Annotated in this window: 57 protein-coding genes, 2 tRNA genes and 1 pseudogene (1 of these 60 running past the window's edge); 36 read left to right on the forward strand and 24 right to left on the reverse strand. The window is 74.5% G+C overall.

The genetic code is table 11. From position 1 onward, the window contains the following. A partial coding sequence (locus C5507_RS12560; protein ID WP_249027824.1) for a DEAD/DEAH box helicase occupies positions 1-1,897 on the reverse strand: 1,897 nt, incomplete at its 3' end. A 107-nt stretch (positions 1,898-2,004) separates the two neighbouring features. Here C5507_RS12560 and C5507_RS12565 point away from each other — a divergent pair. After that, entirely contained in the window at positions 2,005-2,655 is a 651-nt protein-coding gene (locus C5507_RS12565) for a ferritin-like fold-containing protein (protein ID WP_104528870.1), read from the forward strand. 107 nt (positions 2,656-2,762) lie between these two features. On the opposite strand, the gene C5507_RS12570 is transcribed toward C5507_RS12565, so the two are convergent. Continuing rightward, a complete protein-coding gene (locus tag C5507_RS12570) occupies positions 2,763-3,005 on the reverse strand; it encodes a DUF3107 domain-containing protein (protein ID WP_104528871.1) in 243 nt (80 codons plus the stop codon). Positions 3,006-3,103: 98 nt separating this feature from the next. Next, complete coding sequence (locus tag C5507_RS12575) at positions 3,104-3,748, reverse strand: TetR/AcrR family transcriptional regulator (RefSeq protein WP_104528872.1); 645 nt, start codon at positions 3,746-3,748, stop codon at positions 3,104-3,106. A gap of 70 nt (positions 3,749-3,818) precedes the next feature. Between C5507_RS12575 and C5507_RS12580 the strand changes: the two genes are divergently transcribed. The 12 genes from C5507_RS12580 to C5507_RS12630 all read left to right on the forward strand — a co-directional run bounded on the left by C5507_RS12580 (position 3,819) and on the right by C5507_RS12630 (position 18,747). Then, the gene (locus C5507_RS12580; RefSeq protein WP_104528873.1) at positions 3,819-4,850 is read left to right on the forward strand and encodes an alpha/beta fold hydrolase; all 1,032 of its coding nucleotides are present in this window, start codon (positions 3,819-3,821) and stop codon (positions 4,848-4,850) included. Between the two features lie 43 nt (positions 4,851-4,893). Then, the gene (locus C5507_RS12585; RefSeq protein ID WP_242611144.1) at positions 4,894-5,808 is read left to right on the forward strand and encodes a DUF3152 domain-containing protein; all 915 of its coding nucleotides are present in this window, start codon (positions 4,894-4,896) and stop codon (positions 5,806-5,808) included. Positions 5,809-5,924: 116 nt separating this feature from the next. After that, a complete protein-coding gene (locus C5507_RS12590) occupies positions 5,925-6,827 on the forward strand; it encodes an ABC transporter ATP-binding protein (protein ID WP_104528875.1) in 903 nt (300 codons plus the stop codon). Further along, on the forward strand, positions 6,824-8,464 hold the full coding sequence (locus C5507_RS12595; RefSeq protein ID WP_104528876.1) for an ABC transporter permease: 1,641 nt from the start codon (positions 6,824-6,826) through the stop codon (positions 8,462-8,464). Before C5507_RS12590 ends, C5507_RS12595 begins: the two co-directional genes overlap by 4 nt. A gap of 97 nt (positions 8,465-8,561) precedes the next feature. Next, entirely contained in the window at positions 8,562-9,722 is a 1,161-nt protein-coding gene (moeZ, locus tag C5507_RS12600; RefSeq protein ID WP_104528877.1) for an adenylyltransferase/sulfurtransferase MoeZ, read from the forward strand. A 135-nt stretch (positions 9,723-9,857) separates the two neighbouring features. Next, positions 9,858-10,439 carry a TIGR03086 family metal-binding protein gene (locus C5507_RS12605; RefSeq protein WP_104528878.1) on the forward strand — a complete coding sequence of 194 codons (582 nt, stop codon included), beginning with the start codon at positions 9,858-9,860 and terminating at the stop codon, positions 10,437-10,439. A gap of 87 nt (positions 10,440-10,526) precedes the next feature. Next, entirely contained in the window at positions 10,527-10,820 is a 294-nt protein-coding gene (locus C5507_RS12610) for an MGMT family protein (protein WP_242611143.1), read from the forward strand. Positions 10,821-10,947: 127 nt separating this feature from the next. Continuing rightward, positions 10,948-11,112 carry a hypothetical protein gene (locus tag C5507_RS22330; protein ID WP_158657598.1) on the forward strand — a complete coding sequence of 55 codons (165 nt, stop codon included), beginning with the start codon at positions 10,948-10,950 and terminating at the stop codon, positions 11,110-11,112. A 63-nt stretch (positions 11,113-11,175) separates the two neighbouring features. Next, positions 11,176-14,358, forward strand: coding sequence for an ATP-dependent helicase (locus C5507_RS12615; RefSeq protein ID WP_242611142.1), 3,183 nt, complete (start codon positions 11,176-11,178; stop codon positions 14,356-14,358). Then, positions 14,355-17,744 (forward strand): ATP-dependent helicase, encoded by a 3,390-nt coding sequence (locus tag C5507_RS12620; RefSeq protein WP_242611141.1) that lies wholly within the window; start codon positions 14,355-14,357, stop codon positions 17,742-17,744. Before C5507_RS12615 ends, C5507_RS12620 begins: the two co-directional genes overlap by 4 nt. Before the next feature lie 128 nt (positions 17,745-17,872). Further along, positions 17,873-18,292, forward strand: a complete 420-nt coding sequence (locus tag C5507_RS12625) for a hypothetical protein (protein WP_104528880.1) — start codon at positions 17,873-17,875, stop codon at positions 18,290-18,292. Positions 18,293-18,363: 71 nt separating this feature from the next. Next, a complete protein-coding gene (locus C5507_RS12630; protein ID WP_104528881.1) occupies positions 18,364-18,747 on the forward strand; it encodes a VOC family protein in 384 nt (127 codons plus the stop codon). 82 nt (positions 18,748-18,829) lie between these two features. On the opposite strand, the gene C5507_RS12635 is transcribed toward C5507_RS12630, so the two are convergent. Together C5507_RS12635 and C5507_RS12640 are read right to left on the reverse strand one after the other, a co-directional pair. Beyond that, positions 18,830-19,681, reverse strand: coding sequence for an alpha/beta fold hydrolase (locus C5507_RS12635; protein WP_104528882.1), 852 nt, complete (start codon positions 19,679-19,681; stop codon positions 18,830-18,832). Positions 19,682-19,766: 85 nt separating this feature from the next. After that, the gene (locus C5507_RS12640) at positions 19,767-20,273 is read right to left on the reverse strand and encodes a GNAT family N-acetyltransferase (RefSeq protein WP_104528883.1); all 507 of its coding nucleotides are present in this window, start codon (positions 20,271-20,273) and stop codon (positions 19,767-19,769) included. Between the two features lie 57 nt (positions 20,274-20,330). On the opposite strand from C5507_RS12640, the gene C5507_RS12645 reads away from it, so the two are divergent. Further along, positions 20,331-21,737, forward strand: a complete 1,407-nt coding sequence (locus C5507_RS12645; RefSeq protein WP_104528941.1) for a M20/M25/M40 family metallo-hydrolase — start codon at positions 20,331-20,333, stop codon at positions 21,735-21,737. Here the strand turns inward: C5507_RS12645 and C5507_RS12650 are convergent. Then, complete coding sequence (locus C5507_RS12650) at positions 21,734-22,507, reverse strand: putative protein N(5)-glutamine methyltransferase (protein WP_104528884.1); 774 nt, start codon at positions 22,505-22,507, stop codon at positions 21,734-21,736. The two genes, C5507_RS12645 and C5507_RS12650, sit on opposite strands and share 4 nt — an antisense overlap. Before the next feature lie 50 nt (positions 22,508-22,557). Here C5507_RS12650 and C5507_RS12655 point away from each other — a divergent pair, with 50 nt between their 5' ends. The 4 genes from C5507_RS12655 (at position 22,558) to nudC (ending at position 27,168) form a co-directional block, all read left to right on the forward strand. Continuing rightward, positions 22,558-23,451 carry a DUF2510 domain-containing protein gene (locus C5507_RS12655; protein ID WP_104528885.1) on the forward strand — a complete coding sequence of 298 codons (894 nt, stop codon included), beginning with the start codon at positions 22,558-22,560 and terminating at the stop codon, positions 23,449-23,451. 149 nt (positions 23,452-23,600) lie between these two features. Continuing rightward, positions 23,601-24,911 (forward strand): M16 family metallopeptidase, encoded by a 1,311-nt coding sequence (locus C5507_RS12660; RefSeq protein ID WP_104528886.1) that lies wholly within the window; start codon positions 23,601-23,603, stop codon positions 24,909-24,911. Then, positions 24,908-26,281, forward strand: a complete 1,374-nt coding sequence (locus C5507_RS12665) for a M16 family metallopeptidase (RefSeq protein WP_104528887.1) — start codon at positions 24,908-24,910, stop codon at positions 26,279-26,281. The genes C5507_RS12660 and C5507_RS12665 overlap by 4 nt, the downstream gene beginning before the upstream one ends. Then, the gene (gene nudC, locus C5507_RS12670; RefSeq protein WP_104528888.1) at positions 26,278-27,168 is read left to right on the forward strand and encodes an NAD(+) diphosphatase; all 891 of its coding nucleotides are present in this window, start codon (positions 26,278-26,280) and stop codon (positions 27,166-27,168) included. Before C5507_RS12665 ends, nudC begins: the two co-directional genes overlap by 4 nt. Before the next feature lie 3 nt (positions 27,169-27,171). Here the strand turns inward: nudC and C5507_RS12675 are convergent, their stop codons facing one another. The 3 genes from C5507_RS12675 to C5507_RS12685 form a co-directional block, all read right to left on the reverse strand. Further along, positions 27,172-27,726 carry a nucleoside/nucleotide kinase family protein gene (locus tag C5507_RS12675; protein ID WP_207225815.1) on the reverse strand — a complete coding sequence of 185 codons (555 nt, stop codon included), beginning with the start codon at positions 27,724-27,726 and terminating at the stop codon, positions 27,172-27,174. A gap of 95 nt (positions 27,727-27,821) precedes the next feature. Next, positions 27,822-28,424, reverse strand: a complete 603-nt coding sequence (locus C5507_RS12680; protein WP_104528890.1) for an ANTAR domain-containing protein — start codon at positions 28,422-28,424, stop codon at positions 27,822-27,824. Between the two features lie 6 nt (positions 28,425-28,430). After that, positions 28,431-28,697, reverse strand: a complete 267-nt coding sequence (locus C5507_RS12685) for a mycoredoxin (protein WP_104528891.1) — start codon at positions 28,695-28,697, stop codon at positions 28,431-28,433. Positions 28,698-28,877: 180 nt separating this feature from the next. Between C5507_RS12685 and C5507_RS12690 the strand changes: the two genes are divergently transcribed. The 4 genes from C5507_RS12690 to C5507_RS22690 all read left to right on the forward strand — a co-directional run bounded on the left by C5507_RS12690 (position 28,878) and on the right by C5507_RS22690 (position 32,094). Then, a complete protein-coding gene (locus C5507_RS12690; RefSeq protein ID WP_104528942.1) occupies positions 28,878-30,872 on the forward strand; it encodes an ATP-dependent helicase in 1,995 nt (664 codons plus the stop codon). Positions 30,873-31,063: 191 nt separating this feature from the next. Continuing rightward, positions 31,064-31,372 (forward strand): hypothetical protein, encoded by a 309-nt coding sequence (locus C5507_RS12695; RefSeq protein ID WP_104528892.1) that lies wholly within the window; start codon positions 31,064-31,066, stop codon positions 31,370-31,372. Between the two features lie 291 nt (positions 31,373-31,663). Further along, the gene (locus C5507_RS23505; RefSeq protein ID WP_278044324.1) at positions 31,664-31,879 is read left to right on the forward strand and encodes a WhiB family transcriptional regulator; all 216 of its coding nucleotides are present in this window, start codon (positions 31,664-31,666) and stop codon (positions 31,877-31,879) included. Positions 31,880-31,929: 50 nt separating this feature from the next. Beyond that, positions 31,930-32,094, forward strand: coding sequence for a hypothetical protein (locus C5507_RS22690; RefSeq protein ID WP_165400459.1), 165 nt, complete (start codon positions 31,930-31,932; stop codon positions 32,092-32,094). 144 nt (positions 32,095-32,238) lie between these two features. Here C5507_RS22690 and C5507_RS12705 read toward each other — a convergent pair whose 3' ends face one another. The 3 genes from C5507_RS12705 to C5507_RS22695 form a co-directional block, all read right to left on the reverse strand. Continuing rightward, positions 32,239-33,561 carry an ABC1 kinase family protein gene (locus tag C5507_RS12705; protein WP_242611140.1) on the reverse strand — a complete coding sequence of 441 codons (1,323 nt, stop codon included), beginning with the start codon at positions 33,559-33,561 and terminating at the stop codon, positions 32,239-32,241. A gap of 66 nt (positions 33,562-33,627) precedes the next feature. Next, complete coding sequence (locus C5507_RS12710; protein ID WP_104528945.1) at positions 33,628-34,743, reverse strand: ThiF family adenylyltransferase; 1,116 nt, start codon at positions 34,741-34,743, stop codon at positions 33,628-33,630. Positions 34,744-34,909: 166 nt separating this feature from the next. Further along, positions 34,910-35,062 (reverse strand): DUF5679 domain-containing protein, encoded by a 153-nt coding sequence (locus tag C5507_RS22695; RefSeq protein ID WP_012950213.1) that lies wholly within the window; start codon positions 35,060-35,062, stop codon positions 34,910-34,912. Between the two features lie 410 nt (positions 35,063-35,472). On the opposite strand from C5507_RS22695, the gene C5507_RS12715 reads away from it, so the two are divergent. Next, the gene (locus tag C5507_RS12715; RefSeq protein WP_207225813.1) at positions 35,473-36,063 is read left to right on the forward strand and encodes a M48 metallopeptidase family protein; all 591 of its coding nucleotides are present in this window, start codon (positions 35,473-35,475) and stop codon (positions 36,061-36,063) included. Positions 36,064-36,204: 141 nt separating this feature from the next. Here C5507_RS12715 and C5507_RS12720 read toward each other — a convergent pair whose 3' ends face one another. Then, the gene (locus C5507_RS12720; protein ID WP_104528893.1) at positions 36,205-37,557 is read right to left on the reverse strand and encodes a zinc-dependent metalloprotease; all 1,353 of its coding nucleotides are present in this window, start codon (positions 37,555-37,557) and stop codon (positions 36,205-36,207) included. A gap of 130 nt (positions 37,558-37,687) precedes the next feature. Between C5507_RS12720 and C5507_RS12725 the strand changes: the two genes are divergently transcribed. From C5507_RS12725 to C5507_RS12735, 3 genes are all read left to right on the forward strand, one after another. Then, a complete protein-coding gene (locus tag C5507_RS12725; protein ID WP_104528894.1) occupies positions 37,688-38,710 on the forward strand; it encodes a YlbL family protein in 1,023 nt (340 codons plus the stop codon). Between the two features lie 236 nt (positions 38,711-38,946). After that, positions 38,947-41,901, forward strand: coding sequence for a UPF0182 family membrane protein (locus tag C5507_RS12730; protein WP_242611380.1), 2,955 nt, complete (start codon positions 38,947-38,949; stop codon positions 41,899-41,901). Between the two features lie 76 nt (positions 41,902-41,977). Beyond that, a tRNA-Met gene (locus C5507_RS12735) sits at positions 41,978-42,054 on the forward strand. Between the two features lie 49 nt (positions 42,055-42,103). Here the strand turns inward: C5507_RS12735 and C5507_RS12740 are convergent. Both C5507_RS12740 and C5507_RS12745 read right to left on the reverse strand, forming a co-directional pair. Then, positions 42,104-42,679 carry a hypothetical protein gene (locus C5507_RS12740; RefSeq protein WP_130504251.1) on the reverse strand — a complete coding sequence of 192 codons (576 nt, stop codon included), beginning with the start codon at positions 42,677-42,679 and terminating at the stop codon, positions 42,104-42,106. A gap of 121 nt (positions 42,680-42,800) precedes the next feature. Next, on the reverse strand, positions 42,801-43,883 hold the full coding sequence (locus C5507_RS12745; protein WP_207225811.1) for an aminotransferase class V-fold PLP-dependent enzyme: 1,083 nt from the start codon (positions 43,881-43,883) through the stop codon (positions 42,801-42,803). 81 nt (positions 43,884-43,964) lie between these two features. Between C5507_RS12745 and C5507_RS12750 the strand changes: the two genes are divergently transcribed. From C5507_RS12750 to C5507_RS12765, 4 genes are all read left to right on the forward strand, one after another. Beyond that, positions 43,965-44,041 (forward strand) — tRNA-Met (locus C5507_RS12750). A gap of 165 nt (positions 44,042-44,206) precedes the next feature. Beyond that, the gene (locus tag C5507_RS12755) at positions 44,207-45,523 is read left to right on the forward strand and encodes a cytochrome P450 (RefSeq protein WP_242611139.1); all 1,317 of its coding nucleotides are present in this window, start codon (positions 44,207-44,209) and stop codon (positions 45,521-45,523) included. Beyond that, the gene (locus C5507_RS12760; protein WP_104528899.1) at positions 45,520-45,738 is read left to right on the forward strand and encodes a ferredoxin; all 219 of its coding nucleotides are present in this window, start codon (positions 45,520-45,522) and stop codon (positions 45,736-45,738) included. Before C5507_RS12755 ends, C5507_RS12760 begins: the two co-directional genes overlap by 4 nt. Positions 45,739-45,746: 8 nt before the next feature. Continuing rightward, the gene (locus tag C5507_RS12765) at positions 45,747-46,037 is read left to right on the forward strand and encodes a GNAT family N-acetyltransferase (RefSeq protein WP_104528900.1); all 291 of its coding nucleotides are present in this window, start codon (positions 45,747-45,749) and stop codon (positions 46,035-46,037) included. Positions 46,038-46,091: 54 nt separating this feature from the next. On the opposite strand, the gene C5507_RS12770 is transcribed toward C5507_RS12765, so the two are convergent. Beyond that, the gene (locus C5507_RS12770; protein WP_104528901.1) at positions 46,092-46,601 is read right to left on the reverse strand and encodes a VOC family protein; all 510 of its coding nucleotides are present in this window, start codon (positions 46,599-46,601) and stop codon (positions 46,092-46,094) included. 79 nt (positions 46,602-46,680) lie between these two features. Here C5507_RS12770 and C5507_RS12775 point away from each other — a divergent pair, with 79 nt between their 5' ends. Further along, entirely contained in the window at positions 46,681-46,989 is a 309-nt protein-coding gene (locus C5507_RS12775) for an antibiotic biosynthesis monooxygenase family protein (RefSeq protein ID WP_104528902.1), read from the forward strand. On the opposite strand, the gene C5507_RS12780 is transcribed toward C5507_RS12775, so the two are convergent. Next, positions 46,926-47,297: a helix-turn-helix domain-containing protein gene (locus C5507_RS12780; protein ID WP_249027825.1), complete on the reverse strand. Its 372-nt coding sequence runs from the start codon at positions 47,295-47,297 to the stop codon at positions 46,926-46,928. The two genes, C5507_RS12775 and C5507_RS12780, sit on opposite strands and share 64 nt — an antisense overlap. Positions 47,298-47,321: 24 nt before the next feature. On the opposite strand from C5507_RS12780, the gene map reads away from it, so the two are divergent. After that, positions 47,322-48,092, forward strand: a complete 771-nt coding sequence (map, locus tag C5507_RS12785) for a type I methionyl aminopeptidase (protein ID WP_104528903.1) — start codon at positions 47,322-47,324, stop codon at positions 48,090-48,092. Positions 48,093-48,098: 6 nt separating this feature from the next. On the opposite strand, the gene C5507_RS12790 is transcribed toward map, so the two are convergent. The 3 genes from C5507_RS12790 to C5507_RS12800 are packed head-to-tail and all read right to left on the reverse strand — an operon-like array spanning position 48,099 to position 51,171. After that, a complete protein-coding gene (locus C5507_RS12790; RefSeq protein WP_104528904.1) occupies positions 48,099-48,641 on the reverse strand; it encodes a GNAT family N-acetyltransferase in 543 nt (180 codons plus the stop codon). A 5-nt stretch (positions 48,642-48,646) separates the two neighbouring features. Beyond that, a complete protein-coding gene (locus C5507_RS12795) occupies positions 48,647-49,783 on the reverse strand; it encodes a cystathionine gamma-synthase (protein ID WP_104528905.1) in 1,137 nt (378 codons plus the stop codon). Beyond that, positions 49,780-51,171: a cystathionine beta-synthase gene (locus C5507_RS12800; protein WP_104528906.1), complete on the reverse strand. Its 1,392-nt coding sequence runs from the start codon at positions 51,169-51,171 to the stop codon at positions 49,780-49,782. Before C5507_RS12800 ends, C5507_RS12795 begins: the two co-directional genes overlap by 4 nt. Before the next feature lie 210 nt (positions 51,172-51,381). On the opposite strand from C5507_RS12800, the pseudogene C5507_RS12805 reads away from it, so the two are divergent. After that, a pseudogene (locus C5507_RS12805) lies at positions 51,382-52,324 on the forward strand (aldo/keto reductase). On the opposite strand, the gene C5507_RS12810 reads toward C5507_RS12805, so the two are convergent. Continuing rightward, the gene (locus C5507_RS12810) at positions 52,300-52,569 is read right to left on the reverse strand and encodes a hypothetical protein (RefSeq protein WP_104528907.1); all 270 of its coding nucleotides are present in this window, start codon (positions 52,567-52,569) and stop codon (positions 52,300-52,302) included. The pseudogene C5507_RS12805 and the gene C5507_RS12810 overlap by 25 nt on opposite strands. Before the next feature lies 1 nt (position 52,570). Between C5507_RS12810 and C5507_RS12815 the strand changes: the two genes are divergently transcribed. After that, complete coding sequence (locus tag C5507_RS12815; RefSeq protein WP_104528908.1) at positions 52,571-52,753, forward strand: hypothetical protein; 183 nt, start codon at positions 52,571-52,573, stop codon at positions 52,751-52,753. Positions 52,754-52,777: 24 nt separating this feature from the next. Here the strand turns inward: C5507_RS12815 and hisN are convergent, their stop codons facing one another. Continuing rightward, a complete protein-coding gene (hisN, locus tag C5507_RS12820) occupies positions 52,778-53,590 on the reverse strand; it encodes a histidinol-phosphatase (protein ID WP_104528909.1) in 813 nt (270 codons plus the stop codon). Positions 53,591-53,612: 22 nt separating this feature from the next. Next, entirely contained in the window at positions 53,613-53,795 is a 183-nt protein-coding gene (locus tag C5507_RS12825) for a DUF2795 domain-containing protein (RefSeq protein ID WP_104528910.1), read from the reverse strand. Positions 53,796-53,848: 53 nt separating this feature from the next. On the opposite strand from C5507_RS12825, the gene C5507_RS12830 reads away from it, so the two are divergent. Both C5507_RS12830 and C5507_RS12835 read left to right on the forward strand, forming a co-directional pair. Further along, positions 53,849-54,385, forward strand: coding sequence for a DUF2087 domain-containing protein (locus tag C5507_RS12830; protein ID WP_104528911.1), 537 nt, complete (start codon positions 53,849-53,851; stop codon positions 54,383-54,385). 111 nt (positions 54,386-54,496) lie between these two features. Then, positions 54,497-55,207 (forward strand): hypothetical protein, encoded by a 711-nt coding sequence (locus C5507_RS12835; RefSeq protein ID WP_104528912.1) that lies wholly within the window; start codon positions 54,497-54,499, stop codon positions 55,205-55,207. Positions 55,208-55,273: 66 nt separating this feature from the next. Here the strand turns inward: C5507_RS12835 and rsgA are convergent, their stop codons facing one another. After that, positions 55,274-55,772 carry the 3' portion of a ribosome small subunit-dependent GTPase A gene (gene rsgA, locus C5507_RS12840; protein WP_104528913.1) on the reverse strand. Its footprint extends 494 nt past the window's final position, so only the last 499 of its 993 coding nucleotides appear in the window; its start codon lies beyond the right edge, outside the window; its stop codon occupies positions 55,274-55,276.

Here is a 55,772-nt window from a genome sequence, read left to right on the forward strand (position 1 = left end):
CCTCGCCGGCGCCGCTGCGCCCGGCACCGCCCCGGCGGCGACGACGGCGTCGCGGCTTGGCGCCGTCCGTCGAACCCTCGGCGCCCTCGGCCGCCGGCGCCTCTCCCTCGGCGGGGGCGTCGGTGCCTTCCGTGCCGCCGCCACCGCCGCGGGTGCGACGGCGGGGACGGCTGCGCCCACCGGCCGGCTTCTCCTCGTCGCCGCTGCGACCGGCGGGGCCACGGGAGTCCGAGCCGCGGGACTCGCCGCCGCGTCCGGCCGGGGCCGGGCGGTTGCGCTTGCCGGTCTCGCCGAGGTCCTCGAGGGTCTCGGCCTCCAGCCCCTCGCGGGTGCGCTGCGAGCGGGGCAGCCGGCCCTTCGCGCCCTCGGGGACGTCGAGGTCGCTGTAGACCCACGGGGAGGTGGAGTAGGTCTCCGGCGGGTCGGCGAAGTCCAGGTCGAGCGCCTTGTTGATCAGCTGCCACCGGGGGATGTCGTCCCAGTCGACCAGGGTGACGGCGACGCCGGTGCTCCCCGCGCGGCCGGTGCGGCCGATGCGGTGCACGTAGGTCTTCTCGTCCTCGGGGCACTGGTAGTTCACGACGTGGCTGACGCCGGTGACGTCGATGCCGCGGGCCGCGACGTCGGTGGCGACGAGGACGTCGACCTTGCCGCTGCGGAAGGCGCGCAGCGCCTGCTCGCGGGCGCCCTGGCCGAGGTCGCCGTGCACGGCGGCCGCGGCGAACCCGCGGTCGACGAGCTCGTCGGCGACCTTCTGCGCGGTGCGCTTGGTGCGGCAGAAGACCATGACCAGACCGCGGTCGCGGGCCTGCAGCACGCGGGAGAGCAGCTCTGGCTTGTCCAGGTTGTGCGCCCGGTAGATGAACTGGGTGGTCTGCGGGACCGTCGAGCCCTCGTCGTTGCCGTGCGCCCGGATGTGGGTCGGCTGGGTCATGAACGACCGGGACAGGGTCACGATCGGGCCGGGCATCGTCGCGGAGAAGAGCATCGTCTGCCGCTTGTCCGGGACCATCGCCAGGATCCGCTCGATGTCGGGCAGGAAGCCGAGGTCCAGCATCTCGTCGGCCTCGTCGAGGACGAGCACCTTGACCTTGCCGAGGATCAGGTCGCCCCGCTGGGCCAGGTCGAGCAGCCGACCGGGCGTGCCGACGACGACCTCGACGCCGTTCTGCAGCGACTCGATCTGCGGCTCGAAGGCGCGCCCGCCGTAGATGGCCTGCACGCGGATGCCGCGCCTGGTGCCGGCGGTGCCGAGGTCGCGGGCGACCTGCACGCACAGCTCACGGGTGGGGACGACGACCAGCGCCTGCGGGACACCGTCGCCACCCTCGGCCGGCGGGGTGACCCGCTGCAGCAGCGGGACGCCGAAGCCCAGGGTCTTGCCGGTGCCGGTACGGGCCTGACCGATGAGGTCGTTGCCGGCCAGCGCGAGGGGGAGCGTGAGCTCCTGGATGGCGAACGTGCGGGTGATCCCGGCGTCGGCCAGCGCGGCGACGATGTCCGGGTGCACGTCGAAGTCGCTGAACAGCGGGCTGTCGGGCGCGACGGGCGCACCGCCGAGCTCCTCGACGGTCTGCTCCAGCTCCTCGGGGGCGGGCGCGCCGGTCTCGGCGTGCTCCAGCTCGATGGCCGGGGCGTCCGGGGTGGTGGCGGTGTCGGTGGAAGCGTTCTCGGTGGAGGTCAGTGGTCTCGCCTCTGGTCTGCTGGGGGACCGGCTGCGGTAGCGGTGTCGCCGCCTCGCGCCCGTCCCGGGTCTGGTGTCGCGGGATCGGTTCCAGCGCCGACGCGGCCAGCAGAACCGGGCCTCGCCACGGCCCGGGAGACGGCCCGGGGGCGTCGTCCAGCGGTCGTCAGCGCACAGATGTACGAGCGGGCCCGAAGGCTCGCCGATTCCCATGCTAGCGCGGGCACCGGTTAGCCTCTCCGCGCCGCGCTCCCCGGTGTCGCGTCGATCACTCCTCCGGGGCACGCCGCACCGCCGTCGCCGAGTCCTGTGGAGATGCCGTGCCCCCGGTCGAGAACACGGCCGTCGCCGACCTGCTGGGCGCGCTCGCGTACGCCGAGCTCACCGCCTTCGACCGGCTGGCCGAGGACGCGCGGATGGCCCCCACGCTCGGCGGTCGGGCCGCGCTGGCCCGCATGGCGGCCGCCGAGATCGCCCATCACGTCCGGCTGACCGCCCGGCTGACCGAGCTGGGCGTCGATCCCGCCGAGGCGATGGCGCCCTTCGTCTCCGCCCTGGACACCTTCCACGAGAGCACCCGGCCGAGCACCTGGCTCGAGGGGCTGGTGAAGGCCTACGTCGGCGACGGGTTGGCCACGGACTTCTACCGGGAGATCGCCGGCTTCCTCCCCGAGCCCGACCGGGGCCTGGTGCTCGAGGTGCTCGCCGACACCGGCTACGCCGACTTCGCCGTCCGCGAGGTGCGCGCGGCGATCGCCGCGAACCGCAAGGTGGCCGGCCGGCTGGCGCTGTGGGGCCGCCGGCTGGTGGGCGAGGCCATGACCCGTTCGCAGGCGGTGATCGCCGAGCACGACGGGCTGTCGGAGCTCATCGTGTCCGGCACCGGCGACCTGTCCGGCGTCGGCCGCCTGATCGAACGGATCACCAGGTCGCACACCGAGCGGATGAAGGCGCTCGGGCTGACTCCCTGACGAGAGGCCGGGAACGTGGTGGCGCGACCCGGCGAACGGTCCGCGAAGCAGGGAGGGCGCCCCCGCGCATCGCGCGGGAGCGCCCTCTCAGGACGTGCTGTGCTGCCTCAGGAGCCGGTGCCGGCGATGAAGCCGACGCGGCGCTGGTCGGCCTGCGCGATCTCCACGTAGGCGATGCGGTCGACCGGCACGAGGACCTGGCGGCCCCGCTCGTCGACCAGGGTGAGCAGGCCGTCCTTGGTCGAGCCCGACATGGCCTTGGCCACCTCGGTCGCGATCTCGTCAGGGGTCTTGGGGCTGTCGATGACCAGCTCCTTGGGCGAGTGCTGGACGCCGATCTTGACTTCCACGTAGGCGATGCCTCCTCGGTTCGCGCGACTGCTGCCCACGCTAGTCCAGCTCCTGGCGGAGGGGCCGGTCGAGCGGGTGCGCCGTCAGCGAACGCGGGTCAGGAGGACGACTGGTCGCCGTCGACCCGCGGGAAGCCGGAGATGCCCCGCCAGGCCAGCGCCGACATGAGCGACACCGCCTCGTCGCGGGACACCGTGCCCTTGCGGGGCAGCCACCAGCGGGCGCTGCTCTCCGCCAGCCCGGCCAGGCCCGAGGCCAGCAGCAGGGCGCGCTCCGGGTCGGCGCCGGTGTCCGCGGCGATGATGCCGGCGATCGCCTCCACGGACACGCGGGTGCCGCCGTCGACGATGGCGCGGACGTCGGCGTCGTTGCGCAGGTCGGACTCGAAGACGAGCCGGAAGGCCTCGCCGTCGGCGTCGATGAAGTCGAAGTACGCCCCGACGGCGGCGTCGACCCGGGCGCGGTTGTCCGCGGTGCCGCCCATGGCCTGGCCGACCCGGTCGGCGAGCTCGGAGACGTGCTCCTCGAGCAACGCCAGGTACAGCTCCCGCTTGCCGGGGAAGTGCTGGTAGAGCACCGGCTTGCTGACCCCGGCGCGGTCGGCGATGTCGTCCATCGCGGCGGCGTGGAAGCCCTGGGCGACGAAGACGTCCTGCGCTGCGCGCAGCAGCTGCAGCCGTCGTGCCCCCCGGGGCAGGCGAGAGGTACGCCGGCTGGCGGCGTCGGGGCGTGTGGGCTGCATGGCAGGGGGATGGTACCGACGAGGTGCGGACGGGCACGGGACCCGTCGCCCGGCGCTACCGTCGCAGGCGATGTCCGACGCCCTGCTCTCGCCGACGCCGCTGCCGCCGCTGGAGGGCCTGGTGCCCCCGTGGCCGGAACAGGAGCTGCCGGTGCGCGGCGGCGCGGTCGTCCTGCGGCACACCCCCTGGACCGGCCCGGTGGACGGCGGGGACGCCGTGCGGGAGCGGGCCGTGTACGTGCACGGGCTCGGCGGCGCCTCGACCAACTGGACCGACCTCGCCGCGCTGCTCGCCGTCCGCTTCGAGGGGTGGGCGGTGGACCTGCCGGGCTTCGGCCGTTCGGTGCCCCCGCCGCGGAGCCGGTACTCCGTGCGCGGGCACGTGCGGACGGTGGTCGACGTGCTCGAACACGTCATGGCGCTCCCCGGGGAGGCGACCGGGCGGCCGGTGCACCTGGTGGGCAACTCGCTGGGCGGCCTGGTGAGCCTGCTCGTGGCCGCCCGGCGGCCCGACCTCGTGGCGACGCTGACACTGGTGTCCCCGGCCATGCCCGTCTACCGGGTCCCGCCGGCGTTCAGCCGGGCCCTGCTGCTGCTCCTGCTGCCGGGCGTCCCGGCGCTGGCGGAGCGCCGGCTGGCCGGGGTGCGACCCGAGGACAACGTCCGCGCGATGGTGCGGATGTGCTTCGGCGACCCCTCGAACGTCCCGCCCGAGCGGATCGAGCAGGCCGCGCAGGAGATGCGCGAGCGCGCCGGTCAGCCGTGGGCGGACCGGGCCCTGGCCCGGAGCATGCGCGGGCTCATCACGTCCTACCTGCGCGTCGGTCGCGCGAACGCCTGGCGGGCGGCGCGCAGCCTGCGCATGCCCACCCTCGTGGTCTGGGGCAGCCGGGACCGCCTGGTGGACCCCGCCCTCGCCCCGCGCCTGGCCGCCGCGGTCCCGGATGCCCGGCTCCTGGTGCTGGACGGCGTCGGCCACGTGGCGATGCTGGAGGCCGCCGAGCCGACCGCGCGGGCGATCCTCGGCCTGGTCGAGGAGCGACCCGGGATGAGCGCGTCGGGTCCGACTGTCGCCGATGCACGACGGAGCGTGAGACGCTGAGGTCCTCAGCGCGGCGGGGGATCGAGGGCAGGGAGTTCAGCCGGTGGGAGGACGTCTGACCGACGGTCGCCCGGCGGGGCGTCCCCGGCCGCTGGCCGCCCACCCGGAACCGCGGGTGCGGACCTCTCGTCGACCCCCCGAGCGCGAGCGCAGCTGGTTCCGCCGGTTCGTCCGCCGGCACGGCTGGCGGGCCTACGCCCTCCCGTTCCTGGCCGTCGCCACGGTGGTGGTCCTGGTCGACCTGGTCCTCCACCCGCCCGGGTCGGCGCCGGCGACGCCTGCGGCCGCTCCCACCACGGCGACCCCACCGGCCGCGGCGACGACGTCCGGACCCGCAGCCCTGACCGCGTCCGCCCCGACCGCGCCCGCCCAGGGCGACGCCGGCCCCACCGAGCCCGTTCCCGCGGCGGTCGCCGACTACGTGGAGCAGGGCGCCGGCACGCTGTCGATCGTCGACGGGAGCTCGCAGGTCTACGGCACGGGACCGCTGAAGCGCTTCGTCGTCGAGGTGGAGGACGGCATCGGCGTCGACGGGGCGGTGTTCGCCGAGGCCGTGACGCAGACCCTCGCCGACCCGCGCTCGTGGGGCAACGGCGGGCGGATGTCCTTCCAGCGGGTCGGCATCGCCGAGGCCGACGCGCGTCAGTACGACTTCCGCGTGAGCCTGGTCAGCCCCGGCAACATGGAGACCTACTGCCCCGGGGTGGGGACCGGTGGCTACACCTCCTGCCGCTACGGCGAGCGGGCGGTCATCAACCTGGCGCGGTGGGCCACGGCGGTCCCGCACTACGACGGCGACCTCGCCACCTACCGGCCCTACGTCATCAACCACGAGGTCGGGCACGCCCTCGGCAACGGCCACAGGCCCTGCCCGGGAGCGGGTCAGATCGCGCCGGTCATGCAGCAGCAGACGCTCGGGCTGGACGGCTGCGGAAAGAACGCCTGGCCCTTCCCCTGAGGCCTTCGGGCAGCAGCGCGGAAAGGCTGTCGCGCGGTCCTGCGCAGGGCTAACGTCGTCCCCGGTGCGCCGGGAAGCCTGGTCGGCAGTCGAGTTCCGACTGCGATCGGAGTGCCATGGACACCACCGCTGCGCTGCGCACCGAGCACCTGAGCAAGCGCTTCGGCACCACCCTCGCGGTGGACGGCCTCGACCTCACCGTCCCGGCCGGTGAGGTGTTCGGCTTCCTCGGCCCCAACGGCGCCGGCAAGTCGACGACGATCCGCATGCTCCTGGGGCTGCTGCGGCCCACCGGCGGCGCCGCGTGGATCTTCGGTGACCGGGCCGACGACGTGCAGCGCGCGCACCGGCACCTGGCCTACGTCCCGGCCGACGTCGCCCTCTGGCCGACGCTCACCGGTCAGGAGTGCCTGGACCTGCTCGCCGGCGTCGGCCCCGGTACCGACCTGGCCTACCGGGACGAGCTGGTCGGGCGGTTCGCCCTGGAACCCGACCGCCGGGCCGGCACCTACTCGACCGGCAACCGGCAGAAGGTCGCCCTCGTGGCCGCCTTCGCGACCCGGGCGCCGCTGCTGGTCCTCGACGAGCCGACCAGCGGCCTGGACCCGCTCATGGAGCGGGAGTTCCGGCGGTGCATCGCCGAGGCGGCCGACCGGGGGCAGACGGTCTTCCTGAGCTCGCACCAGCTCGCCGAGGTGGACGCCGTCTGCACGCGGGTGGGCATCCTGCGGCGGGGGCGCCTGGTGGAGGTCGCCGGCCTGGCCGAGCTGCGGCGGCTGCGCCGGTCGGAGGTCGTCGTGGACCTCGCCCGGCCGGCGCCGGAGCTGCGCCGGCTGGCGGAGCTCCCGGGGGTGGCCGACGTGCGGGAGGTCTCCGACCTGCGCCTCACCCTGGCGCTCACCGGCCCACCCGGTCCGGTGCTCGGCGCCCTCGCCGAGGCCGACGTCGTGCGGATCGACGTCCGGGAGCCGTCGCTGGAGGAGATCTTCCTGGACTACTACGGGGAGGTGCCGGCGTGACCGCGACGACCACGCGACGTCCGCCACGGGCGCCGGCTGCCGGAGCGGGCGGCTCGCCGGGCCGCCTGGTGACCGGCATCGCCGTGCGCCAGGTGCGCCGGGGCACGCTCGTCGTCACCCTGCTCGCCGGGCTGCTCCCGGCGTTCGTCGCGATCCAGTACCGGTCCACGTTCGAGGGGACCATCGGCCCGGCCTCCCTCGCGGCGCTGGCCGACAACCCGGCCATCCGCACCCTGTTCGGGCCCGCGGTGGCGCTCGACGACGCCGGCGGTTTCACCGTCTGGCGGCTCGGCACCGTGCTCGGGGTGCTCGTCGGGGTGTGGGCGGCGCTCACCGGCACGCGCACCACCCGTGCCGAGGAGGAGGCCGGGCGCTGGGACCTGCTGCTCGGCGGCCGCCTCTCGCTGCCCACGGTCGTGCGCCGTCACCTCGGCGTCCTGCTCGTCGCCGCCGCGCTCCCGGGCGCCGCGCTGGCCGTCGGCCTGCTGCTGGCCGGCACCGCTGCCCTCGGGGCGGTGCTCTTCGGGGCGGCGCTCGCGGGCATCGGGATGACGGGGGCGGCGCTGGGTGTGCTGGCTGCCCAGCTCGCACCGGAGCGGCGGACGGCCTCCGGGATGGCCGTCGCCGTCCTGCTGACCGGCCTGCTGATGCGCATGGTCGGCGACGGGGTGCCCGCGCTGGCGTGGCTGCACTGGTTCAGCCCGTTCGGCCTGCTCGGACGGGTCGAGCCCTACGCGGGTGACCGGCCGCTGCCCGTGCTGGTCCTCCTGGCGATGGTCGCGGTCGCCGGCAGTGGCGCCGTCGTCATGGCCGGCGGTCGGGACGTGGGCCGCGGCAGGCTGGCCGCCCGGGACACCGGCCGGCGGGCGAGCCGGCTGCTGCGGTCGCTGCCCGGACTGGCCGTCCACCGGATGCGGCGGCCCGTGCTCGCCTGGGGTGCCGGTCTGGGCGCCTACTTCCTGCTCATCGGGCTGCTGGCGACGTCGATGATCGACTTCCTCCGGGAGAACCGGGCCTTCGCCGACATGGCGGCGCAGGCCGGATTCGCCCAGCTCGGGTCGGTCCAGGGGTACGTAGCGGCGCTGTTCGCGCTGCTGGCCGTCCCGCTCGGTGCGTTCGCCGCCACCCGGATCGCGGCCACCGCCGCCGACGAGCGCGCCGGCCGGCTGTCGCTGCTCTACGCCTCACCGGTCGGCCGGGTCCGCTGGGTGCTGACGGAGACGGCAGCGGGCGCGGGCGCGGTGCTGCTGCTCGCCGCGATCGCGGGACTCGCCACCTGGGCGGGTGCCGCCTGGGTGGGCGCCGGACTCGGTCCGGGGGAGGCGCTGGCCGGCGCGCTGAGCGTCGTGCCGGTCGCCCTGCTCTGCCTGGGGGCGGCGCTGGCGGCGCTCGGCTGGGCGCCGTCGGCCGTCCTGGGCCTGGGCGTGCTGCCCGCGGCGGGCGGCTACCTGCTGCTCGTGCTCGCCGACTCGTTCCGCTGGCCCGCGTGGGTGGGGGACCTCTCGCCCTTCACGCACCTGGCCGCCGTCCCGGCCGAGCCGTGGGACGTCGCGGGGGCGGTGGTGATGATGGCGCTGGCCGCGGTGCTCGCCGCCGCGGGACTGACCCGGTACGGCAGCCGGGACCTGCGCGGCTGACCTCCCGGGCGGTGGGAAGAGCTGGGCCTGTCACGCTGTTGTCCGCGTGAACGCTGGTCCTGCGGGGCCGCTGTCGAGAAGACCCGAGGAGCAAGCCGTGTCCCTGCCACCCCTGGTGGAGCCCGCCGCCGACCTGTCCGTCGAGGAGGTCCGCCGCTACAGCCGCCACCTGATCATCCCCGACGTCGGGATGGACGGGCAGAAGCGCCTGAAGAACGCCAAGGTCCTCGCCGTCGGCGCCGGTGGTCTCGGGTCGCCGGTGCTGATGTACCTCGCGGCGGCCGGTGTCGGCACGCTCGGGATCGTCGAGTTCGACACCGTCGACGAGTCCAACCTGCAGCGCCAGATCATCCACGGGCAGTCCGACGTGGGCCGGTCCAAGGCCGAGAGCGCGCGCGACTCCATCAAGGAGATCAACCCGCTGATCGATGTCCGGCTGCACGAGACGCGGCTGGACAGCGACAACGTGATGGACATCTTCAGCCAGTACGACCTCATCGTCGACGGCACCGACAACTTCGCCACGCGCTACCTGGTCAACGACGCGTGCGTGCTGCTGGACAAGCCCTACGTGTGGGGCTCGATCTACCGCTTCGACGGCCAGGTCTCGGTGTTCTGGAACGAGCACGGCCCGAACTACCGTGACCTGTACCCGGTCCCGCCGCCGCCCGGCATGGTCCCGTCGTGCGCCGAGGGCGGCGTGCTCGGCGTGCTGTGCGCCACCGTCGGCGCCATCCAGGCGACCGAGGCCGTCAAGCTGATCACCGGCGTCGGCGAGACGCTGCTCGGCCGGCTCATGGTCTACGACGCCCTCGAGATGACGTTCCGCGAGATCAAGGTGCGCAAGGACCCCGAGGGTGAGCCGATCACCGGCCTCATCGACTACGAGGCCTTCTGCGGCGTCGTGTCCGAGGAGGCCCAGGAGGCGGCCGCCGGCTCGACCATCACCGTCGACGAGCTCAAGGACATGATGGACGCCGGCAAGGAGTTCGAGCTGATCGACGTCCGGGAGCCCAACGAGTACGAGATCGTCTCGATCCCGGGCGCGAAGCTCATCCCCAAGGACGAGATCCTCTCCGGCCGGGCGCTGGCGCAGCTGCCGCAGGACAAGCCGATCGTGCTGCACTGCAAGACCGGCGTGCGGTCCGCCGAGGCGCTGGCCGCGGTCAAGAACGCCGGCTTCAAGGACGCCGTGCACGTGCAGGGCGGCGTGACGGCGTGGGCCACGCGGATCGACAAGGCGCTCCCCACGTACTGACCGCGAGGTGCTGGAACGGCCCCCGTCCAGGGGCCCGTGCTGAGCTTGCGAAGCGCGGGGAGGACGGGGGTCCTTCAGCCGGTCCGCTTTTCTGATCGAGAGGCGGGCCGGGCCCTCGGCATGTTCACTTCTCCCATGTCCGACTTCTCGCCCGTCGAGCTCCTGGAGCTCTTCCAGCGTGCCCAGAACCAGTTCACCGACCGGGTCGACGCGGTCGAGCCGGACCGCTGGGAGGACCCCTCGCTGCCCGGCTGGACGGTCTCCGACCTGGTCGCGCACCTGGTCAGCGAGCAGCTGTGGGTGCCGCCGCTGATGGCCGGCGAGCCGTACGCCGAGGGCCGGTTCCCCGACGACACCAGCGATCTGCTGGGCAACGACCCGCTCCTGGGCTGGGAGTCCGCCGCCGACGGCGCGCTGTCGGCGTTCGCCGAGGACGAGGGTCTGATCCGCACCGTGCACCTGTCGCGGGGGCCCACTCCCGCCGCCGAGTACATCTTCGAGATGACGACGGACCTCACCGTCCACGCCTGGGACCTCGCGCACTCGACCGGCGGCGACACGGAACTGGACGGCGAGCTGGTGACCGCCGCGCTCGTGTATGCCGAGCGGCTGCCGGAGGACGGCATCCCCGGGGTCTTCGAGGCGCCGCTGGACGTCTCGGCCTCCGCCGATCCACAGACGCGGCTGCTGGCCCGCTTCGGGCGCAAGGCGGTCTGAGCCACGGTACGGGGAGAAATGGCCCGGAGCCGGACATCCCGCCGCCGCAGATGTCCGGCTGCGGACGACGCTTGCCATGATCGACGGGTGGCCGAGGAAGCTGTCGACGTCGACGAGGCGGTGTTCGACGCCGTCGCGGGCATCCCGCCGGGCCGGGTGAGCACCTACGGGGCCATCGGCCGGCTGGTCGGCGTCGGGCCACGGCGGGTGGCGCGGGCGCTGTCGCAGGGCGGGGGAGCGGTGCCCTGGTACCGGGTCGTGCGCGCGGACGGTTCGATGGCCGAGCCGGTCCGGGTGCGGCAGGCGGCGCTCCTCGCGGCCGAGGGCGTGCCGGTGCGCGACGGCAGGGTCGTGCTCGACGCGGTGGGCTGGCCCGACTGAGGCCGGCGGACGAGAACCACGTGGGGCGCGGTCACCGGCGGATGTCCGCCGCATGTCCGGCTTTCCCCGGTGCACCATTTCCGCGCATTCGCTTCAGTCGTCCGGAATGGCTGCCGATCTCCGGTGCATGAACACCATGGCGTGCCGGGCAGTGGCCCAGGCCGGGCTGGTCGCCGGAACCGCATCCCTGGACGAGGAGCGGGCCTTCCCGCTCCTGCTGGTCGCGGGCTGGCTCACCACCGCGGCCGACCTGATGCTGGAGCAGGCGCTCCTGGACTCCCTGGCGGCCTGACCCTCTCGTTCCACCCGTCACGTCCGGCGCAGGATCGTCGTACCCCCGTGCTTCCATCGAGGGGTGGCACAGCGCGGGGGTGAAGCAGGTCCGGTCTACCGGCTCCTGCCGGGCGAGCCCCCGCACACCACGCCGCCGGTGCTGGACCCGACGCAGCAGGCCGTCGTCGACCACCCCGGCGGGCCGCTGCTCGTGCTCGCCGGCCCCGGTACGGGCAAGACGACGACGATCGTCGAGGCCGTCGCCCGCCGCATCGACGCCGGCATCGACCCGGAGCAGATCCTCGTCCTGACCTTCAGCCGCAAGGCTGCGGCGGAGCTGCGCACCCGCATCACCTCCCGCGTCGCCCGCACCATCCGCGAGCCGCTGGCCCGTACGTTCCACTCCTACGCCTACGGCGTCCTCCGCCGAGCCGCCGTGCTCCGCGGGGACCCGCCGCCGCGGCTGCTCACCTCCGCCGAGCAGGACGCCGTCGTCGCCGAGCTGCTGCGCGGTGACGCCGAGGGCGTCGGCACCGTGCGCTGGCCCGACGACCTGGCGCCGGCGCTGGCCACCGAGGGCTTCCGGGCGGAGCTGCGCGAGCTGCTGCTGCGCGCCACCGAGCGCGGGGTCGGGGCGGCGCAGCTGGCCGCCTGGGGGCGGGAGACCGGCAACGAGCACTGGGTGCACGCGGCGGCGTTCCAGCAGCAGTACGAGAACGTCAGCGACTTCTGGGTGGCCTCGCGCGGTGACGCCTCGGGCTACGACCCCGCCGAGCTGGTCCGCCAGGCCATCCTCGAACTGAGCGAGGACCCGGAGCTCCTGCGCCAGGAGCGGGAGCGCGCCCGCTGGCTGTTCGTCGACGAGTACCAGGACACCGATCCCGCCCAGGTCGAGCTGCTGGAGCTGCTGGCCGGCGGCGGTGCCAACCTGGTCGCCGTCGGTGACCCGGACCAGTCGATCTACGCCTTCCGCGGCGCCGAGCCCCGCGGCATCGTCGAGTTCCCCGACCGCTTCCGGCACACCGACGGCCGCGCGGCCGGCAGGCTGTCGCTCGGCGTGTGCCGCCGGTCGGGCGAGGAACTGCTGCGGGTCAGCCGGCAGGTCGCCGAGGGGCTGCCCGGGCCGTGGGAGCACCGCCGGCTGGCCGCCGGCGAGGGCGCCCCACCCGGCGAGGCCGAGGTGCACGTCTTCGGTTCCACCGCGGTCGAGGCCGCCTACGTCGCCGACGTGCTCCGGCGGGCGCACCTGCTCGACGGCGTCCCGTGGTCCCGGATGGCCGTCGTCGTGCGCACGGCCGCGGTGCTGGGGCCCTTCCGGCGGGCGCTCGCCTCGGCCGGGGTGCCGGTCACCGTCTCCACCGACGACCTCCCGCTGGCCGCCCAGCCCGCGGTGGCTCCCTTCCTGCACACGCTGACGGCGCTGCTCCCCGGGCCGGACGGCGAACCGGCGGGCCTGGACGAACCGGCGGCGGAGGCGTTGCTCGCCTCCCCGCTGGGCGGTGCCACCGTGCTCGACCTGCGCCGCCTGCGCCGCGCGGTCCGCATCGCGCTGGCCAAGCAGGGCGTCGATGCCGCCGAACGGGGCGCCCCGCTGGCGATGGCGCTGGCCGACGAGGCGCTGCTGGAGGCGCTGCCCGAGCACGTCGTCCGCCCCGCCGCGCGGGTGGCCGCGGTCATGGCCGCCGGACGGTTCGCCCTGGCGCAGGGCGGCACCGCCGAGGACGTGCTGTGGGCGATGTGGCAGACCAGCGGGCTGGCCACCCGGTGGGCGCGGGCCAGTGCCGCCGACGGCCCGTCGGGGGCCGTGGCCGACCGCGACCTCGACGCCGTCGTCGCGCTGTTCGACGCCGCCGCCGGCTTCGTAGACCGACTGCCCTCGGCCGACGTCCGCGCGTTCGTCGCGCACCTGTCGGCGCAGGAACTCCCGGGTGACACCGGCGCCGCGCGCGCCGTGGCGGGCGAGACGGTGCGGCTGCTCACCGCGCACGCCTCCAAGGGTCTGGAGTGGGAACTGGTCTGCGTCTCCGGCGTGCAGGAGGGCGTCTGGCCGGACCTGCGGGAACGGGCGTCGCTGCTCGGCGCCGAGGTCCTGGTGGAGAAGGTTGCCGGCATCGACGGTGCCCGCACCGACCGCCGCACCCTCGCGCTCGCCGAGGAGCGCCGGCTCTTCTACGTCGCCTGCACCCGCGCGCGCCGCCGGCTGCTGGTCACCGCCGTCGAGGGCGCCCTGGACGGCGCCGACGCTGGGGCGACCGCCTCCCGCTTCCTCGACCTGGTCGAGCCGCCGCCGGCCGACGGCCGCCCGCTCACCGAGCTGCCGCGGGCACTGACGCTGTCCGCCCTCGTCGCCGAGCTGCGGCGCGCGCTCACCGATCCGCACACCCCCGCGCCCAGGCGGTCGGCGGCGGCCTCGGTGCTGCGCCGGCTGGCCGACGACGGCGTGCCCGGCGCCGCCCCCGCCCGCTGGTGGGGGCTGGCACCGCTGTCCGACGACGCCCCCCTGGTGCCGGAGGAGGAGCCGGTGCGGGTGCGGCCGTCGGCCATCGAGACCTTCCAGAAGTGCCCCCTGCGCTGGGTGCTCGGCGCGGTGGGCGCGGAGGCCTCCCCGGACGCGACCCGCACCGTCGGCACGGCGGTGCACGCCGTGGCGCAGCAGGTCGCCGAGGGGCTGTCCGCCGCCGACGCGCGCGCCGTCCTGGACGACGAGCTCGACCAGCTGGACCTCGGGCCCGGGTGGGCCGACCAGCGGCAGCGGGTCCACGCCCAGGACATGCTCGACCGCTTCCTCCGCTGGCACGTCGCCAACGGCCGGGAGCTGCTCACCGCCGAGGGCAGCGTCGACGTCGTGGTCGGGCGGGCGCGGATCCGCGGCCAGGTGGACCGGCTGGAGCGCGACGGCGAGGGGCGCCTGGTCGTCGTCGACCTCAAGACCGGCAAGACGGCGGTCAGGAACACCGAGGAGCACGGCCAGCTCGCCGCCTACCAGGTGGCGATCGCCGCCGGCGGCTTCGCCGAGCACGGCACCGTGCCCGGCGGCGCCGCGTTGCTGCAGGTCGGCACCGGCGCCAAGGCCAAGGAGCAGCACCAGGAGCCCCTGCCCGCCGACGTGCCGCTGGACCAGACCTGGGCGGGACAGCTCGTGGCCGAGGTGGGTGAGGGCATGGGCGGCGGAACCTTCGAGGTCCGTACCGGCACCCACTGCTCCCGCTGCCCGGCCCGGCGCAGCTGCCCGCTGCAGGAGCGCGGCCGGCAGGTGACCGGATGACCCGAGGTTCTGGACGGCCCCGTCCCGGGTTCCCTCGCGAGCGTGCGAGCGGAGGGGAGGACGAGGTCCTTCAACAGCTGTCCTTCGACGACCTGTTCGCCGGTGCCCCGGCCGACGAGCCGGCGCCTCGCCGGCTGCTCACCCCGGCCGAGGTCGCCGCACGCTGCGGGCTCTCCTACGCGCCGTCCGACGAGCAGGCCGGCGTCGTGTCCGCGCCGGCCGACCGGCCCCTGGTCGTCGTGGCGGGGGCGGGATCGGGCAAGACCGAGACGATGGCCGCGCGGGTGTCCTGGCTGGTGGCCAACCGGATCATCGAGCCCGAGGCGATCCTCGGGCTCACCTTCACCCGCAAGGCCGCGAGCGAGCTCAACGAGCGGATCCGGCTGCGGCTGGGCGCGCTCGCCCGCCACCCGGACACCGAGCCCGATCTGAAGGAGCGGCTGGGGATCGCCCAGCCGACGGTGTCGACCTACCACGGCTACGCGGCGGCGCTGGTCGCCGAGCACGGGCTGCGCATCGGGGTGGAGCCCGGCGCGGGCGTCCTCGGCCCGGCGATGTGCTGGGGCCAGGCGACGACGGCGGTCGCCGCGTGGACCGGGGACATGTCCGACGTGCCGCTCTCCCTGCTCACCACCGTCGAGGACGTGCTGGCGCTGGCGGCGGAGATGGGCGAGCACGACGTCGCCCCCGCCGCCCTCCGCGCGTGGACCGCCCGGCTCGAGACGCAGATCGCCGGCTACCCCGACGCCCCGAAGAAGAAGGGGCCCTACGCCGCGGTGACCGAGATGCTCGCCCGGCAGCGGGCCCGGGTGGCGCTGCTGCCGCTGGTCGAGGCCTTCGAGGCGCGCAAGCGGGCGATGGGCTCGATCGACTACGCCGACCAGGTCGCCTATGCCGCGCGGATCGCCGTGGCGTCGGCGGAGGTCGGCCACCGCGAGCGCGCCCGCTGGAAGGTCGTGCTGCTCGACGAGTACCAGGACACCAGCGTCGGGCAGCTGCGCATGCTCGAGGCGCTCTTCGGCGGCGACAGCGGCCACCCCGTGCTGGCCGTCGGCGACCCGCGCCAGTCCATCTACGGCTGGCGCGGCGCGTCGGCCGGCACGATCGAGCGGTTCGCCCGCACCTTCCCCGGCCACCCGGGACGCCGGGCCGAGCGGCTGACCCTGGCCACCAGCTGGCGCAACGACGAGGCGGTGCTCGCCGTCGCCAACGCCGTCTCCGGGATGCTGCCCGAGCCGGCCTCCCCGTTGCCCGATCTGGCTCCGGCGCCGACCGCCGGACGCGGCGCGGTGACCGTCGGGCTCTACGAGACCGTGGCGGAGGAGACCGCCGCCCTGGCCGACCGGTTCGCCGCCTGCTGGGAGGGCCGCGACGCCGCCCTGCCGGCCCGGGACGACGGCCGCCCGGCCTCCATGGCGGTGCTGGTCCGCACCCGCAAGCAGCTGCCGGGCATCGCGGCGGCGCTGCGCGAGCGCGGCCTGCCGGTCGAGGTGGTGGGGCTGGGCGGGCTGCTCGAGGTGCCCGAGGTCTCCGACGTCGTCGCCACCCTGACGGTGCTGGTCGACCCCACCGCCGGTGACGCCATGGGCCGGCTGCTCACCGGGGCGCGCTGGCGGATCGGCCCGCGCGACCTCGCGGCGCTCGAGGCGCGGGCCCGGGCGCTGGTGCACTCCCGCCGCCCGGCCCCGCCCGCCGAAGGGGAGGCTGCCGCGGCGGCCACCGCCGAGCCGCCGCAGGAGCGGGGCAGCATCGTCGAGGCGATCGACGACCTCGGCGACGCCGAGCAGTACTCGCCCACCGGCTACCGGCGGCTGCGCCGCCTGGGCGGCGAGCTGGCCCACCTGCGCAACCGGATCGGTGAGTCGCTGCCCGACCTGGTCGACGAGGTGGCCCGGACGCTGGGCCTGGAGACCGAGCTGGCCAGCGCGCCCGGGGTCAGCCCCGCCGGCGCGCGCGCGCACCTGGACGCCCTGCACGGGGTGGCGGCGGAGTTCACCCAGCTGGCCGAGCTGCCCTCGCTGCCGGCGTTCCTGGGCTACCTGCGTGACGCCGAGGAGCGCGAGCGCGGGCTGGAACCGGGAGAGGTGGCGGTCAACCCGGAGGCCGTCCAGCTGCTCACCGGGCACTCGGCCAAGGGCCTGGAGTGGGACGTCGTCGCCGTGCCGGGGATGACGGTCGACCAGTTCCCCGCGCGGTCCAACGCCAGCGACTCCTGGATCAAGGACCCGGGTGCCGTCCCGGTCGACCTGCGGCTCACCGACCGCGAGGAGCTGCCCCGTCTGAAGCTGCCCGTGCCCGGGTCCGGCGACCAGGCGGTGGTGCGCGACGCGCTGGAGGAGTACGTCCAGGACTGGAAGGACTTCGGCCGGGACGAGGAGATCCGGCTGGGGTACGTCGCCGTCACCCGCGCCAAGCGGCTGCTGCTGTGCTCGGGCAGCTGGTGGCGGGACGGGATCAAGCCGTGCGGGCCGTCGTCGCTGCTGCACACCGCCAAGGAGGCCTGCGAGGCCGGCGCCGGCACGGTGGTGCACTGGGCGCCGGCGCCCGAGGACGGCGCGACCAACCCGGCGCTGGAGGAGTGGCCGGTCGGGCAGTGGCCGGCCGATCCGCTGTCGGAGCCCCGCCGCCGCGCACTGACCGCTGCCGCCCAGCTGGTCGAGGGTGCCGCGTCCCACCCGCTGGACCCCGACCTCCCGCTCGGCGAGCCCGACGAGCTCGTCGCCCAGTGGGTGCGCGACGCCGATCTGCTGCTGCGCGAACGGGCCGTCGCCTCCAGCCCCACGGTGGAGGTCCCGCTGCCCTCGCACCTCTCGGTGTCGGCGCTCGTGACGCTGCGCCGGGACCCGGGCGAGCTGGCCCGCCGGCTGCGCCGTCCCATGCCCGCCGCGCCGGCACCCCAGGCCCGTAGGGGCACCGCCTTCCACGCCTGGCTCGAGGAGCGGTTCGGGGCAGCTCGGCTGGTCGACCTCGACGAGCTGCCGGGCTCCGGTGACGAACTGGCCGCCCCCGACGACGCGCTCGGGGAGCTCCGGGAGGCGTTCCTCGCCAGCGAGTGGGCCGACCGGCAGCCGGTCGAGGTCGAGGTGCCGTTCGAGACGCCGCTGGGCCCGTTGACCCTGCGCGGCCGGATCGACGCCGTCTTCCAGCGCGAGGACGGCGGCTACGAGGTCATCGACTGGAAGACCGGCCCGCCCCCGACCGGTGCCGAGCTGGCCGCGGTCGCGGTGCAGCTGGCCGCCTACCGGCTCGGCTGGTCCCGGCTCACCGGTGTGCCGGTGGAGCAGGTCAGCGCCGGCTTCCACCACGTGGCCGCCAAGGAGACGATCCGCCCCGTCGACCTGCTCGACGAGGCCGGCCTCCTGGCGCTGGTCACCGGAACGGACTGACCGATCCCGGGGCGCGCGGGCGCATCCCGCGATCCGGCTGGTTGCGGCACCCGGCCGGAGCGCGTTCCCATTCCCGTGTCACGTGCGGGGGATGACGGGACCGTCCGGACGAGCACTCGGAGGGCACGATGGACCTGTCGCCGCGGCGCACCGTGCGGGCGCTCGTCGCATCGAGCGCCGTGCCGCTCCTGGCCGCCTGCGGTGCTGGCGAAGTGATCTCGGTCGCCGACGTGACCGTTCTCGTCTCCGAGCGGACAGGTGCCGGCATGGACGCTCTCGGTGGTGGCCGGCTGGAGGTGTCGGGTGGCTGCCTGGGCGCCGGGGGCTCCGTGATCGTCTGGCCGCACGGCACCGAGGTGGTCGACGACGACCCGTTGACGATCGCGGTCCCCGGCCACGGGACCTACGGCCTCGGGGACGAGGTGGAGGTCGGAGGGGGCTTCGTCCTCGAACACTCCTCCCGGAACTGGGAGCTCGGTCCTTTCGACGTCGCGGGCGTGACCGTCCCCGCCCCCTGTGCGGAGCACGACGTCTTCCTCGCTCGCTGACGCCGGTCTCGGGTCCGCGGCCCCGCCGGCACGCAGCGCGCACCCGTCGGTCCGGACGAGAGGATGGCGCCATGGACGTCCTGAGCAGCCGCATCCTGCTGCGACCGTCGGACACACGGCGGTCGCAGTCGTTCTACCGGGACGTCCTCGGGCTGGCGGTGCATCGCGAGTTCGGTCCGGCGGAGCATCCCGGAATGGTCTTCTTCCTGGGGAACGGTCTGCTGGAGGTCTCCGGCCGGTCATCGGAACGCCCCGAGGGCCTGGCCCTGTGGCTGCAGGTCCGGGACGTCGCCGCCGAGCACCGTCGTCTCACGGCGGCCGACGTGACGGTCATCCAGCCACCCCGACTGGAGCCGTGGGGGTTGGTCGAGATGTGGATCGAGGACCCCGACGGCGTCCGGATCGCGCTGGTCGAGATCCCGGATGCGCATCCTCTGCGCCGCGACCAGCGATGAGACGACGCTCAGGTCCTCCGCGTCCAGCTGCGAGACGTTCCCGCGGGACCCCGAGCCGGCCGCCGCGGGAGGCGGCCGGGCGTCAGGTCGAGGCGACGCGGTCCAGGATCGCGGCGGCCAGCTGCTCCGGTGCCTGCTCGGGGACCCAGTGCGTGATGCCCGGCAGCTCCACGAATCGGTAGTCGCCGGTCACGAACTCCTCGCACGCGAGCGCCGCGGTCCGCCCGATGGCGACGTCGTTGTCGCTCCAGACGTAGGTGGTCGGCACCGACACCTTGTCCACGCGGATGTCGGAGCTCATGGCGCGGTACCAGTTCAGCGCGGCGGTCAGCGCACCCGGCGCCGAGAGCACGGCCACGTACTCGTCGACGGCCTCGGGGGAGACGCCGGTCTCGCCCTCGGCACCCAGCAGCATCCGGCGCAGCCGCCGGGCGTCGTCGGCCAGGAGCACCTCCTCGGCCTTGCCCCGCTGCCAGAACAGCCGGATGTAGGCCGAGCGCTCCTTCTGCTCGGGGTCGACCCTGAAGGCGGCGGTGTATGCGGCGGGGTGCGGCACCGACACCGCGGTCAGCGAGCGGACGCGGTCGGCGTGCCAGGCGGCCAGCGTCCACGCGACGTTGGCGCCCCAGTCGTGGCCCACGACGTCGGCCATGGGGATCTCCAGCGCCGTCATGAGGTCCGCGCTCACCTGCGCGAGGTTCTGCATGGCGTAGGCCTCGACCTCGTCCGGTCGCGCGCCGGGGGAGTAGCCGAGCTGGTCGGGTGCATACGTGCGCAGGCCGGCCTGGGTGAGCAGCGGCGTCACCGCGGCCCACGAGGCCGACGTCTGCGGGAAGCCGTGCAGCAGCAGCACCGGGCGCCCGTCCTCCGGGCCGTCGACCCGCACGTCGAAGGTCAGGTCGCCGACGTCCACGCGCAGCAGCTCTCCAGGCATGGGCGCGACGCTATCGGGGGCCCGCACCCGGCGCCGTACGCGGTACCTGCACGTCGACAGGTCGACATCTCGACAAGTCGAGGAGTCAACTGCCGAGCCGGAGCCCCAGCTGGTGGACCCGCAGCCCCTCGGGGGAGACGAGCAGGTCCTCCGGTGCCATCCCGAGCCGGTGGGCCACGGCGAGGGACGGCGCGTTCGCCTCGTGCACGAGCGCCACCAGGTGCGGCACCCCGGCCGAGCGCGCCCGCTGGACGACCGCGCGCGCCGCCGTCGTCGCACGACCGCGACCCCAGTGCGCCCGCCCGAGGCGCCAGCCGATCTCCAGCTCGCCGGTGGGGCCCCAGTCCGCACCCCACGGCTGCACCCCGGCGAAGCCGACCACCTCACTGTCGACCACGAGGGAGAACAGGCACAACCCCGAGTCCCGTGCGAGCTGCTGCTGCCGCCCGACGAAGGCCTCGTACCAGGGCAGGTCCCGCACGAGCCCGGTACCGATGTAGCGCATGACCTCCGGGTCGTCGAACAGCCGGTGCCATGCGACGGCGTCCTCGTCCAGGGGCACGCGCAGCAGCGGTCCGGTTCTTTCGGGCACGGCTGCGACGCTAACGGGGGCGTGGTCGGCCCCCCGGCCGCGGCTACGGTCGACGCCGTGACCAGCGAGCGCGAGTACGTCACCGCCCACCTCGACGACCTGCACGCCGACCTCGGCGCCTGGCTGCGCATCCCGTCGATCTCCGCGGACCCGGCGCACGCCGACGACGTCGCCGCCAGCGCGGCGTGGCTGGCCGAGGCGCTCACCCGCACCGGCTTCCCGACCGTGGAGATCTGGCCGACCGCCGGTGCGCCCGCCGTCTTCGCCGAGTGGCCGTCGGCGGACGCCGACGCACCAGTCGCGCTGGTCTACGGCCACCACGACGTGCAGCCGGTGGACCCGCCGGAGCTGTGGGTGCACCCGCCGTTCGAGCCCACTCGGGTCGAGGGGCCCGACGGCCCGGAGCTGCACGCCCGCGGCGCCATCGACGACAAGGGAAACGTCGCCTTCCACCTCCTCGGCATCCGCGCGCACCTCGCCGCCACCGGCCGCGACACCCCCGCGGTCACGGTGAAGCTGCTCATCGAGGGCGAGGAGGAGTCCGGTTCCCCGCACTTCGAGGCTCTGCTGCGGGAGAAGGCCGACCGGCTGGCGTGCGACGTCGTCGTCGTCAGCGACACCGGCATGGCCGCTCCCGACGTGCCCAGCGCGGTGACCGCCATGCGGGGGCTCGCCGACGCCGAGATCACCCTGCGCGGTCCCGCCGTCGACCTCCATTCGGGCTCGTTCGGCGGGGCCGTCCCCAATCCGCTGCACGCCCTGGCGGAGCTGATCGCGAAGCTGCACGACGACCAGGGCCGCGTGACCATCCCGGGCTTCTACGACAAGGTCCGCTCGCTGTCCGACCGCGAGCGCGAGCTCATGAGCCGCGTCCCGTTCGACGAGCAGACCTGGCTCGCCGGCCCGGCGGCGTCCCGGGCGACGTACGGCGAGGCCGGCTACAGCACCCTGGAACGCACCGGCGCCCGCCCGACCGCCGAGGTCAACGGCATGTGGGGCGGCTACACCGGCCCCGGCCACAAGACGATCATCCCGGCCGAGGCGCACGCCAAGGTCACCTTCCGGCTGGTGTCCGACCAGCGGCCGGAGGACGTCGGACCGCTGCTGCGCGCCTGGGTCCAGGACAACGTCCCGGCCGGCATCGAGGCGGAGGTGCACACCCCGCCCGGGGGCGTCGCGCCGTGCGCCAGCGACCTGGACTCCCCGCACATGGACGCGCTGCTGGCTGCCATCGGCCAGGCCTTCGACACCGACCCGGGCGACGTGCTGTTCACGCGGGAGGGCGGCAGCGGTCCCGAGGCGGCGATCGTGGCGGCGCTGGGTGCCCCGCTGCTGTTCCTCGGCGCCGGTCTCCCCACCGACCGCATCCACTCGCCGAACGAGCGGGTGCTGCTGCCGATGCTCTACCGCGGCGCCGAGGCGGCGGCGCACCTCTGGCGGGAGCTGGCCGCTCGCCGCAGCTAGGGGAGCGTCCCGACGACGACGGTGGCGGCCCGCTCGTCGTCGGTGACCAGCCGGGCCTGCAGACCGGCGGCGGTGACCGTCTCGAGCGCGGCGGCGGCCTGGCCCTCGCTGCACTCGAACAGCAGCGAGCCGCCGGGCGCGAGCCAGTCGGGGGCACCGGCGGCGACGCGGCGGGCGAGCGCGAGCCCGTCCGGCCCGCCGTCGAGCGCCGTCCGGGGCTCGTGGTCGCGGGCCTCCGGCGGCATGAGCGCGACGGCGTCGGTGGGCACGTACGGCACGTTGGCGGTGAGGACGGCGACCCGGCCGCGGAGCCCGTCCGGCAGTGCGTCGAACAGGTCGCCCTGGTGCACCAGGGCGCCGGGCAGGTTCGTCCGCGCGCAGGCCACCGACGCGGGCTCGACGTCGGACGCGTGCAGGTCGATGCCCGGCACGGCCGCGCGGAGGGCCGCTCCCACCGCACCCGTTCCGCAGCACAGGTCGACGACGACCGAGCCGGGCCGGGCGAGCGCCGCCGCCTCGAGCACCAGCGCCTCGGTGCGCCGGCGGGGGACGAACACCCCGGCAGCGACGGCGATCCGCAGCCCGCAGAACTCCGCCCAGCCCAGGAGCACCTCCAGCGGCGTCCCGGCCACCCGTCGCTCGACCAGCCGGTCGAGCTCCTGCCGGTCGGTGGCCGCGACGGCGAGCAGCTGCGCCTCGTCCTCGGCGAACACGCACCCGGCTACCCGAAGTCGGCGGACCACGTCCACGTCGGGGGACGCGTGCTGCACAGGACCTCCGGGAGGGGGAGCGGTCGTGGGGGACGACCTAGGCTGACGGCGTGACCGGAGCCGGGCAGACCCCTCCGCCGGGCTGGTACCCCGATCCCGGTGGCGCCCCCGGCATGGTGCGCTGGTGGGACGGCGGTACCTGGTCCGACGTCATGATGCCGTCCGGTCCCGGGGTCGCGGTGCGCACCGCTCCCGGCGCCGCCCAGCACCGTGAGGTCGAGCTGTCCCCGGCGGATCAGGCGGAGACCGGCCGGACGCCCCGCCGGTCGGCGGTGTGGATCGCCCTCGTGGCGGTCGTCGTCCTGGTCGGTGCCGTGGTCGGCACGCTGCTCGCCCTGCGACCGGACGGGGACCGGTCCGACCGCACGGCGGCGCCGTCGACCAGCGCCGTCCCGTCCCAGCCGGGTGGCGGCTCCGCCTTCCCGTCGGGGATGGTGCGGATCACCGACCGGGCCGCCGGGATCTCCTACCCCTACCTCGGGGAGGGGTGGTCGGAGTTCGACCTGGGCCTGCAGCTGGAGACGACGGAGACGACGGGTCAGTACTTCACGACGCAGGAGGGCACCCCCGACGGCGGGATCTTCATCAGCCAGTGCACCTCCGGGCCGGTGGCCGCGGAGTACGGCTACGCCGGTCCCTCGACGCTGCAGTCGACGGTGACCCGGCTGGCGGCCAGCGTGCGCGGCAACTACTACCCGGGCCCCAACGAGCGCGAGGTGCTGCGCGACGAGGCGCGCACCGTCGACGGGCGCGCTGCCCATCTCGTCGAGTTCACGCTGACCTGGGACGTCGAGGGCTACGACGCCACGGGGGAGCGGGCCGCGCTGCTGCTGATCGACGTCGGCCGACCGGCCCCGGCGCTGGTGTACATCTCCATCCCCAACACGCACGCGGAGCTCTACGGCGTCATCGACCGCGTCCTCGAGGACATCGACGTGCTGTGACGGCTGCTTGATGATCAGGCGACCTGGTCATGGAGGGTGCTGGCTCACCGTCGACCGTGAGCCAGGACCCCGCGAGGTGAGCCGGCGGCCCACCCCCGACGGGTGCACCGCAGGGCGGCGGTCGGCCGCCCGCGGCTACTGTCGGATGCGTGACTGCAGCTGGTACCGAACTGACCCTGCGGCACCCGATCGAACGGTTCACGCTGGAGAACGGCCTGCGGGTCGTCCTCGCTCCTGACCGCAGCGTGCCGGTGGTGGCGGTGAGCGTCTACTACGACGTCGGGATGCGCAACGAACCCGAGGGCCGCACCGGCTTCGCCCACCTCTTCGAGCACCTGATGTTCCAGGGGTCGGCCAACGTCGCGAAGATGGAGCACGCCCGCCTCGTCCAGGCCGCCGGCGGCACCTTCAACGGGTCCACGCACCAGGACTACACGAACTACTTCCAGGCGCTGCCCGCCGAGGCGCTGGAGCGCGCCCTGTTCCTCGAGGCCGACCGCATGGCGGCGCCGGCGATCACCGAGGAGAACCTCCGCAACCAGATCGACGTCGTGAAGGAGGAGATCCGGGTCAACGTGCTCAACCGGCCCTACGGCGCCTTTCCCTGGCTGCAGCTTCCCGAGATCGCCTTCGACAGCTTCGCCAACACCCACGACGGCTACGGGTCCTTCGTCGACCTGGAGTCCTCCACCGTCGACGACGCCACCGACTTCTTCTCCCGGTACTACGCCCCGGGCAACGCGGTGCTGTGCATCGGCGGTGACCTCGACGTCGGCGAGACCGAGAAGCTGGTCCGCCGCTGGTTCGGGCCCGTCCCGGCGCGCGACGTGCCACCCCTCCCGCCCACCGGCGAGCCGTCGCCCACCACCGTGCGCTCCGCCGTGGTCGAGGATCCGCTGGCCCCCGCCCCGGCGCTGGCGCTCGGCTGGCGGGTGCCCGACCCGGTCGGCGACTTCGACACCTACCTCGGCTCCGTGCTGCTGGCCGAGGTCCTCAGCGAGGGCGACGCCTCGCGGTTGGAGCGCCGGCTCGTCCACGGGGACCGGATCGCGATCGCCCAGAGCAGCTACGTGGGCATGTTCGGCGACCCGTGCGACGTCCGCGACGCCACCCTGTTCACCACCCAGGTCCACCACCCGGCCGGCGTCCCGGCCGAGCGGGTGACCGCCGCGGTGCACGAGGAGATCGCCCGCATCGCGGCCGACGGGGTCGACGCCGAGGAGCTGCGCCGGGTCCAGGCGCGCACCGAGGCCCAGCTGCTCCAGCAGGCGGACTCGATCCTGGGCCGCACGCTGTCCTTCGCGGCCGCCGAGCTCATCCACGGGCGCGCCGAGCTGGCCGGTGAGCTGGCCGCGCGGCTCGCCGCGGTGACCCCCGAGGCGGTGCAGGTCGCCGCCCGCGGCCTGGATCCAGGCACCGTCGCCATGCTCGAACTGCGACCGGCAGGGGGCGCCCGATGACCGGCAGCCGGCCGAACCTCATCCCGCCGCTGGGCGAGCCCCGGCCGCAGCCGGTGCCCGTCGCCGAGGAGACGACGCTGCCCAACGGCCTGCGTCTCGTCGTCGTGCCGCGCCCGGGTGTGCCGCTGGTGGAGCTGCGGCTGCGCGTGCCGTTCGCCGCGGCCAACGCACGCAACGCCGGGGTGCACGCCGCTCGCGGCGCCGTCCTCTCCGGGGCGGTCCTGCTCGGCACGCAGCAGCACGACCAGACCGGGATCGCGCAGCTGCTGCAGAGCCACGGCGCGGAGATGTCGGTGGCCACCGACGCCGACCGGCTGCTGTTCGCCACCACGCTGCTGCCCACCGGGCTGGGCCCGGTGCTCGGCGTCCTCGCCGAGCTGCTCACCGCGGCCTCCTACCCGGCCGGTCAGGTCGACGGCGAGCGGGACCGGCTGGCCGAGCGGATCGCCATCGCCCGCAGCCAGCCGGGCACCATCGCCCGGTCGGCCCTGGCCACCCGGCGGTTCGGCTCCCACCCGTACGCGATCGGGCTGCCCGACGCCGAGCTGGTCTCGGCCGTGCGCGCACCTGCCCTGCGGCGGCTGCACCGGGAACGGGTGCTGCCCGCCGGGAGCATCCTCGTGCTCGTCGGCGACCTCGACCCGCGCGCCGCGACCGACACCGTCGCCGCCGCGCTCGAGGGCTGGACCGGCAGCGGCAAGGCCGTGGAGGCCCCGCCGGTCACCGAGCTGCGGCCGGCGGGCATCGAGATCGTCGACCGCCCGGGGGCGGTGCAGTCCAACCTGCGCCTGGGCGGCCCCGCGCCGCGGCGCACCGACGCCGACCTGCCCGCCGCCCGCCTCGCCGCGATGATCTACGGCGGGTACTTCTCCTCCCGGCTGGTGGAGAACATCCGCGAGCACAAGGGCTACAGCTACAGCCCGCGCAGCGCCATCGACCACCAGCGGGCGACGTCGTCGTTCCTGGTGGAGGCCGACGTGGCGACCGAGGTCACCGGCGCGGCGCTGCTGGAGACGGTCTACGAGCTGGGCCGGATCGCGCTCACCCCGGTCTCCGAGGCCGAGCTCGACGCCGCCCGCCGGTACGTCCTCGGCAGCATGGCGCTGTCCACGGCCACGCACGCGGGGCTGGCCAGCACGGTGTCGGCCCTCCTCGGCGCCGGTCTCCCGGCCGACTGGCTGCGCACGCACCAGCAGGACCTGGCGGCCGTCACCGTCGACCAGGTGCGGGAGGCGGCCGCCCGGTACCTGGCCCCGGAGAAGCTGACGACCGTCGTCGTCGGTGACGCCGGCCGGGTCGCCGACGAGCTGGGCACCCTGGCTCCGGTCACGGTCACGGTCACGGTGACCGGGAGCGGCGAGCCGGTATGACCGGCGGCGACGGGCGCCGGCCGCTGCTCTCGCGGACCGCGCACGACCGGGCCCACCTGGCCCGGTTGCTGCCCGACCCGGCACGCGGGCGGCCGGTGCGCGTCCTGACGGTCGACGCGCAGCGCACCGTCCCGGTGCAGGAGGGTCCGTCCGGGCCGGTCCTGGTCTGGGACGAACGGCCCGAGCTGCCCACCGGGGCGGTGTACCTGGGCGAGGCCGACGGCGTGCCCTACGCCGCGGTCCGCGGCGAGCGTGCGCTGACCGTCAACGGGCGGGCCGTCGACCTCTGGGCCGGCCTGCGCGACGTGGGCGCCGAGCTGGGCGACCTCGACGCCGGTCTGCTCGCCGAGGCCGTGGGCATCCTCGAGTGGCACGACAGGCACCGGTTCAGCCCGCTGACCGGCGAGCCGACCACGGTGGAGCGCGCCGGCTGGACGCAGCGCGACCCGTCCACCGGGACCGAGTTCTTCCCGCGCGTGGACCCCGCCGTGATCATGCTCGTCCACGACGGGGCCGACCGCGTCGTCCTCGGGCGGCAGGCGGTCTGGCCGCCCGGGCGCTTCTCCATCCTCGCCGGCTTCGTGGAGCCGGGGGAGTCGGCCGAGATGGCCGTCGCCCGCGAGGTCGAGGAGGAGGTCGGCCTCCGGGTGACCGACGTGCGCTACGTCGCCAGCCAGCCGTGGCCGTTCCCGCAGTCGCTGATGCTCGGGTTCGTCGCCCGTGTCGACGGCGCGCGGGAGATCCGGGTCGATCCCACCGAGATCGCGGAGGCGCGCTGGTTCACCCGCGACGAGCTGCGCACTCCCGACGGCCGGCTCGTGATCCCGCCGTCGATCTCCATCGCCCGGCACATCCTCGACCTCTGGGTGAACGACGAGCTCGGCTGATCCTCAGCCACCGAATCGGCCGGCGAGCACCAGCGCCGGCCGGTCGGGGTGGTCGGCCAGCACGACGGCGTCTGCCAGCCCTGCGGGGTCGACCTCGTCGTCGTAGCGGTCGAAGGCGGGCAGCGTCCACGCGTCCTCGGGCCGGGTCCGGCGCCGGCGGGCGGCCGGGCTCACTCGCAGGTGCACCACGACGTCCAGCACGAGGCCCACCCCCTGCAGCAGCGCTCCCGGCACGAGCACCACGGCGCCCGGGGGTGCCGGCCGGCGGGGGAGTCGCGAGGCGCGGTCCCGGGCGAGATCCCACAGCACCGGCAGGTACTCGCCGCTCCCGCCCGGTCCGAGGGGGCCGAGGACCTCGCGGTTGAGTGCTCCGACGTCCAGCCAGTCGGTGTACCGCGCGTCGGGGTCTGTCCGGCCATGCTCCAGGCGCAGGGAGGCGGGCCGGTAGAAACCGGTCGCCGGGACGACGACGGCGCCCCGCCCCAGCGCCGGCAGGCGTGCGGCGACCGCCTCGGCGAGCTGCTCGGGCGCGGCGACCTCGGGCCCGTCGACGGCCACCCGCAGCGCAGCGGCACCCGGTTCGGCGGGGGTGGCGGCCAGCAGGGCGGCGAGGCGGTCGGCCAGGGCCTCGGGGGAGAGCGGCTCCGGCCGGGTCAGGACCGGCCGTCCGCTGCGGCGACGACGTCCTGCGGCGCCGGCTGGGGCCGCAGGACGGTGGTGGGGACGACGACCGGGGCGGCAGCCCCGACGGCGGCCGACGCCTCGCCGGTCAGCCCGTCGAGCACTTCGCGGGCGAGGTCGACGACCGGGCGCCCCGCGGTGCGCGCCTGCCGGCGCAGCTCCTCGAACGCCGCGCGCAGGCTCGTCCCGTGCCGTTCGGCGAGGACGCCGATCGCCCGCTCCGTGGAGACCCGCGAGGCGAGGGCGTGCTCCAGCTGGGCGATCGTGCGCTCCAGCGCGGCGACGCGGACGTCGACCGGGTCGGTGTCGCCCGGTACGCCGGAGGGGCCGCGGGCGGACCGCCGGGCGTCGCGGTCCGGCTCGGGGAGCCCCCCCAGCTCGTCGGCCACCAGGTCGGCCAGCGTCATGCCCTCGACGACGTCCCCGACCAGCTCTCCGGTGGTCGAGCCGGGCACCGGGATGACGGCCCAGCCCCTAGCCGTGCGGGCCAGCGCCACCCCCGGGGAGCGATCGACGGCCGGGACGGTGGGGGCTGGCCCGTCGCGCTCGTCGGACGGCCGGGGACCGGGGACCACGGGTGCTCACGCCTCCGGTTGGTGCGCGAGCTGCGCCTTGACCTGGTCGATGCTCGGATTCGTCAGAGCCGTGCCGTCGGTGAACAGCAGCGTCGGGACGGTCCGGTTCCCGCCGTTGGCCTGCATGACCAGGTCGGCGGCGGACGCGTCGTTCTCGATGTCGACCTCGGCGAACTCGATGCCCTCGCGCTGCATGAGCTTCTTGAGCCGCACGCAGTACCCGCACCAGCTGGTGGTGTACATGGTGACGGCGGCGCCGGGGGTCGTGGTCATCGCGGGGAGTCTCCCTGTTCGTGCCGGGTGGGTCCAGCCCCGGTGCGGGGTGGCGTGCTGCAGTGATCGAGAACGCTGCGCCCCTGGGGATGCTTCCCGCCGGTGTCGGCACGGGCTGGGAGGATCGGCACCGGCCGACGGGGTCGGGTGCGTGGGGCGAGGCGAGGAGGGGTGGCGGCGATGTCGCAGGCGGAGGCGGAGGCCGTGCTCAGCGGCCTCGACGACGAGCAGCGCACGGCGGCGCAGGCGGTGTCGGGCCCGGTCTGCATCCTCGCCGGCGCGGGCACGGGCAAGACCCGCACGATCACCCACCGGATCGCCTACGGCGTGCACACCGGCACCTACGTCCCCGAGCAGGTGCTGGCGGTGACGTTCACCGCCCGCGCCGCCGGTGAGCTGCGGTCCCGGCTGGCCGGGCTGGGCGTCGGCGGGGTGCAGGCGCGCACCTTCCACGCCGCCGCCATGCGCCAGCTCCGCTACTTCGCCCCGCGCGTGCTCGGCGGGCCCATGCCCTCGCTGATCGAGAACAAGCTGCGGGTCGTGGCCTCGGCGGCCACCCGCAACCGCCTCACCACCGACCGCACGAGCCTGCGCGACCTCGCCAGCGAGATCGAGTGGGCCAAGACCACCCTGGCCACGCCGGAGGACTACGCGGCGCGGGCGAAGGCGGCCGGGCGGGACACGCCGTTCGAGCCGGCCGCGGTGGCGGCGGTCTACGAGAGCTACGAATCGGCCAAGCAGCGCGACGGATCGCTGGACTTCGAGGACCTGCTGCTCGTCACCGCCTACGCGCTGGAGGAGCACCAGGACGTCGCCCGGCAGGTGCGCGCCCAGTACCGGCACTTCGTCGTCGACGAGTACCAGGACGTCAACCCCCTCCAGCAGCGGCTGCTCGACGCCTGGCTCGGCGGCCGCGCCGAGCTCTGCGTCGTCGGCGACCCGAACCAGACGATCTACTCGTTCACCGGCGCCAACCCCGACTACCTGCTCGGCTTCGCCGACCGCTATCCCGACGCCGAGGTGGTCAAGCTCGAACGCGACTACCGGTCCACCCCCCAGGTGGTGGGCCTGGCGAACAAGCTCATCGGCATGGCTCCCCGGCGGAAGGGGCTGCCCGGGCTGCGGCTGCTCGGTCAGCGACCCGAAGGCGCCGAGCCCCGGTTCGCCGAGTACCCCGACGAGCCCGCCGAGGCGGCCGCGGTCGCCGCCCGCTGCCGGGCGCTCATCGACGAGGGCCTGCCCGCGGCGGAGATCGCCGTGCTGTTCCGCATCAACGCGCAGTCGGAGGTCTACGAGAACGCACTGGCCGCGGCGGGCGTGCCGTACGTGCTCAAGGGCGGCGAGCGCTTCTTCGAGCGGCCCGAGGTCCGCGAGGCCGTCCTGCTGCTGCGCGGTGCGGCGGCCGGCGGCAACGACCCCGGGATGCTCGTCCCCGCAGTCCGTGACGTCCTCGCCTCCACCGGCTGGGCCGAGCACCGGCCACCGCCGGGCGGCGCGGCACGCGACCGCTGGCAGTCGCTGGCCGCGCTGGTCGATCTCGCCGTCGACCTGGTGGCGGAGAACCCCTCGCTGGACCTCGCCGGCTTCGTCACCCACCTCGCCGAGCGGGCCGACCAGCAGCACGCGCCCACCGTCCAGGGCGTCACCCTCGCCTCGATGCACGCGGCCAAGGGCCTGGAGTGGGACGTCGTGTTCGTCGTCGGCCTCGTCGAGGGCGTGCTGCCGATCGCGCAGTCGTTCAGCAAGCCCGACGCCGTCGAGGAGGAGCGGCGGTTGCTCTACGTCGCCATCACCCGGGCCCGGGAGCAGCTGACCCTGTCCTGGTCCCTGTCGCGCAACCCCGGTGGGCGCCGCTCCCGGCCGCGCAGCCAGTTCCTCACCGGCCTCGCGCCGGAGTCCGGGCCCACCGCACCGCCCGCCCGGCGGCCGGCCAAGCGGCCCAAGGTGGTGCTCGAGGGCGAGGCCGGCGAGCTGTTCGAGCGGCTGCGGACCTGGCGCAGCCAGGCGGCGCAGTCGGCGTCGGTGCCGGCCTACGTCGTCTTCACCGACGCCACCCTGCAGGCGATCGCCGAGAGCCGGCCGGCGAACCTGCGGGAGCTGGCCGGGTTGCCCGGCATCGGCGCCAAGAAGCTCGAGCTCTACGGCGAGGACGTGCTGGCCGCGGTCAGCGGCTGAGCGGCTCCGGGCCGTCGCCGAGTGCGACGACAGGCGGGTCCCGGCACGCCCAGGAGCCCGTCCGGAGGAAGTCCGGTTAATTCGTTTGACCGGTTCTGAGCAGGACCCTATGGTCCTGACCACACGAGTTGCACCCCCGTGCGAGCCCGGCCGTCGGCCGGGACGCCGACCGAGGAAGGAGGGGCATTTCGATGATCACCACGACGTGGACTGCCCCGTCCGCCGATCTCCTCGGCCTGGGCGGCGCTGACGTGCGCACGATCGGCTCCGCCCTGTCCGGCGCCGCCGCTCCGTTGCAGGGGACCGGCCTGCCCGCTGTCGCCTGCGAGCGCACCGCTCCGGTGACCGCCTCGCTCGCCACCGCCCGCACCGACGCCCTCGTCGTCGGCCGGCGTCGCGTGCACGCGCCGATCGCCGAGCGCTTCATCGCACCCAGCTACCTGCCCACGAACGACGGCACCACCCTCGGGATCCACCCCTCGGGGAGACCGCAGAGCTAGCGCTCGACCGGTCCTCCTCGAGGCCGCGGAACCCGAACCCGGGATCCGCGGCCTCTTTGCTTCCTCCGCGGCACCCGGCCCGACTTCGGTCGGCGGGCCCCCGCCGGCCGTACCAGACGAGTACGAGGAGGAGCGGCAGTGCAGCAGACGATCGACCGCCCGACGTCCCACCGCCGACCCGGGCTCCCCCGGACCGGGGGACCGACGCCGACCTTTCCCCACCCGCCCCACCGGGGACGGCCTCGCCCGCCCCTGTCACCCGCCCCGGTGCGGCTTCCGCTGCCGTGCCGGGTGGAGGACCCCGACCTGTGGTTCGCCGAGAACCCGAGCGAGCTCGAGCTCGCCAAGGGCTTCTGCGGCGACTGCCCGGTGCGCCAGTCGTGCCTGGCCGGCGCGCTCGACCGCGCGGAGCCGTGGGGCGTCTGGGGCGGCGAGATCTTCGAGCGGGGCGCGGTCATCGCCCGGAAGCGGCCGCGTGGCCGCCCCCGGAAGGTGGTCGCCGCGTGAGCCCCGGAGCCAGTGACCGACAGTCCCTCAGCACGGGAAAGGAACCAGCGATGTACTCCATCGAGCACGAGATGGCCCGCAGCAGATTCGCCGAGCTGCAGGCCGAGGCCCAGGCCGCCACGCGCGCCCGGCGTCTCTACCTGGCGCGACGGGCCAACCGTCGGGCCGAGCGCGCGGTCCGCCGGGCCGCCCGCGCCAGCGCCGCCGTCTACTGAACACACGGCGATCCTCCGGACCGCACCGCGACCACGTGCCGTCCCCGTCACGTGGAGCGCGTCCGTCCTGCCTGCGCGGAGCCCTCCGGGCCCCACTCGGCACGACCACACCGCGACGTGGCGCAGTCCGGAGGATCGTGACGCTCAGTCCGCGAAGCCGGGCAGCCACTCCTCGAGCACCGCACGCCAGTCGGCGGCGGCGTCGAGCTGGCAGAGCACGCCGATCGACCCGATCGTCACCCGGTGGATCAGCAGGTACGCCGGCGGCAGGTTCAGCTGGCGGCCGAGGCGGTTGGCCTCGGTGCGCGGGTCGGCGATGCGCGCCGCCTGCTCCTGCATCCAGGTTCGCGTGAAGTGGAAGCGGGGTCCGGCGACCGGCTCGAGCAGCGGTCGCAGGTAGTCCAGGACGCCTTCGGGGTCGATGTCGACCCCAGGCCGCACGAAGCCCTCCGAACGGAGGTCGGCCAGCACCTCGGCGGCCCGCCCGGCCAGCGCCCAGCGCAGCAGCCGGCCGATCGGCTCCGGGTGCCCGTCGGGCAGCCGGGCGGTCGCGCCGAAGTCGATGACGCCCAGGCGCCCGTCCGGGACCAGCCGGAAGTTGCCCGGGTGCGGGTCCGCGTGCAGGAGCCCGGCGCGCTGCGGGCCCGAGAAGTGCAGCACCGCCAGCAGCCGCCCCGCGCGGTCCCGCTGCTCGCGCGAACCGCCGGCGATGATCCGGGACAGCGGCGTGCCCTCGAGCCACTCGGAGACCACGACCTTCGGCGCGCTGGCCACCACCCGCGGCACCGCGATCTCCGCGTCCCCGGCATAGGCGGCGGCGAAGGCGCGCTGCGCGTCGGCCTCCAGGCCGTAGTCCAGTTCCTCGATCACCCGTGCCTTCAGCTCGGCGATGAGCGGCTTGACGTCCAGCCCCGGGAACAGCGTCGAGAACAGGCGCGCGAACCGGGCCAGCTGGTTGAGGTCGGCCATCAGCGCGGTACCCGCGCCGGGGTACTGGATCTTGACCGCGACATCGCGACCGTCCCGCCACGTCGCCCGGTGCACCTGCCCGATGCTCGCCGCGGCCGCCGGTGCGTCGTCGAACTCCTTGAAGCGCTGCCGCCACGTCCCACCCAGCTGCTGGGCGAGGACCGCGTGCACGGTCCGCACGGGCATCGGCGGTGCTGCCTCCTGCAGCTTGGTCAGCGCCTCCCGGTACGGCGCCGCCATCTCCTCCGGGACCGCCGCCTCGAACACCGACAGCGTCTGGCCGAGCTTCATGGCCCCGCCCTTGAGCTGGCCGAGGACGGCGAAGAGCTGCTCGGCGGTGCGCTGCTGCAGCTCGGCGTTCACCGTCTCCGCCGACTGCCCGGAGAGCCGCTTGCCCAGGCCGAGCGTGGCCCGGCCGGCGGCGCCCAGGGGCAGGGACGCCAGGCGCGCGCTGCGCGCCACCGATCCCCGTGGCATCACCGGTCGCTCGTCACTCACGCGTCCTCCTCGCCGGCGACCCGCCGGAGCGGCGCCGTGTCGTGTGCGGTGAGCCCGTGAGCTCGCTCAGCGGCCCATTGTCGCCTGCCCGGAGGGCGTCGCGCCGGGAGGAGCCGGATCGTCCCCTCCCGGGGGGACCACGTCGGCGTCCATGGCGCCGCACCCGCAGGACGGATGCGCAGGCCATCGGCGCAGCCGCGGGACCAGGTCGGGTGGGCGCACCTCGACGGTGGCGCCGAGGGTCACAGGTGCGCCGGCCCCGTCCAGGTAGGCCAGCACCTGGTTGGCGGCCAGCAGGGCGGTGAGCAGGCAGGTGGCCGTCGAGCCGCTGGCCGGCGCCTCCGCCGCCGTGAGCTGGGCGGCCAGGCGTGGCCAGCGGGAGTCGCAGTCCCGCCGGTGCAGGTCGGCGCAGCGCAGGCAGCTCGTCGCACCGGGCACCACGAGGGGGCCGACGATGCCGATCTCGCCCCGGACCGTGGCCACCAGGTGCGCGCCGTCGTCCGCCCGGCCGGCCACGACCGGGTCCGACGCCGCCCACGGCCGGGTGAGCACGGTGAGGTCCGGCACGGTCCCGGGCGGAAGCGCGCGCAGGTCGGCCGCCGGGTTCACCCGGCGCACCGCATCTGCGGCGGCGAGCGCCCGCGGCCGTCCCTCGTCGTCCGCGGTCAGCCCGCCGACGACGGCATCGGCCGCCGTCACCACGCCGGTGTCGCGGACCACGACCCGCCCGACACCGCTGGCCGACAGCACGGCTGCCAGGGGTGTGCCCACCCGCGTCGCGCCGTCGACGACGACGGCGGACAGCCCGCGGGCGCGCCACACGGCCGACCGCGGCGACCGGACCGCCGCGGGAAGCTCGACGGCCGCCCGCGCGACGGCGGCCGGGCCCGCACCGACAGCGAGCAGGTCGGTGGGGTCGAGATCGGTGAGCAGGTCGGCCCGGCGCAGGGCGTCGAGGGCGGCGTCGACGAGCCGGGGGTCGAGCCCCGCACCGGCCGCCTCCGCCCGAACCGCGCGCTGGGACCGCCTGCCGTCCAGGCCCCGCAGCACCGCGGGCAGGTCCCCGGCCGGGTCGAGGAGCACCCCGTCGGTGGAGTCGACGCCCCCGACCTGCACGGTGTCCCCGTCGCCGTGCAGCAGCGGGGTGGCCGCGGGGAGCAGGGGATGGGCGTTCTCGATCACGGAGGCAGCGTCGCAGCCGCGACCGGGGGACGCGGGGTTCTCCACAGGTCCGGAACGGCGAACGGCGGCGTCCAGGCAGGACGCCGCCGTCGTGAGGTGCCGGGGCGGCCACCCTCCCGGGGCCCGCGCCGAGCGTGCGAGGCGTGGGTAGGAGGGTGGTCCTTCTTCAGGCCTTGCCGAGGATCCGGTTCATCTTGGTGCCGCAGACGGGGCAGGTGCCCTGCGCCATCCGGCGACCGGACTCGCTGACCTTGACCTCACCGTCGAAGTCGCGCTTCTCCTTGCACTTCACGCAGTAGCCGTTGTAGCTCTCCGCCACGGGATCTCCTCGTCTCCGGGGCGCTCCGGCTCGCACGCCGGGCGCCGTTGCGCGAGCACGCTACCCGGGCGGACCCCGCTCGATGCCGTCGGCGGCGTAGCCGCCCACCCGCCGCCGGGCCGTCGGTCGCACTGCGTCACCCACAGCTGTGGACAGACCTGTGGACGCGATGGGGAGGAGCAGGCGTGTCGCTGTGCGTGGCCGGGGGACGGCCGGGGGACACCTCGCGCTCCGCAGCCGTGGACGCGCCGTGGAACTGCGGGGATGCCCCCATCCGGCTTGTGGACGGGAGGGTGGCGCTCCGTCGTCACCGTCTGGAGACGCGGTCGTGTCCACCGTCCGTGCGACCTGCACCCGAGAGGGTGTCCGCGCGCAGGCGCGACGCCGGTCGGGTGTCTTACGGTTCCTCCGTGCCCGCGACCCCGCCCGATGCCACCGCCCTGCCAGAACCGGCGGACGGCGATGTCGTGGAGGTCCGGCGCAGCCCCCGCCGTCGCCGCACGGTGACCGCCTACCGGGAGATGGGGCGCACCGTCGTGCTGATCCCGGCGGCGTTCAGCCCCGCCGAGGAGCAGCGCTGGGTGGCCCAGATGGTCGCCAAGCTGCGCACTCGTGAGGAGCGCCGCAAGCGCTCGCTGGGCGGGGACAACGAGCTGATGGCCCGAGCACGATCGCTGTCGGCGGCCTACCTCGACGGGCTGGCGGAGCCGGCCGGCGTCCGGTGGGTCGACAACCAGCACCGCCGCTGGGGTTCCTGCACCCCGGCCGATCGCAGCATCCGGTTGTCCAGCCGGCTGCAGTCGATGCCCGACTACGTCGTCGACTACGTGCTGGTGCACGAGCTGGTGCACCTGCTCGAGCCGGGCCACGACGAGCGCTTCTGGGCGCTGGTCGCCCGCTATCCGCGGGCGGAGCGCGCCCGCGGTTTCCTCGAGGGCGTGGAGCTCGCCGCCACGGCCGGTGCGGCCGGGCAGGAGCCCACGCCCGACGACGTGGACTGACGGCCCCCTCCAGAGGCTCGGCCGGAGCGGGCGAGGGCTGAGGGGGAGGGGGTCCTCTTACTGCTCCCCACCGCTCGCACGCTCGCGGCGGGGCCTGCAGCAGGGCCGTTCCAGCACGTCACCCGGCCGGCGCCGGGGGTGCTACTGGTCCTCGGGCTTCTCCGGCTCGGCGTCGTCGGCGGTGAGGGCCCGCAGCTCGTCGTCCAGCCCCTGCCGGGCGACGAAGTCCAGCGGCTCGTCGAGGTCGTCGGACGTGGGCAGCAGGTCGGGGTGGGACCAGAGCCCGTCGCGGGCGTCCGATCCGTGCTGCTGCGTCATGGCGCCCCACACCGTGGCGGCGTCCCGCAGTCGTCGGGGACGCAGCTGGAGCCCCACGAGTGTGGCGAAGGTCTGCTCGGCGGGTCCACCGGAGGCGCGCCGACGGCGCATGGTCTCGGCGAGCGCCGCATGACCGGGGAGCCGGTCGGCGGCGGCCGCCGCGACGACGGTGTCCACCCAGCCCTCGACCAGGGCCAGCAGGGTCTCCAGCCGGCGGAGCGCCATCTGCTGCTCGGGCGTCTCCTCCGGCTCCAGCACCCCGCTGCCCAGCAGCCGCTGGATGCTCTCCGGGTCGCTCGGGTCGATGCCGCCCATGCCGCCGGCCATCGCCTCGTTGATGCCGCGCTCGATGGCCTCGCGGTCGATGGAGATGCCACGGGCGTAGGCGTGCACCGCGTCCTGCAGCTGCTGGCGCAGCCACGGCACGTGGGCGAACAGCCGCTGCGACGCCGCCTCGCGCAGCGCGACGAACAGCCGCACCTCGTCGGCCGGGCGGTCCAGGCCCTCGGCGAACGCGGCGAGGTTCTGCGGCACCAGCACCCCCGTGCCGGCCGGTGCGAGCGGGAGCCCGACGTCGGTGCTGGTGAGCACCTCCTCGGCCAGCTTGCCCATGGCCTGCCCGACCTGGGCGCCGAACATCAGGCCACCCATCCTGCCCATGATCCCGGCGATCGGCCCGAACGACATCGCGGCCTCCTGGGGGAGGGCGCTGGTCATGGCGGCGACGACCTTCTCGGCCAGCGGGTCGATCAGCGCAGTCCAGGCGGGCAGGGTCTGCTCGACCCACTCCACGCGCGACCACGCGGCGGTGCGCTCGATGCCGGAGGGCAGCTCGGTCACCTGGTCCAGCCACAGGTCGGCCAGCCGCAGCGACTCGGCCGCACCGGAGCGCTCGGGATCGGACGCCGGCTGGTGGCCGGCCGCCAGCCCGCTGATGGCGCCCTGGCGGGCGAGGTCCCAGTTGACGGGGCCGCCCGACCAGTTCATGAGCTTCTGCAGCTCGGCGAACAGCGGCATCTTGCCGAGCACGTCCTCGGGGGAGCCGCCGCCGGCGATGCCGCCGAACAGCGCGCCCAGGCCGAAGGGGTCACCGCCGCCCTGGTCCCCGCCGCGCCCGGGCTCCCGGCGCTCGGGGTCGCGGTCGGGCGGGCCGAATCCGAAGGGCACGTCGCTCATGGGTCCACGGTAGACGCCGGAAGGACCCCGTCCCCCTCACCGCTCGCACGCTCGCGGCGAGCCTCCGGACGGGGCCACGGGTCCGCGGGCCTCCGGCGTCCTCCAGCGGCGCGACATAGGCTCGCGCCTCGTGACCCGTCGGACCGCCGTCCTCAGCGTGGGCGCCGTGCTGCTCCTGGTGTTCGGCGTCCTCGGCACCACGGTGCCGGTGCCGTACGTCGCGCAGGTGCCCGGACCCACCTTCGACACCCTGGGCGACATCGACGGCGAGCCGATCATCTCGGTGCAGGGACGGGAGCCCGACGAGACCGAGGGCACCCTGACCCTGACCACGGTCGGCGTCAGCCGGGGCGGGCTCAGCCTCGTGCAGGCCGTGCGTGGGTGGTTCGACGACGAGGTCGCCGTCGTCCCCGAGGAGGCCGTGTACCCACCCGACCGCAGCGAGGAGGAGACCCGCCAGGCCAACCGGCAGGCGTTCATCACCTCCGAGCAGGCGGCGGAGAGCGTGGCGCTGGCCGAGCTGGGCTTCCCCCGGAAGGTCGTCGTCCGGGAGGTGCCGGCGGAGTCGCCGTCCGAGGGGCGGCTGGAGGAGGGCGACGCCCTCGAGTCGGTCGACGGGCGCCCGGTGCCGGACTCCCAGGTGCTGGCCGACGTGCTGAGCGGCATCCCGGCCGGCACGACGGTGACCGTCGGCTACACCCGGCTGGGCGAGCCGGGCACGACGACCATCACCACGCGGGCGGCCGAGGACCGGCAGGGCTCGCTGCTCGGCGTCTCGGTGCTCGACCAGCCCTCCGCCCCGTTCGACGTCGACATCGAGGTGGCCGACGTCGGCGGCCCCTCGGCCGGTCTGATGCTGACCCTCGGGATCCTCGATCTCGTCGGCGACGAGAACCTCACCGGCGGGAAGGCCGTCGCCGGCACGGGCACGATCGACCTGGAGGGCGCCGTCGGGCCGATCGGCGGCATCGGGCTGAAGATGGCCGCCGCGCGCGACATCGGCGCCGAGCTCTTCCTGGTGCCGGCCGGGAACTGCGCCGAGGCCGTGGCCGCACCCGACACCGGTGTCCCGATGGCCAAGGTGGCCACCCTCGACGACGCCCTGGAGGCGCTCGCCGACCTCCGCGCCGGACGGACGCCCGAGTCCTGCTGACCTCGGCACCCCGGCCGGACGTCCGGCCGCGCCGCCCCCGCGGCACGACGCCGTCCCCGTGGGGGAAGCTGTGCACGGTCGACGGCGACCACGGCCCGACCGGGAACCACGTGCCGCGTGGTGCGTTGTCCTGGGGAGGCCGGGGTGCACCCGGCCGTGCACCGTCCGGCCCTCGCGGCCGGTCCCACCGTGGCCCCCAGGGCCACGCCTGCAACTGAAGGAGCCCGCTCGTGGCCATGCGGCCCCCCGTGCCGGTACCGACGCTGTCGCGGCGCGCCAAGCTGGTCATCGGCGCCATCGCCGTGCTGCTGGCGCTGTTCACCGTCGTCGGGACGCTGACGAACGTCTACGTCGACTACCTCTGGTTCGACGCGACCGGCTTCACCGAGGTGTTCTGGACCGAGCTCCAGACCCGCGTGCTGCTCTTCGCCGTGGCCGGCGTGGCCACCGGCGGGCTGACGGCGCTGGCGATGTACCTCGCCTACCGGTTCCGCCCCACGTTCCGGCCGATGTCGCTGGAGCAGCAGAACCTGGAGCGCTACCGGCAGTCGCTGGAGTCGCGCCGCGGCCTGGTGCTCACCGGCATCGCCGTCGTGCTGGGCCTGTTCGCCGGCTTCACCGCCCAGGCGAACTGGGAGACGTGGCTGTCCTTCCGGAACAGCACCGACTTCGGCCGGACCGACCCGCAGTTCGGTGTCGACCTGTCGTTCTTCGTCTTCGACTACCCCTTCTACCGGCTGCTGCTCGGTTTCGGGTTCGCCATCGCGATCCTGGCGCTGATCGGCTCGCTGCTCACCCACTACATCTTCGGCGGGCTGCGGCTGCAGACGCCCGGCCAGAAGCTGACCGGGGGAGCCCGGGTGCAGCTGTCGGTGCTGCTCGGCGTGTTCGTCGCCCTCAAGGCGGTCGCCTACTGGCTGGACCGGTACGGGCTGGTCTACTCCGACCGCGGTGGCGTCTTCACCGGCGCGAGCTACACCGACGTCAACGCGCTGCTGGTGCCCAAGACGATCCTGGTCTTCGTCGCCGCGGTCTGCGCCCTGGCGTTCTTCGCCAACATCGTCGTCCGCAACTTCCTGCTGCCGGCCGCGGCACTGGTGCTGCTGCTGGTGTCGAGCCTGGTCATCGGCGTGGCCTACCCGGCGATCGTCCAGCAGTTCGTCGTCAACCCGAGCGCGAACGAGAAGGAAGCCCCCTACATCGAGCGGGCCATCGAGTCGACCCGGGTGGCCTACGGTCTCGACGACATCGACTACGTCGACTACGCGCAGCAGACCACGGGCGACGAGGTGGACCCGGACGTCGCGCTGGCCGAGCTCCGGAACGACACCGAGACGATCCCGAACGCCCGACTGCTGGACCCCAACGTCCTGACCGACACGTTCACCGCCCGCCAGCAGATCCGCAACGTGTACGGGTTCCCCGAGAAGCTCGACATCGACCGTTACACCATCGACGGCGAGACCGGTGACTACGTGGTGGCGGTACGCGAGCTGGACAGCGCCGGGCTGTCGGAGAACCAGAGCACCTGGATCAACCGGCACACCGTCTACACCCACGGGCACGGTTTCGTCGCCGCTCCGGCGAACGAGGTCGTGGCCGGCTCCGAGGGTGGCGAGCCGAACTTCACCACGGGCGACCTGCCGACCCAGGGGGACATCCCGGTCGAGGAGAGCCGGATCTACTACGGCGAGCTGATCCAGGACTACTCGGTGGTCGGGGCTCCGGAGGGCGTCGCGCCGCGGGAGTTCGACCTGCCGGAGGGCGGATCGGAGGATCGCCAGATCAACAACACGTACGAGGGCGAGGGCGGCGTCTCGGTCGGAAGCTTCTTCCGGCAGCTGACCTTCGCGATCTACTACCGGGAGCGGAACTTCCTGCTCTCCAACGCGGTGAACGAGGAGTCGAAGGTCCTCTACGTCCGCGACCCGCGCGAGCGGGTGGAGAAGGTGGCGCCCTTCTTGGAGGTCGACGGCGACCCGTACCCCGCGGTGATCGACGGCCGGGTCACCTGGATCCTCGACGGCTACACGACGTCGGACTTCTACCCCTACTCCGAGCAGATGCAGCTCGGCGAGGCGGTGGCGGACGCGCTCACGGGCACCGGCACGACCGCCCTGCCGAACCAGACGGTGAACTACATCCGCAACTCGGTGAAGGCCACCGTCGACGCCTACGACGGCACGGTGACGCTCTACGCCTGGGACGAGGAGGACCCGGTCCTCAGGACGTTCATGAAGGCGTTCCCCGGCGTGGTCGAGCCCAAGAGCGAGATGGGCGAGGAACTGATCAGCCACGTCCGGTACCCGGAGGACCTGTTCAAGGTGCAGCGGGACATCCTGACCCGGTACCACGTCGACGACCCGATCGCCTTCTACGAGGGTAGCGACCGGTGGCAGATCCCGGACGACCCGACCCGGAACGTCGAGGAGAACCAGCCGCCGTACTACATCCTGGCCCAGCGGCCGGGTGACGACGAGGCGACGTTCCAGCTGACCAGTGCGCTGAACGCCTTCCAGCGGGAGAACCTGTCGGCGTTCATCTCGGCGTCGAGCGCGCCGGAGACCTACGGCGATCTCCAGGTGCTGCAACTGCCCGGCAACACGCCGTTCCGCGGTCCGGGTCAGGTGCAGAACGCGTTCATCACCAACAACCAGGTGCGCCCCGACCTCACTCTCTTCGACAGCGCGAACTCCGACGCGGTGTTCGGCAACCTGCTGACGCTGCCGATCGGCGATGCCGGGTTGCTGTACGTGGAGCCGCTCTACGTGGAGAGCACCGGGGAGGGCGGCTTCCCGCTGCTCCAGCGGGTGCTGGTCAACTTCGGTGACCGCATCGGCTACGCCAACACCCTCTCCGAGGCGCTGGACCAGGTGTTCGGCGACGGCGCAGGGGTGGTCGCGTCCGACGCCGACGGGGTGCCGACCGAGGCGGAGGAGGGGGAGGACACCCCCGGCGTGGAGCAGCCGGCCGACCCGACCGACGTGCCGATCCCTCCGGACGGCACGGACGGTCTGCCGGCCGCGCCGGACATGGATCAGGCCGTCCGGGACATCAACGCCGCGCTCGAGGCGCTGGCCGGCGCCCAGCGGTCCGGTGACTTCGCCGGTCAGGGCGAGGCGCTGGCCGATCTGCAGGAAGCTGTGACGGCCTACCAGCGGGCGCAGCAGGAGGCCGGCGGAGGGGGCTGACGGCGGCCTCCGCGGCGGGTGGGTGCCGGGCCGCCGGCACCCACCCCCCGCGCCGGTGGTAGCCTGATCTCACCGACGCGGGGTGGAGCAGCTCGGTAGCTCGCTGGGCTCATAACCCAGAGGTCGCAGGTTCGAATCCTGTCCCCGCTACCACCACGAAGGCCCGGTCCCCCAGGGGACCGGGCCTTCGTCGTCGTCGGGGTCAGACCGTGCTGAGCCGGTCGTCGCGCTCGTCGCGCTCGTCGCGAACGGGAGCGTCCGTCCAGTCCCGCGACCACGGGTCGGACTGGCGCGGCTGGGCACTGCGCCGGTAGGGCACCGGGCGGATCCGCGTCGCGGCCGCGGCGGCGTGCGCGACCGGCTGCCCGGAGGGCCGGCGCACGGGGGCCGGGGGAGCGGGGTCGACGCCCGCCGGGCGTGCCGGCGGCGCGAGGACGTGCGCCGGCTTGCCGGGGCGGTTGCTCAGACCGGTGAAGACGTTGTTCGGACGGGTCCGGTCCTCGTCCGCCACCGGGGTGCCCGCCATCGGCCTGGCCGGGGCGGCCGGGAACGGCTCGCGCCGCGGCGGGTTCGCCGGGTCGGGGAGCCGGAGCTCGGCGAGCTCCTTCCACGTCGAGTGCCGCAGCCCGTCGACGGTGCACCGCACCCGGACGGACACGCGGCCGTCGGACGTGTGCCGCCAGCCCAGGAGCTCGCCGGAGTACCAGATCCCACGGTGGTGGATCTCGACCGGCTGCGGGTCGCCGACGAACGTGCTCGTCGTCATGTCCCCCGCCACGAGCCGGACTGTAGGCGGGTGCGTGGTGCCCGGCGGGAAGGCGCGCAACGCTCCTGGGGCACGTGGGACAGGGCAGTCCCACGACTCACACGAGCACCCGGTAGCCGCTCCCGTGGCGGGCTCAGCGCACCCGGCCGGCCAGCACCTCCGCCGCGCGGTCGGCGTCGGCCTCGGTGTTGGGCAGGTGGAAGGCCAGCCGCAGCCGGCCGGCGCGCATGCCGCCCACCACCCCGGCCGCGGCCAGGGCGGCGTCGGTCCCTGGTGGCACCGCGAGGCTCACGATGGCGGAGTTCCCCGGGGGGAGGCCGACGGCGGCGCGGAACCGGTCGGCCAGTCCCACGGCGTGCTCGTGCAGCGCCTCCCGCCCGACGCCGCTGAGCAGCTCGAGGGCGGGTGCCTGCCCCACCCAGGAGAGCCAGGCAGGGGAGACGTCGAACCGGCGGGCGCCGGGGGCCAGCCGCAGCGGCGTGCCGTAGATGCTGGTCCAGGGGTCGTCCCCGGCGTACCACCCGGCCGAGTGCGGGACGAGGGTGTCCAGCGCGTCGGCGCGGACGGTGGCGAAGCAGGTGCCCCGCGGGCCGAGGAGCCACTTGTAGCCGCCGCCGGTCGTGTAGGCGAACCTGCCCGCGTCGACCGGCAGCCAGCCGACCGCCTGGGTGGTGTCCAGCAGCACGCGGGTGCCGGTGGCCCCGGTCGCCCGGGTCAGCTCGTCGAGGTCGGCCACCCGGCCGTCGGCGGACTGGACGGCGGACACGGCGACGAGGGTGGTGGCGGGCGTGACGGCGTCCGGCAGGGCCTCGAGCGGCACCTCGCGCACCCGTACCCCGCGGGCGGCCTGGGCGAGGAACGGGAAGAGCACGCTGGTGAACTCACCCGACGCGGTCAGCACCTCGCTGCCGTCGGGCAGCGCCGCCGCCACGAGGCCGGCGAAGGCGCTGACCGTGCTGCCGATCGCCACGTCGGAGGGCTCGACGCCGACGAGGCCGGCGTACGCGGCGCGCGCCGTCGCCACGGAGCGGTCGTAGTCCGGGGCGTGAGCCCGCCCGGCCTGCCAGGTGCCGAGCGCCTCCTGCACCGCTCGCACCGTGCTCCGGGGCGGGAGGCCGACGGCGGCCGTGTTCAGGTAGGTCGTCTCCGGGGCGAACTCCGCCTGGGCGGCGCGGAGCCGTCCTGGCGTGGCGGCGGTCGGGGCGGCATCGGTCACGGGCGGATCCTGCCCGTCTCCGGGCCCTCCCGGACCGGGCTGCGGCATGGGATCGGCGCGGGTGTATGGTTGGTCTACCGACGCGGGGTGGAGCAGCTCGGTAGCTCGCTGGGCTCATAACCCAGAGGTCGCAGGTTCGAATCCTGTCCCCGCTACCACTACGAGGGCCCGGTCACCACGGTGACCGGGCCCTCGTCGTTCCTCCCCACCCCCGGTTGTGCGTGATGCAACCTTTTCCCCGCCGATATGGCCGGGTGTGTTGTGTGTCACCCGTCCGTGTCTCTAGCGTTCGGTCACCGACCGATCCGCAGGGGAGTGACCAGGTGTCCGTCGACGCAGCAGCCACGCAGGGAACCGTTCCGCTTCCGCGGCGTGCCGGGGCCGAGGACCTCGGCATCGACCTCTCCGACCGCGACTTCTGGCTCCTCCCGCCGGCCGAGCGGCACGCCGTCTTCGACCGGCTGCGCGAGGTGCGCCCGTTCGCCTTCTTCGCCGAGCCGGAGATCCCGAACCTGGAGAGCGGTCCCGGCTACCACGCGGTCACCCGGTACGCCGACCTGGAGGCGATCAGCTGCCAGCCGGCCGTCTTCTGCTCCGGCAAGGGGGCGGTTTCCATCCAGGACATCCCGGCCGACCTGAACGACTTCTACGGGTCGCTGATCAGCATGGACGACCCCCGGCACGCCCGGATCCGGCGGATCGTCTCCAAGACGTTCTCGCCGCGGATGCTCGAGCGGGTCGTCGGCTCGGTGGAGAGCATCGTCGACGAGGTGCTCGCCGAGGCGCGGTGGAAGGCGGCGGCAGGGGACGGCACCATCGACGTCGTCGCCGACCTGGCCGCGCCGATCCCGCTGCGGGTCATCTGCGACATGATGGGCATCCCCGCCGAGGATCGGGCGATGGTCCTGGCGAAGTCGAACGTGATCCTCTCCGGCGGTGACCCGGAGCTCGTCGAGGACGCGGACGACCCGCTGACCGGCCTGCTGATGGCCGGCATCGAGCTGGCCGGGCTGATGGAGCGCCTGGCCGCCGAGCGCGTGGGAAACCCGCGCGACGACCTCACCACCGCGCTGGTCACCACCGAGGTGGACGGCGAGCGGCTCAGCCACCAGGAGATCGCGTCCTTCTTCATCCTGCTGCTGGTGGCCGGCAACGAGACCACGCGCAACGCCATCTCCCAGGGACTGCTGGCGCTGCAGGAGCACCCGGAGCAGCGGGCCCGCTGGGTCGCCGAGCCCGAGCTGACCCGCACCGCGGTGGAGGAGATCGTCCGCTGGACCAGCCCGATCACCTGGATGCGCCGGACCGCCACGCAGGACGGCGAGCTGAACGGCTACCGCTTCGCCGCCGGTGACAAGTTCCTGCTCTTCTACGCCGCGGCCAACCGGGACCCCGCGGTCTTCGCCGAGCCGCACCGCTTCGACCTGGCACGGGACCCGAACCCGCACGTCGGTTTCGGGTCGAAGGGGCCGCACTTCTGCCTGGGTGCCCACCTGGCCCGCCGGGAGCTCGCGGTCACCTTCCGCAAGGTGTTCGAGCAGCTGCCCGACCTGGAGATCACCGGTCCGCCGGCGCGGCTGCGGTCCTCCTTCGTCAACGGCCTCAAGCGCCTGCCCGCCCGACTGGGAGGCGACGCATGACGCGGATCGTGCTCGACGGCGAGCGGTGCGTCGGCTCGGGGGCGTGCGAGGCGCTGGCGCCCGACTTCTTCGAGGTGGGCGACGACGGCGTCGTGGCGGTGCTGCGGCCGGAACCGGAGGCCGGTGACCTGCCCGACGTCGAGGCGGCCGTGCAGCAGTGCCCGACGAGGGCACTGGCGCTGGTGTCGGAACAGCCGGCCGGGGCCGCCGGTTGACTCCCGGCATGGAGACCACCGTCATCGACGTCCCCGAGTCCGAGCGGTTCGAGATCCGGGACGGCGACCGCGTCCTGGGTCTGGCCGCCTACCAGCGGCGGGGTGACACCTTCGTCTTCCACCACACCGAGGTCGACCCGGACGCCGGGCAGTCCGGGCTCGGCAGCACGCTGGTGCGCGCCGCGCTGGACGAGGTGCGCTCCCGCGGCGGCTCCGTGGTGGCGAGCTGCTCGTTCGTGGCCGGCTGGATCGAGCGGCACCCCGACTACTCCGACCTCGTCGCCGACCGCGACGTCTGACCGGGAGCACTCCGCCGTAGGCGGGACGTCCCTCGGACGTCCCGCTTCCGGCGTCTAGAGGACCTGGTGGCCGTACATCTCGCCGAGCGGGTCGGCGATGAGCTCGATCCGGGCGCCGTCGGGGTCGCGGAAGTACACCGAGACGCCGCTGTGGACCTCGTGCGCGACCCCGGCCTCGGTGAGCCGCTGCACGAGCTCCTCCCAGCGCTGCGGGTCGACGCTGATGGCCATGTGGTGCAGGCCGCCGAGCACCTCGGCGTACGGCCCGACGTCCAGGCCGGGGAAGTCGAAGAAGGCCAGCAGGTTGCCGTGGCCGATGTCGAAGAAGAAGTGCGAGGAGCCCGGGTAGTCGCGGTTCTCGATCAGCTCGGTCAGGGGGAAGCCGAGGACGTCCTGGTAGAAGCGGACGGTCCGCTCGACGTCCTGGCTGATCAGCGCGGTGTGGTGCAGCCCCCGGGCGGTGGAGGCGGGGCGCTCGCCCGCCGGCCTGAGGTAGGCGTCGCGGATCCGGCCGCGCTCGGCCTCGAGGGCGGCCAGGTCACGGGTGCTCTCGGTGGTGCTCATGGTGGTCTCCTCGCTGGGCGGTCACGGGCCACAACCGGCGTGCGGGCGATCTCGTTCCCCTGCCCCGTACCGTGCTCGCGTGATCCTCGAACACGCCCTGCTCACCGTGCGGCCCGGGGAGCAGGCGGCCTTCGAGGCGGCGTTCACCGAGGCCCGGCGGTTCATCGCCACCAGTCCCGGCTTCCGCCGGCTCACCCTGTCCCGCTGCCTCGAGCGGGACACGGGCTACCTGCTGCTGGTCGAGTGGGACCGGCTGGAGGACCACACGGAGGGCTTCCGCGGCTCTGCCGCCTACCAGCAGTGGCGGGCGCTATTGCACTCCTTCTACGACCCGTTCCCGGTGGTCGAGCACTTCACGACGGTGCTGACGGCGGACCCGGCCGCCTGACCCAGGCGGTGAGCGCCGGCCCGGTCGGCGAGCCCGCCGAGCTGCTCGGCCAGCTCGTCGAGGGGCAGGCCGAGGGCGTGCGCGAGCGCGGCCAAGGTGAAGAACGTGGGCGTCGGCACCCGCCCTGACTCGATCGTGCGCAGCACCTCGAGGCCCACGCCGGAGGTGGCCGCCACCTCCGCGGGGGACCGGTCGCCCCGGACCTGCCGCAGCAGGGCGCCTAGGCTCTTTTCCCGGCCCGTCCGGAGGCTCGCCCCGAGCGTGCGGGGGGTGAGGAGGACGTGGTCCTTCCCATACCGGGACAGCAACACCGGAAGCTGCGAGGAGACACCGTGATCGAGCTGCGCACCCCCGGCGAACTGGATGCGATGCGGGCCGCCGGCGCGGTCGTCGCCGACATGCACGCCGCGGTGCGGGCCGCGGCGGCGCCCGGGGTCCGGCTGACCCAGCTCGACTCCATCGCCCGCGACGTCCTGGCCGACGCCGGTGCTACGTCGCCGTTCCTCGGGTACGCGCCGCTGCCGACGACCCCGCCGTTCCCCGGTGTGCTGTGCCTGTCGGTCAACGACGTCGCCCTGCACGGCATCCCGACGCCGGAGGAGCTCGAGGACGGCGACCTGCTCAGCGTGGACGCCGGCGCGGTGCTCGACGGCTGGGTCGGCGACGCCGCGATGACCTATCCGATCGGCACCCCGCGGCCCGAGGACCTCCGGCTCGTGGCCACCACCGAGCGGGCGCTGGAGGCGGGCATCGCCGCGGCCGTCGTCGGCAACCGGGTCGGCGACATCTCCGCCGCGATCGGGACCGTCGGCCGGGCCGGCGGGTGCGGCATCAACACCGACCAGGGCGGGCACGGGGTGGGTCGCACCATGCACGAGGCGCCGAGCGTGCCCAACGAGGGCCGTCCGGGCCGCGGGGTGCCGCTGCGTCCCGGCCTGGTCATCGCCATCGAGCCGTGGTTCCTGGCCGGGGGCAGCGACGACTACACCGTCGACGCCGACGGCTGGACGCTGCGCAGCGCCGACGGCAGCCGGGCCGCGCACGTCGAGCACACGGTCGCCGTCACCGAGGACGGCCCGAGGATCCTCACCGCCCCTCGCTGACGCCGATCAGAGCGGACGGGCCATCTCGATCTCCGGGCCGATGCTGCCGGTGAAGCGGTCACCCGTGTCCCGGAACCCGGCCTTCTCGTAGAAGCGCTGGGCGCAGGTGTTGTCCGCATGCACGTAGAGCCGCACGCGGGGTAGCCCCAGGCCGCGCAGCCAGTCGGTGACCGCCTCGAACAGGAGGTCCATCACGCCCCGGCCGCGGTGGTCGGGGTGCAGGTAGACCCCGGCGACGTGCCCACCGGGCTCCTCGACGACCGAGCCCTGGAAGTCCACGGCACCGGCCTTCTCGACCAGCCCGACGGCGGTGCCGACCCAGGTGCCGTCGCCGGTGATCGCGACGAACTGGCGGGCGTCCGCGTCCGGGCCGGCGTCGACCGACGACCCGCGGGCCCGCTCCTGCCAGAACTCGTCCAGGCGGCCGGCGGCCTGCGCGTACGTCTCCAGGAAGGCCTGCGGCGCGGCCTCGTCCGACAGCGCCTCCAGTCGCAGCGTCCTGATCTGCTGCCACTCGTGCGCCCGCACGGGCCGGACGGTGTGCTCCACCGGCGTCAGCCCATCGCCTGCTCGAGGTCGGCGAGCAGGTCGTCGACGTCCTCGATGCCGACCGACAGCCGGACGAGGTCGGCCGGCACCTCGAGCGGCGAACCGGCGGCGCTGGCGTGGGTCATCCGCCCCGGGTGCTCGATCAGCGACTCCACCCCGCCGAGGGACTCGGCGAGGGTGAACAGCTGCGTCCGCTCGCACACCGTCAGCGCCGCGTCCTCGCCGTCCCGCAGCCGGAAGGAGATCATGCCGCCGAAGCCGGACATCTGGCGCGCGGCGGTCTCGTGGCCGGGGTGGTCGGGCAGCCCCGGGTAGAGGACGGAAGCGACGTCGGACCGGGCGGAGAGGAACTCCGCGACCCGGGCGGCGTTGGCGCAGTGCCGGTCCATCCGGACGCCGAGCGTCTTGAGGCTGCGCAGCACCATCCACGCGTCGAACGGGCTCGCGACCGCGCCCATCGCGTTGTGGTTGTACGCCAGCTGCTCGCCGAGCGTCGCGTCCCGGGTGACGAGTGCCCCGCCGACGACGTCGGAGTGCCCGCCGAGGTACTTCGTCGTCGAGTGCACGACGACGTCGGCGCCGAGCGTGAGCGGCCGCTGCAGGTAGGGCGAGGCGAAGGTGTTGTCCACGACGAGCAGGGCGCCGGCCTCGTGCGCGATCGCCGCGGTGCGCTCGATGTCGGTGATGTTCAGCAGCGGGTTGCTGGGCGTCTCGCACCAGACCACGCGCGTCGTGGGCCGGATCGCGGCGCGCAGCGCGTCGGGGTCGTCCAGGGCGACCGGGGTGTGCTCAAGCCCCCACTCCGACAGCACGCGGGAGATCAGCCGGAACGTGCCGCCGTACGCGTCGCCACCCAGGACGACGTGGTCGCCGGAGCGGCAGGCGGTGCGCAGCAGGGTGTCCTCCGCGGCGAGCCCGGAGGCGAACGCCAGGGCCGTCGTCCCCTCCTCGAGCGCGGCCAGCGCGGCGTGCAGCGTGTCCCGCGTCGGGTTGCCGCTGCGGCTGTACTCGTAGCCGCCGCGCAGCCCGCCGACGCCGTCCTGCTTGTAGGTGGTCGTCAGGTGCATCGGGGGGATGACCGCGCCGGTAGCCGGGTCCGGGTCCTGCCCGGCGTGGATGGCGCGGGTGTTGAAGCCGGTCACGACGCGGCCTGACCCACGCCGGCGAGGTGGCCGAGCACGTCCTGCCGGGTGACCACGCCGGCGGGCTTGCCGTCGACGTGCACGAGCAGCGCGTCGGCCGAACCCAGCTGGGCCACCGCGGCGCTGACCGCCTCACCCGAGCCGACGATCGGCAGCGGCGGGGACATGTGCTTCTCCACCCGGTCGGCCAGCGAGGCCCGGCCGGCGAAGAGGGCGTCGAGCAGGGCCTTCTCGTCGATCGAGCCGACGACCTCCCCGGCGGTGACCGGAGGCTCGGCGCGCACGACCGGCAGCTGGCTGACGCCGTACTCGCGCAGGATGTCGATGGCGTCGCGGACGGTCTCGTTCGGGTGGGTGTGCACCAGCGTCGGCGTCTCGCCGGACTTGGTGTGCAGCAGCTCGCCGACGGTCTCGCCGCCGGTGGCCTCCACGAACCCGTAGTCGGCCATCCAGGCGTCGTTGAAGATCTTGTTCAGGTAGCCGCGGCCGCCGTCGGGCAGCAGCACCACCAGGACGTCGTCCTCGGTGAGGCCCTCGGCCACGCGCAGCGCCGCGGCCACGGCCATGCCGCAGGAGCCGCCGACCAGCAGACCCTCCTCGCGGGCGAGCCGCCGCGTCATGGCGAAGGAGTCCCCGTCGGACACCGGCACGATGTCGTCGGCGATCGAGCGGTCGTAGGCGTCGGGCCAGAAGTCCTCGCCGACCCCCTCGACCAGGTACGGGCGGCCGGTGCCGCCGGAGTAGACGGAGCCCTCGGGGTCGGCGCCGATGACCTGCACCCGTCCGCCGGAGGCCTCCTTGAGGTAGCGGCCGATCCCGCTGATCGTGCCGCCGGTGCCGACGCCGGTCACGAAGTGCGTGATGCGTCCCTCGGTCTGCGCCCAGATCTCCGGGCCGGTCGTCTCGTAGTGCGACCGCGGGTTGTTCGGGTTGGAGTACTGGTCGGGCTTCCAGGCGCCCGGCGTCTCGCGGGTCAGCCGGTCCGACACCGAGTAGTAGGACCGCGGGTCGGCGGGGTCGACGGCGGTCGGGCAGACGACGACCTCGGCGCCGTAGGCCTTGAGCACGTTGATCTTCTCCTGCCCGACCTTGTCGGGGCACACGAAGATGCAGCGGTAGCCGCGCTGCTGGGCCACGAGGGCCAGCCCGATGCCGGTGTTGCCGCTGGTGGGCTCCACGATCGTCCCGCCCGGCTTCAGCTCGCCGCTGGCCTCCGCGGCGTCGACCATCCGGACGGCGATCCGGTCCTTCACCGACCCGCCGGGGTTGAGGTACTCGACCTTGGCCAGCACCAGCGGGGCGTTCTCGCCCAGGTGGCGGGTGATCGACGACAACCGCACCAGCGGTGTGTTGCCGATCAGGTCGACGACGGACTCGGCGTACTGCACGGTGACGTCCTCCTCAGACGGCCGGGCGTGCGCCCGGTCCGCATCCGACCATCCCACCAGACGGGCGTCCGGGCACCGCGTCGCCGGTGGCGGGCCGGACGCACCCGGGACGAGGATGCGGGCATGACCTCGTCCGCATCCGTCGGCACCCGGACCCTCGGCGGCCTGACCGTCTCCACCCTGGGCCTGGGCTGCATGGGCATGAGCCAGATGTACGGCGCCGCCGACCGGTCGGAGTCGATCGCCACCGGCCACCGGGCCCTCGACCTCGGCGTCACGTTCCTCGACACCTCCGACGTCTACGGCTCCGGCCACAACGAGGAGCTCGTCGGCGAGGCCATCGCCGGGCGCCGGGACGAGGTGCAGCTGGCCACCAAGTTCTCGCTGTCGCGGACCGCGGACCGCGGACGGCGGCATGCGGATCGACGGCCGGCCGGAGAACGTCCGCGCCTGCGCCGAGGCGAGCCTGCGCCGGTTGGGGGTCGACGTGATCGACCTCTACTACCAGCACCGGGTCGACCCGCAGGTGCCGATCGAGGACACGGTCGGCGCGATGGCCGAGCTGGTCGACCAGGGGAAGGTGCGGTACCTCGGGCTGTCCGAGGCGTCGGCCGCGTCCGTCCGCCGCGCGGTGGCCGTGCACCCGATCGCGGCGCTGCAGAGCGAGTGGTCGCTGTGGACCCGCGACCTGGAGGTGGCCGGGGCGGGCGGGGACACGGTGGTCGGCGTCGCCCGGCAGCACGGCATCGGGATCGTGCCGTTCAGCCCCCTGGGCCGGGGTTTCCTCACGGGCGCGATCAGCAGTCCCGACGACTTCGACGCCGACGACTGGCGGCGCGGCCACCCGCGCTTCACCGGCGAGGCGTTCGACGCGAACCTGCGGCTGGTGGACGTCGTCCGCGAGCTGGCGACGGCGAAGGGCGTGGCGCCAGGGCAGCTGGCCCTGGCCTGGGTGCTGGCCCAGGGCGACGACGTCGTCCCCATCCCCGGGACCAAGCGGCGCGGCTACCTGGAGGAGAACGTCGGCGCCGTCGACGTGGACCTCACGGCGGAGGACCTGGCTCGGCTGGACGCCATCGCCCCGCCCGGGGTCGCCGCGGGCAGCCGGTACGTCGACGCCGGCTACTCCTACGGCGACAGCCCGGAGCGCTGACCGGCGCCGTGGGCGAGGTGTTCCTCGGCGCCGATCTCGGGACCAGCGGGCTCGAGCTCGTCGCGCTCGACGACGGCGGTGCGGTGGTGGCCGAGGCGGAGGTTGATGTGGTGCCCCGGCGGGGCGTCGGGCCGCTGGTCGAGCCGCGAGCCCGAGCTGCGGCATGGAACGCGGGCGGCGCGGGCACCGTTGACCGAGCAGCGGGGCCGATCACGGCCCCGGCGAGGAAGAGGGGGCGAGCTCACCATGGCATCGCTGTTCAGCAAGGTCGTCCAGCTGGCCAACAGCCCCAAGGGCAAGCAGGCGATCGCACAGGCCACGGCCAAGGCGCAGGAGCTGGCCAAGGACCCGAAGACCCGGGCGAAGATCGAGGACGTCCGCCGTCGCGTCCAGGGCGGTCGCGGCCCGGGTCCCGGCTCCGGGCACTGACCGACCGGGGCCGGTCCGCCGCCGTCAGACGGCGGTGGGCCGCCCCGCAGGCCGGAGCAGGCCGAGCGCGGCGTCGTGCAGCTTGCCGTTGGTGGCCAGCGCGCTGCCGCCGGCGGGACCGGGACTGCCGGTGACGTCGGTGAACCGGCCGCCGGCCTCGCGGACGATGACGTCGAGGGCGGCGAGGTCCCAGAGCGAGACCTCGGGCTCGCAGGCGACGTCCACGGCGCCCTCGGCCAGCAGCACGTAGCTCCAGAAGTCGCCGTAGGCGCGGGTGCGCCACACCGACCGGGTGAGGTCGAGGAACCCGTCGAGGAGGCCGCGCTCCTCCCAGCCGGACAGGCTGGAGTAGCTGAGGCTGGCGTCGTCGATCGCGCCGACCTCCGAGACGCGGCAGCGGGTGGCGGACTCCAGCCGCCGCCCGGTCCAGGCGCCGACGTCCTTGGCAGCCCACCAGCGCTTGTTGAGCGCCGGTGCCGAGACCAGCCCGACGACGGGCTCGTCGCCGTCGACCAGGGCGATCAGCGTGGCCCACACCGGGACGCCGCGGACGAAGTTCTTGGTGCCGTCGATCGGGTCGAGGATCCAGCGGCGGGAGCCGTGCCCGGTGGTGCCGAACTCCTCGCCCATGACGGCGTCACGCGTGCGGGCCCGGCTGAGGGTGATCCGCAGCTGCTCCTCGACGGCCCGGTCCGCGTCGGTGACCGGGGTGAGGTCGGGCTTGGTCTCGACGGTCAGGTCCTGCGCCTTGAACCGGTCCATGCTGATCGAGTCGGCCTGGTCGGCCAGCACGTGTGCCAGCCGCATGTCCTCTGAAAAGCCCCGACCCGACGTCATGGGCACCCAACCTAGCGGGCGGTCAGTCGAAGACCGCGGAACTGACCCCGCTCGGACCTTCGTACTCCCGGTCGGAGATCTTCCTCAGGGCCTCGAGGACCTCGCCGTCGCCGCCGTTCTGCTCGGCGTGCTGGACGATCTGGTCCTTCGACGCCGGGTAGTCCATGCCGGACAGTGCCTTCTGGATGTCGATGGGGCTCACCATGCGTCCGTCCCTACCCGGCGCCCGCCGGGGGATGCACGGATACCGTCGAGGGCGTGGACGCAGCGACGATCGTGGGGCTGCTCGCCGACCCGGTGCGGCTGAAGGTGGTGGCGGCCCTGGCGCTCGGCGCCGGCACCATCGAGGAGGTGGCGCAGGCCTCGGGCATGGGTCTCAAGGACGTCGCCCTGGCCGCCCGGCGGCTGGCGCGGGCGGGGCTGGTGCACCGCGACGGGCACGTGCTCGCCCTGCACACCGACCGGTTCGGCGCAGCCGCCCGGGCCGCCGCCGAGGCCGCTCCGGCGCCGGAACCGCTGTCGGACGACCCGGCCCAGGACGCCGTCCTGTCGGCGTTCGTCCGCGACGGCCGGCTGGTGTCCGTACCCGCGCAGCGCAGCAAGCGGCTGGTGGTCCTCGACCACCTGGTGCGCGTGTTCGAGCCCGGCGTCCGGTACCCGGAGCGGGAGGTCAACGCGCTGCTCGCCGTCTGGCACCCGGACGTCGCCGCGCTGCGCCGCTACCTGGTCGACGAGGGGCTGCTCAGCCGCGACGCCGGCGTCTACTGGCGCAGCGGCGGTCACGTCGAGGTCTGAGCCCCGCCGAGATCCCGCGATCTCGCCGCTTCAGCAGGGTCGATGCGTCGACATCACGGGATGTCGACAAGTCGTTCGACGGGGGCGCGGGCCGGGCCGGAGACTCTCCGGGTGGCCACCCCGACCGTCGACGCCTTCGCAGCGCTCGCGCGCTCCTCGCCGTGGCGGTGGACGACGCTGCGCTTCGGCGTGAGCTGGCCGGCGGACCGGTGGAAGCCGGGTGCGGTGCGGGCCTGGCTCCGGCGCCCGGACCGGCTGCGCGTGGAGTCGCGGGACGGCGACCTCCTGCAGGTGGTCCGGGAGCCGCCCAGGAACCCGGCGCCGGGGCCAGCGGCCCGCCCGGACGGGCTGGTCGCGGAGCGGCGCCGGTCGTGGGAACACGACCTGGACGACCCGATGCACCAGGACTACCACTGGGTGGCGATGCTGGACCCGGTGGAGCTGGCCGACGGGCGTGATCGGGACACCGACGCCCTGGTGGCCGCCCTGGACGTGCGCTCGCTGGCGGAGGTCGACCACGGGGGGCGCCCGGCCTGGGAGGCCGTCGTCCGGCCGACGCCGGCGTACGAGCCGCGCTGCGGCTGCTGCCCGCTGCTCCGCTCGCGGGAGGTGGACCTGGACGAGTACCGCGACCACCCGCAGCAGATCCTGGCGGAGTACCCGGACGCCTACCGGGTGCGGCTGGACGTGGGGACCGGTGTGTGCGTGCTGACCGAGGAGCTCGGTGGGCTGCGCCCGGGGCACGGGCACGACCTGCGCATCGAGGCGGTCGACGAGCCCATGGACGACGCGCTGTTCGTGGTCCCGCGCCGGTGGTGGTGAGGTGCTGGAACGGCCCCGTCCGGAGGCTCGCGCCGAGCGGAGCGAGGGGTGAGAGGACGGGGTCTTTCAGTAGCCGGGGCCGACCTGGCCGACGGCGCCGAGCAGGACCCGGAGCGCCCGGAGCTGGTCCTCGCGGCGCTCCGGCATCGCGGCGGCCCACGCGTCCAGCGCGCAGTCCGGGTCCTCCGCGGTGTGCCCGCACAGCGGCGGGCAGTCCGTCGCCGCCTCGGCGATGTCCTCGAACGCGGAGAGGACGTCGTCGGCGGTGACGTGCGCCAACCCGAACGAGCGGATGCCCGGGGTGTCGATGACGGTGCCGCCGCCCGGCAGGTCGACGAGCACGGCCGACGACGACGTGTGCCGGCCCTTGCCGATCTTGCTCACGTCGCCGGTGGCCCGCAGTGCGTCGGGTACGAGCCGGTTGACCAGCGTGGACTTGCCCACGCCGGACTGGCCGACGAAGACGCTCATCCGGTCCCTCAACCGGCCCACCAGGTCCTCCAGCGGGAGCTCCCGGGACATGGGCACGGCGTCCAGGCTCAGCCCGGCGTAGCGGTCCAGCAGC

The organism is Blastococcus saxobsidens (genome assembly GCF_002938435.1).
GTDB lineage: Bacteria > Actinomycetota > Actinomycetes > Mycobacteriales > Geodermatophilaceae > Blastococcus > Blastococcus saxobsidens.

Excerpts from the sequence above, each read along its gene's own strand:
- C5507_RS12625 (WP_104528880.1), top strand. The coding sequence starts at position 17,873 with ATGGACCTGTCGCCGCGGCGCACCGTGCGGGCGCTCGTCGCATCGAGC.
- C5507_RS12690 (WP_104528942.1), top strand. The coding sequence starts at position 28,878 with ATGTCGCAGGCGGAGGCGGAGGCCGTGCTCAGCGGCCTCGACGACGAG.
- C5507_RS12765 (WP_104528900.1), top strand. The coding sequence starts at position 45,747 with ATGGAGACCACCGTCATCGACGTCCCCGAGTCCGAGCGGTTCGAGATC.
- hisN (WP_104528909.1), bottom strand. The coding sequence starts at position 53,590 with ATGACGTCGGGTCGGGGCTTTTCAGAGGACATGCGGCTGGCACACGTG.
- C5507_RS12770 (WP_104528901.1), bottom strand. The coding sequence starts at position 46,601 with ATGAGCACCACCGAGAGCACCCGTGACCTGGCCGCCCTCGAGGCCGAG.
- C5507_RS12575 (WP_104528872.1), bottom strand. The coding sequence starts at position 3,748 with ATGCAGCCCACACGCCCCGACGCCGCCAGCCGGCGTACCTCTCGCCTG.
- C5507_RS12825 (WP_104528910.1), bottom strand. The coding sequence starts at position 53,795 with ATGGTGAGCCCCATCGACATCCAGAAGGCACTGTCCGGCATGGACTAC.
- C5507_RS12590 (WP_104528875.1), top strand. The coding sequence starts at position 5,925 with ATGGACACCACCGCTGCGCTGCGCACCGAGCACCTGAGCAAGCGCTTC.
- C5507_RS22690 (WP_165400459.1), top strand. The coding sequence starts at position 31,930 with ATGTACTCCATCGAGCACGAGATGGCCCGCAGCAGATTCGCCGAGCTG.
- C5507_RS12605 (WP_104528878.1), top strand. The coding sequence starts at position 9,858 with ATGTCCGACTTCTCGCCCGTCGAGCTCCTGGAGCTCTTCCAGCGTGCC.
- C5507_RS12685 (WP_104528891.1), bottom strand. The coding sequence starts at position 28,697 with ATGACCACGACCCCCGGCGCCGCCGTCACCATGTACACCACCAGCTGG.
- C5507_RS22330 (WP_158657598.1), top strand. The coding sequence starts at position 10,948 with ATGAACACCATGGCGTGCCGGGCAGTGGCCCAGGCCGGGCTGGTCGCC.
- C5507_RS12695 (WP_104528892.1), top strand. The coding sequence starts at position 31,064 with ATGATCACCACGACGTGGACTGCCCCGTCCGCCGATCTCCTCGGCCTG.
- C5507_RS12580 (WP_104528873.1), top strand. The coding sequence starts at position 3,819 with ATGTCCGACGCCCTGCTCTCGCCGACGCCGCTGCCGCCGCTGGAGGGC.
- C5507_RS12720 (WP_104528893.1), bottom strand. The coding sequence starts at position 37,557 with ATGAGCGACGTGCCCTTCGGATTCGGCCCGCCCGACCGCGACCCCGAG.
- C5507_RS12635 (WP_104528882.1), bottom strand. The coding sequence starts at position 19,681 with ATGCCTGGAGAGCTGCTGCGCGTGGACGTCGGCGACCTGACCTTCGAC.
- C5507_RS12620 (WP_242611141.1), top strand. The coding sequence starts at position 14,355 with ATGACCCGAGGTTCTGGACGGCCCCGTCCCGGGTTCCCTCGCGAGCGT.
- C5507_RS12815 (WP_104528908.1), top strand. The coding sequence starts at position 52,571 with ATGGCATCGCTGTTCAGCAAGGTCGTCCAGCTGGCCAACAGCCCCAAG.
- C5507_RS12730 (WP_242611380.1), top strand. The coding sequence starts at position 38,947 with ATGCGGCCCCCCGTGCCGGTACCGACGCTGTCGCGGCGCGCCAAGCTG.
- C5507_RS12760 (WP_104528899.1), top strand. The coding sequence starts at position 45,520 with ATGACGCGGATCGTGCTCGACGGCGAGCGGTGCGTCGGCTCGGGGGCG.
- C5507_RS12630 (WP_104528881.1), top strand. The coding sequence starts at position 18,364 with ATGGACGTCCTGAGCAGCCGCATCCTGCTGCGACCGTCGGACACACGG.
- C5507_RS12665 (WP_104528887.1), top strand. The coding sequence starts at position 24,908 with ATGACCGGCAGCCGGCCGAACCTCATCCCGCCGCTGGGCGAGCCCCGG.
- nudC (WP_104528888.1), top strand. The coding sequence starts at position 26,278 with ATGACCGGCGGCGACGGGCGCCGGCCGCTGCTCTCGCGGACCGCGCAC.